55 protein-coding genes and 1 tRNA gene (1 of these 56 running past the window's edge) are annotated in these 57,671 nt (G+C 42.2%); 48 read left to right on the top strand and 8 right to left on the bottom strand.

The annotated features are described in order from the left end of the window. The 8 genes from G587_RS0109655 to G587_RS0109620 form a co-directional block, all read left to right on the top strand. Nucleotides 1–365: the 3' portion of a hypothetical protein gene (locus tag G587_RS0109655; protein WP_026492065.1), read on the top strand. 319 nt of this gene lie to the left of the window's left edge; 365 of the gene's 684 nt are visible here — the last part of the coding sequence; its start codon lies beyond the left edge, outside the window; its stop codon occupies nucleotides 363–365. A gap of 7 nt (nucleotides 366–372) precedes the next feature. Then, complete coding sequence (locus G587_RS0109650) at nucleotides 373–2,223, top strand: ABC-F family ATP-binding cassette domain-containing protein (RefSeq protein ID WP_026492064.1); 1,851 nt, start codon at nucleotides 373–375, stop codon at nucleotides 2,221–2,223. A gap of 82 nt (nucleotides 2,224–2,305) precedes the next feature. Further along, a complete protein-coding gene (locus G587_RS0109645) occupies nucleotides 2,306–2,884 on the top strand; it encodes an HD domain-containing protein (protein ID WP_026492063.1) in 579 nt (192 codons plus the stop codon). Between the two features lie 25 nt (nucleotides 2,885–2,909). Beyond that, complete coding sequence (locus tag G587_RS22235; protein ID WP_051200940.1) at nucleotides 2,910–3,449, top strand: SGNH/GDSL hydrolase family protein; 540 nt, start codon at nucleotides 2,910–2,912, stop codon at nucleotides 3,447–3,449. A 674-nt stretch (nucleotides 3,450–4,123) separates the two neighbouring features. Continuing rightward, nucleotides 4,124–4,927: an ATP-binding protein gene (locus tag G587_RS22230; RefSeq protein WP_242830064.1), complete on the top strand. Its 804-nt coding sequence runs from the start codon at nucleotides 4,124–4,126 to the stop codon at nucleotides 4,925–4,927. 63 nt (nucleotides 4,928–4,990) lie between these two features. Further along, the gene (locus tag G587_RS0109630) at nucleotides 4,991–5,488 is read left to right on the top strand and encodes a hypothetical protein (RefSeq protein ID WP_026492062.1); all 498 of its coding nucleotides are present in this window, start codon (nucleotides 4,991–4,993) and stop codon (nucleotides 5,486–5,488) included. A gap of 395 nt (nucleotides 5,489–5,883) precedes the next feature. Beyond that, complete coding sequence (locus G587_RS0109625) at nucleotides 5,884–7,419, top strand: methyl-accepting chemotaxis protein (RefSeq protein WP_026492061.1); 1,536 nt, start codon at nucleotides 5,884–5,886, stop codon at nucleotides 7,417–7,419. 393 nt (nucleotides 7,420–7,812) lie between these two features. Then, nucleotides 7,813–8,319 carry a nitroreductase family protein gene (locus G587_RS0109620; protein WP_026492060.1) on the top strand — a complete coding sequence of 169 codons (507 nt, stop codon included), beginning with the start codon at nucleotides 7,813–7,815 and terminating at the stop codon, nucleotides 8,317–8,319. A gap of 519 nt (nucleotides 8,320–8,838) precedes the next feature. On the opposite strand, the gene G587_RS25865 is transcribed toward G587_RS0109620, so the two are convergent. Genes G587_RS25865 through G587_RS25860 form a run of 3 tightly spaced genes read right to left on the bottom strand, consistent with a single transcriptional unit; the run spans nucleotide 8,839 to nucleotide 9,960 of the window. Continuing rightward, nucleotides 8,839–9,216 carry a hypothetical protein gene (locus G587_RS25865; RefSeq protein ID WP_026666369.1) on the bottom strand — a complete coding sequence of 126 codons (378 nt, stop codon included), beginning with the start codon at nucleotides 9,214–9,216 and terminating at the stop codon, nucleotides 8,839–8,841. Continuing rightward, nucleotides 9,209–9,685, bottom strand: a complete 477-nt coding sequence (locus G587_RS22225) for a DUF5688 family protein (protein ID WP_051200939.1) — start codon at nucleotides 9,683–9,685, stop codon at nucleotides 9,209–9,211. Before G587_RS22225 ends, G587_RS25865 begins: the two co-directional genes overlap by 8 nt. Nucleotides 9,686–9,699: 14 nt before the next feature. After that, complete coding sequence (locus G587_RS25860) at nucleotides 9,700–9,960, bottom strand: hypothetical protein (RefSeq protein WP_196812549.1); 261 nt, start codon at nucleotides 9,958–9,960, stop codon at nucleotides 9,700–9,702. Nucleotides 9,961–10,274: 314 nt separating this feature from the next. Between G587_RS25860 and G587_RS0109605 the strand changes: the two genes are divergently transcribed. From G587_RS0109605 to G587_RS25450, 35 genes are all read left to right on the top strand, one after another. Beyond that, nucleotides 10,275–10,826, top strand: coding sequence for a type I restriction endonuclease (locus tag G587_RS0109605; RefSeq protein ID WP_026492058.1), 552 nt, complete (start codon nucleotides 10,275–10,277; stop codon nucleotides 10,824–10,826). 117 nt (nucleotides 10,827–10,943) lie between these two features. Further along, nucleotides 10,944–11,147, top strand: a complete 204-nt coding sequence (locus tag G587_RS0109600; protein WP_022761692.1) for an excisionase — start codon at nucleotides 10,944–10,946, stop codon at nucleotides 11,145–11,147. A gap of 82 nt (nucleotides 11,148–11,229) precedes the next feature. After that, nucleotides 11,230–12,360 (top strand): tyrosine-type recombinase/integrase, encoded by a 1,131-nt coding sequence (locus tag G587_RS0109595; protein ID WP_026492057.1) that lies wholly within the window; start codon nucleotides 11,230–11,232, stop codon nucleotides 12,358–12,360. A 115-nt stretch (nucleotides 12,361–12,475) separates the two neighbouring features. Then, complete coding sequence (gene ychF, locus G587_RS0109590; protein WP_026492056.1) at nucleotides 12,476–13,573, top strand: redox-regulated ATPase YchF; 1,098 nt, start codon at nucleotides 12,476–12,478, stop codon at nucleotides 13,571–13,573. Nucleotides 13,574–13,812: 239 nt separating this feature from the next. Beyond that, nucleotides 13,813–14,751 (top strand): CPBP family intramembrane glutamic endopeptidase, encoded by a 939-nt coding sequence (locus G587_RS22220; protein ID WP_051200938.1) that lies wholly within the window; start codon nucleotides 13,813–13,815, stop codon nucleotides 14,749–14,751. Nucleotides 14,752–14,792: 41 nt separating this feature from the next. Then, nucleotides 14,793–15,860 (top strand): SPFH domain-containing protein, encoded by a 1,068-nt coding sequence (locus G587_RS0109580; RefSeq protein WP_026492055.1) that lies wholly within the window; start codon nucleotides 14,793–14,795, stop codon nucleotides 15,858–15,860. After that, a complete protein-coding gene (locus tag G587_RS0109575) occupies nucleotides 15,860–16,057 on the top strand; it encodes a PTS ascorbate transporter subunit IIC (RefSeq protein ID WP_026492054.1) in 198 nt (65 codons plus the stop codon). Before G587_RS0109580 ends, G587_RS0109575 begins: the two co-directional genes overlap by 1 nt. Nucleotides 16,058–16,223: 166 nt before the next feature. Next, a complete protein-coding gene (locus G587_RS0109570) occupies nucleotides 16,224–17,363 on the top strand; it encodes an SLC13 family permease (RefSeq protein WP_026492053.1) in 1,140 nt (379 codons plus the stop codon). A 234-nt stretch (nucleotides 17,364–17,597) separates the two neighbouring features. Next, complete coding sequence (locus G587_RS0109565) at nucleotides 17,598–18,404, top strand: hypothetical protein (protein ID WP_026492052.1); 807 nt, start codon at nucleotides 17,598–17,600, stop codon at nucleotides 18,402–18,404. Nucleotides 18,405–19,099: 695 nt separating this feature from the next. Beyond that, on the top strand, nucleotides 19,100–19,540 hold the full coding sequence (gene mraZ / locus G587_RS0109560; protein WP_026492051.1) for a division/cell wall cluster transcriptional repressor MraZ: 441 nt from the start codon (nucleotides 19,100–19,102) through the stop codon (nucleotides 19,538–19,540). Nucleotides 19,541–19,580: 40 nt separating this feature from the next. After that, complete coding sequence (gene rsmH, locus G587_RS0109555; protein ID WP_026492050.1) at nucleotides 19,581–20,525, top strand: 16S rRNA (cytosine(1402)-N(4))-methyltransferase RsmH; 945 nt, start codon at nucleotides 19,581–19,583, stop codon at nucleotides 20,523–20,525. Between the two features lie 40 nt (nucleotides 20,526–20,565). Then, nucleotides 20,566–21,006, top strand: a complete 441-nt coding sequence (locus G587_RS0109550; protein ID WP_026492049.1) for a cell division protein FtsL — start codon at nucleotides 20,566–20,568, stop codon at nucleotides 21,004–21,006. Nucleotides 21,007–21,010: 4 nt separating this feature from the next. Then, a complete protein-coding gene (locus tag G587_RS0109545; protein ID WP_026492048.1) occupies nucleotides 21,011–23,371 on the top strand; it encodes a peptidoglycan D,D-transpeptidase FtsI family protein in 2,361 nt (786 codons plus the stop codon). Between the two features lie 54 nt (nucleotides 23,372–23,425). Continuing rightward, complete coding sequence (gene murD, locus G587_RS0109540) at nucleotides 23,426–24,796, top strand: UDP-N-acetylmuramoyl-L-alanine--D-glutamate ligase (RefSeq protein WP_035786294.1); 1,371 nt, start codon at nucleotides 23,426–23,428, stop codon at nucleotides 24,794–24,796. 78 nt (nucleotides 24,797–24,874) lie between these two features. Continuing rightward, nucleotides 24,875–26,023, top strand: coding sequence for an FtsW/RodA/SpoVE family cell cycle protein (locus G587_RS0109535; RefSeq protein WP_026492046.1), 1,149 nt, complete (start codon nucleotides 24,875–24,877; stop codon nucleotides 26,021–26,023). Nucleotides 26,024–26,035: 12 nt separating this feature from the next. Beyond that, nucleotides 26,036–26,833, top strand: a complete 798-nt coding sequence (locus G587_RS0109530; protein ID WP_026492045.1) for a cell division protein FtsQ/DivIB — start codon at nucleotides 26,036–26,038, stop codon at nucleotides 26,831–26,833. Nucleotides 26,834–26,911: 78 nt separating this feature from the next. Further along, on the top strand, nucleotides 26,912–28,174 hold the full coding sequence (ftsZ, locus tag G587_RS0109525; protein ID WP_026492044.1) for a cell division protein FtsZ: 1,263 nt from the start codon (nucleotides 26,912–26,914) through the stop codon (nucleotides 28,172–28,174). A gap of 194 nt (nucleotides 28,175–28,368) precedes the next feature. Next, nucleotides 28,369–28,881: a transcriptional regulator NrdR gene (gene nrdR, locus G587_RS0109520; RefSeq protein ID WP_026492043.1), complete on the top strand. Its 513-nt coding sequence runs from the start codon at nucleotides 28,369–28,371 to the stop codon at nucleotides 28,879–28,881. A 77-nt stretch (nucleotides 28,882–28,958) separates the two neighbouring features. Further along, complete coding sequence (locus G587_RS0109515) at nucleotides 28,959–30,569, top strand: ABC transporter substrate-binding protein (RefSeq protein WP_026492042.1); 1,611 nt, start codon at nucleotides 28,959–28,961, stop codon at nucleotides 30,567–30,569. 71 nt (nucleotides 30,570–30,640) lie between these two features. Continuing rightward, nucleotides 30,641–31,573: an ABC transporter permease gene (locus G587_RS0109510; RefSeq protein ID WP_330364436.1), complete on the top strand. Its 933-nt coding sequence runs from the start codon at nucleotides 30,641–30,643 to the stop codon at nucleotides 31,571–31,573. After that, complete coding sequence (locus G587_RS0109505; protein WP_051200937.1) at nucleotides 31,573–32,409, top strand: ABC transporter permease; 837 nt, start codon at nucleotides 31,573–31,575, stop codon at nucleotides 32,407–32,409. Before G587_RS0109510 ends, G587_RS0109505 begins: the two co-directional genes overlap by 1 nt. A gap of 11 nt (nucleotides 32,410–32,420) precedes the next feature. Beyond that, nucleotides 32,421–33,221, top strand: coding sequence for an ABC transporter ATP-binding protein (locus tag G587_RS22215; RefSeq protein ID WP_051200936.1), 801 nt, complete (start codon nucleotides 32,421–32,423; stop codon nucleotides 33,219–33,221). A 22-nt stretch (nucleotides 33,222–33,243) separates the two neighbouring features. Next, entirely contained in the window at nucleotides 33,244–33,996 is a 753-nt protein-coding gene (locus tag G587_RS0109495) for an ABC transporter ATP-binding protein (protein ID WP_026492039.1), read from the top strand. Between the two features lie 147 nt (nucleotides 33,997–34,143). Beyond that, nucleotides 34,144–34,425, top strand: a complete 282-nt coding sequence (locus G587_RS0109490) for a hypothetical protein (RefSeq protein ID WP_026492038.1) — start codon at nucleotides 34,144–34,146, stop codon at nucleotides 34,423–34,425. Between the two features lie 88 nt (nucleotides 34,426–34,513). Continuing rightward, nucleotides 34,514–35,023, top strand: a complete 510-nt coding sequence (locus tag G587_RS0109480) for a YqeG family HAD IIIA-type phosphatase (RefSeq protein WP_026492037.1) — start codon at nucleotides 34,514–34,516, stop codon at nucleotides 35,021–35,023. A gap of 32 nt (nucleotides 35,024–35,055) precedes the next feature. Next, nucleotides 35,056–36,444 carry a shikimate dehydrogenase gene (gene aroE, locus G587_RS0109475; RefSeq protein ID WP_026492036.1) on the top strand — a complete coding sequence of 463 codons (1,389 nt, stop codon included), beginning with the start codon at nucleotides 35,056–35,058 and terminating at the stop codon, nucleotides 36,442–36,444. Between the two features lie 8 nt (nucleotides 36,445–36,452). After that, entirely contained in the window at nucleotides 36,453–36,890 is a 438-nt protein-coding gene (locus tag G587_RS0109470; protein WP_026492035.1) for a type II 3-dehydroquinate dehydratase, read from the top strand. Nucleotides 36,891–37,012: 122 nt separating this feature from the next. Next, nucleotides 37,013–37,570: an elongation factor P gene (gene efp, locus G587_RS0109465; RefSeq protein WP_026492034.1), complete on the top strand. Its 558-nt coding sequence runs from the start codon at nucleotides 37,013–37,015 to the stop codon at nucleotides 37,568–37,570. A 111-nt stretch (nucleotides 37,571–37,681) separates the two neighbouring features. After that, nucleotides 37,682–38,596 (top strand): DUF5688 family protein, encoded by a 915-nt coding sequence (locus G587_RS0109460; protein WP_026492033.1) that lies wholly within the window; start codon nucleotides 37,682–37,684, stop codon nucleotides 38,594–38,596. Between the two features lie 31 nt (nucleotides 38,597–38,627). Continuing rightward, nucleotides 38,628–38,699, top strand: a tRNA-Arg gene (locus tag G587_RS0109455). A 28-nt stretch (nucleotides 38,700–38,727) separates the two neighbouring features. Further along, nucleotides 38,728–40,152 carry an SH3 domain-containing protein gene (locus G587_RS25090; RefSeq protein WP_026492032.1) on the top strand — a complete coding sequence of 475 codons (1,425 nt, stop codon included), beginning with the start codon at nucleotides 38,728–38,730 and terminating at the stop codon, nucleotides 40,150–40,152. 94 nt (nucleotides 40,153–40,246) lie between these two features. After that, entirely contained in the window at nucleotides 40,247–41,230 is a 984-nt protein-coding gene (locus tag G587_RS0109445) for a Gfo/Idh/MocA family protein (RefSeq protein WP_026492031.1), read from the top strand. Nucleotides 41,231–41,433: 203 nt separating this feature from the next. Next, on the top strand, nucleotides 41,434–42,768 hold the full coding sequence (gene gdhA, locus G587_RS0109440; protein WP_026492030.1) for an NADP-specific glutamate dehydrogenase: 1,335 nt from the start codon (nucleotides 41,434–41,436) through the stop codon (nucleotides 42,766–42,768). Nucleotides 42,769–42,961: 193 nt separating this feature from the next. Next, a complete protein-coding gene (locus tag G587_RS22210; RefSeq protein ID WP_035786292.1) occupies nucleotides 42,962–44,497 on the top strand; it encodes a Na+/H+ antiporter NhaC family protein in 1,536 nt (511 codons plus the stop codon). Nucleotides 44,498–44,701: 204 nt separating this feature from the next. Next, entirely contained in the window at nucleotides 44,702–44,866 is a 165-nt protein-coding gene (locus G587_RS25450; RefSeq protein ID WP_155829476.1) for a hypothetical protein, read from the top strand. Between the two features lie 196 nt (nucleotides 44,867–45,062). On the opposite strand, the gene ptsP is transcribed toward G587_RS25450, so the two are convergent. From ptsP to G587_RS0109405, 5 genes are all read right to left on the bottom strand, one after another. Then, nucleotides 45,063–46,769, bottom strand: a complete 1,707-nt coding sequence (gene ptsP / locus G587_RS0109425; protein WP_026492029.1) for a phosphoenolpyruvate--protein phosphotransferase — start codon at nucleotides 46,767–46,769, stop codon at nucleotides 45,063–45,065. Between the two features lie 109 nt (nucleotides 46,770–46,878). Continuing rightward, a complete protein-coding gene (locus G587_RS0109420; RefSeq protein ID WP_026492028.1) occupies nucleotides 46,879–47,142 on the bottom strand; it encodes an HPr family phosphocarrier protein in 264 nt (87 codons plus the stop codon). A gap of 105 nt (nucleotides 47,143–47,247) precedes the next feature. Continuing rightward, on the bottom strand, nucleotides 47,248–49,185 hold the full coding sequence (locus tag G587_RS0109415) for a PTS fructose transporter subunit IIABC (protein WP_026492027.1): 1,938 nt from the start codon (nucleotides 49,183–49,185) through the stop codon (nucleotides 47,248–47,250). Nucleotides 49,186–49,262: 77 nt separating this feature from the next. Continuing rightward, nucleotides 49,263–50,171, bottom strand: a complete 909-nt coding sequence (gene pfkB / locus G587_RS0109410) for a 1-phosphofructokinase (RefSeq protein WP_026492026.1) — start codon at nucleotides 50,169–50,171, stop codon at nucleotides 49,263–49,265. 39 nt (nucleotides 50,172–50,210) lie between these two features. Further along, nucleotides 50,211–50,960: a DeoR/GlpR family DNA-binding transcription regulator gene (locus G587_RS0109405; protein WP_026492025.1), complete on the bottom strand. Its 750-nt coding sequence runs from the start codon at nucleotides 50,958–50,960 to the stop codon at nucleotides 50,211–50,213. A 220-nt stretch (nucleotides 50,961–51,180) separates the two neighbouring features. Between G587_RS0109405 and G587_RS0109400 the strand changes: the two genes are divergently transcribed. The 5 genes from G587_RS0109400 to G587_RS0109380 all read left to right on the top strand — a co-directional run bounded on the left by G587_RS0109400 (nucleotide 51,181) and on the right by G587_RS0109380 (nucleotide 57,549). Beyond that, nucleotides 51,181–51,831 (top strand): HAD family hydrolase, encoded by a 651-nt coding sequence (locus G587_RS0109400; protein WP_242830063.1) that lies wholly within the window; start codon nucleotides 51,181–51,183, stop codon nucleotides 51,829–51,831. Nucleotides 51,832–51,964: 133 nt separating this feature from the next. Further along, nucleotides 51,965–52,567, top strand: coding sequence for a flagellar motor switch phosphatase FliY (gene fliY / locus G587_RS0109395; protein ID WP_026492023.1), 603 nt, complete (start codon nucleotides 51,965–51,967; stop codon nucleotides 52,565–52,567). Between the two features lie 10 nt (nucleotides 52,568–52,577). Beyond that, complete coding sequence (locus tag G587_RS0109390) at nucleotides 52,578–53,711, top strand: DUF4317 domain-containing protein (RefSeq protein WP_026492022.1); 1,134 nt, start codon at nucleotides 52,578–52,580, stop codon at nucleotides 53,709–53,711. 127 nt (nucleotides 53,712–53,838) lie between these two features. Further along, nucleotides 53,839–55,587 (top strand): ABC transporter ATP-binding protein, encoded by a 1,749-nt coding sequence (locus G587_RS0109385; RefSeq protein ID WP_026492021.1) that lies wholly within the window; start codon nucleotides 53,839–53,841, stop codon nucleotides 55,585–55,587. A 21-nt stretch (nucleotides 55,588–55,608) separates the two neighbouring features. Further along, on the top strand, nucleotides 55,609–57,549 hold the full coding sequence (locus tag G587_RS0109380) for an ABC transporter ATP-binding protein (RefSeq protein WP_026492020.1): 1,941 nt from the start codon (nucleotides 55,609–55,611) through the stop codon (nucleotides 57,547–57,549). Nucleotides 57,550–57,671 lie beyond the last annotated feature (122 nt).

Genomic DNA, 57,671 nt, shown 5'->3' with positions numbered 1-57,671 from the left:
GCAATAGGTTTATGCAGAAAGAGGGCGTTGAGAGAAAGCTTGCTCACGTTATAGTATTCTTTACTAACGAGAATCTTGACTTTATTCTTGATGGCCTTTGCGCAAATGATGCATATAAGGAAAAGAAGGAAGAGGTTAAGAAGGTATACGTGGCTATGCCTAAGCTTCCCAAGCTTCCTGCGCTTTCAGATGATGATATTAAAAACACTATTCCTGAGGGATGTGTAGTATCTCATCAGAAATACGGACAGGGCATAGTTAAGTCTGTTATCGAGGGAAGAATCAAGGTTCTTTTCGAGGGCTCAGTAGAAAAGATCTTTGCAGCTCAGGTTTGTATAGATAAGAATCTGTTAACCGTTTTATAATAAGAGCATGAATATCTTAAATGTAGAAAACGTTTCTAAATCATATATGTCTAAGCCTGTTCTCAGCGGTGTTTCTGTAGGTATAAACGACACGGATAAGATTGGTGTTGTTGGCACCAATGGAACAGGTAAATCAACATTACTTTCAATCATTGCAGGAGTTACCACACCTGACAGCGGACAGGTAATAATCAGTAACGGCCTTCGCATTTCATATCTTCCACAGAATCCTGTATTTGATATGGATAAAACTCTTTTGGAAAATATTGCCGGTAGAATCTACGCAGGCGGTGACCATTGGGATAAGATGGGTGAAATCAAGGCCAACCTTGCAAAGTTTGGAATCGATGATCCCGAGTGCAATCCTGAGATATTATCAGGCGGACAGAAAAAGAGAGCTGCTCTTGTAGCGGCAATAATGACACCTTCTGATCTGCTTATACTGGACGAGCCTACAAACCACCTTGATTCCGATATGATCGAATGGCTTGAGGATTTCCTTCAGCATTTCAGGGGAGCACTTCTCATGATCACCCACGACAGATATTTCCTTGATGAGGTGACAAATCAGATACTTGAAATAGATAAGGGCAGCGTTTACCGCTATGAGTCCAACTATTCGGGATTTCTGGAGCTAAAGCAGCAGCGCCTGGATTACGAGCAGGCTGCGGAGAGGAAGGCGGCTTCCCTTTACAGGAAGGATCTTGCGTGGATGCTAAGAGGTGCAAGAGCCCGCTCCACCAAGCAAAAGGCCCACATTCAGAGATTTGAAGCGCTGCGCGACAGACAGCGTCCTGAGGAAGAGAGGCAGGTAGAGCTTTCTTCACTTCCCACAAGGATGGGCAATAAGACCATTATTCTTGATGGAATTTCCAAGGCATATGAGGGAAAGACCCTGTTTAAGGATTTTTCATATACCTTTAACAAGCTGGACAGAATAGGTATTATCGGACCTAATGGCTGTGGTAAATCAACTCTCATGAAATGTATCGTGGGGCAGGTTGAGCCGGATACAGGCCTTGTTGAGATCGGACAGACCATCAGGATAGGCTATTTTGGTCAGGAAAATGAAGCCCTTGATGAAAGCAAGAGAGTAATTGATTACATAAGGGATACAGCGGAGTTTATCAGAACGACAGACGGACTTACCTCTGCATCTGTTATGTGTGACAGATTTCTCTTTAATCCTGAGATGCAGTATGCGCCTATCTCCAAGCTCTCAGGCGGCGAGAAGAGAAGGCTGTACCTTTTGAGGGTTCTTATGGAGCAGCCAAATGTCATTATCCTGGATGAGCCTACAAATGACCTGGATATTCAGACTCTTAGAATATTGGAGGATTATCTTGACGGTTTCGCAGGAATTATCGTAACTGTAAGCCATGACAGGTATTTTCTTGACAGAGTAGTGACAAGAATATTCGCCTTTGAAGAGGACGGTAGTCTGTATCAGAGTGAGGGTGGCTACTCGGATTATCTTATTCACAAAAAGGAAGCAGGAGCTTTAGCAGCGGACGTATCTGGTTCCAAGAGTGCTTCCAATGGTGGTGGAAAGTCGTCCAATACCGATGATAAGTCTTCAGAGGATAAGTCATCAAAGGGAAGGTATCGTGCTCCCAGAGAGAAGACAAAGCTCTCCTTTAAGGAGCAGAGAGAATATGACAACATCGAAGCAGAAATCGAAGCTCTTGAGGAAAAGAGCGCTGAGCTTGAAACACAGATAGCAGAATCAGCTACTGACTATCCGAAGCTTATGGCTCTTAGTAAGGAAAAGGAAGAGGTCGACGCCGAGATAGAGAGAAAGATGGACAGGTATGTCGAGCTTCAGGAGCTGGTAGACAGCTTTCAGACTGATAAATAATACAATTATATAATTATGTGTTATACGTTGATTTATTTATAGAGAACATTGTTGTTGGGAATTATAAAAGAGGAGAAGAAGTATGAATGCAAGAGAGTACCTGGATATTTTACATGTTGCTGAGAAGTTAAAAGATACAACGCGCCATTGCACAACCACAAATCGCAGAACTGAGAGCGTGGCTGAGCATAGCTGGCGAATTTCACTCATGGCATTTCTTTTGAGACATGAGTTTCCGGACCTTAATATAGACAAGGTAGTGGATATGTGTCTCATCCATGACCTGGGTGAATGCTTTACCGGGGATATTCCTACTTTTATTAAGACAGATGACGACAGAGAAGTTGAAGATTCTCTTTTGAATAAATGGGTTAAGTCGCTTCCGGAAGAGTTATCAAAGGATATGGCTGACCTTTATAAAGAAATGGAGGCTCAGGAGACAAAGGAGGCAAAGCTATATAAGGCTTTGGATAAGCTTGAGGCCCTTATCCAGCATAATGAATCGCCCATAGATACATGGTCGGACAATGAGTACGAGCTCAATAAAACATACGCATTTGATACGGTTGCTTTTTCTGACTGGCTTGTGGCACTTAGAAAAGAGATACTGGATGATACGTTAAGGAAGATTGATTCAGAAAAAGAGGATATTGCTGGATAACGTAATGCAAGGAGAGAGGAACGGTATGAGAACACTTTTTATTGGAAACAGTCACACTTACTTCAATGATATGCCAAAGATTTTTAAAGACATCTGTGCTGAGAATGGAATTGATATGCAGGTAACTATGCTTACAAAGGGCGGAATGGGCCTGGATTACCATGCTGAGAATGAGCAGACCAGATTCAACATCCTTTTCGGAGACTATGATTTCGTAATATTGCAGCATGTGGCACATCCTATGGGTGAGTTCGAGGATATGGAGAAAGCGGCTGATACTATCATGGAATGGATCAGGCAGACAAAGGCTGTGCCCTGCTACTATATGACCTGGACTGAAGAGAATAATGAAGAGTTTCAGCCTGAAATGTCAGCAAGGTATAGAAAATTAGCAAAGAAACACGATTGCCTCGTGGCTCCTGTGGGTGAAAAATGGTGGGAGGAATATCATAAGAATCCTGCTGTGGATCTTTATTTTGAGGATAGAAGACACGCATCACCTGCAGGGTCAAAGCTTGCGGCGGAAACTATATTTGAGACGCTAAGAGGTGTGTTATATACTTAATTATGTAAAACAAAAATTATTCGTGCTAATGATCAATTACAGGTGATTGACATGAAGAGGAAAACTGCAAAAGAAATCCTGACAGCTTATTTTTAGGAGCTTACGGCGAAAAAGGATATTGATAAGATTACCATACAGGAAATAGCAGACAACTGTGAGTATTCACCAATTAGAATAATTGCTTTTTTAATTGTTATTAGCTATTATTTTAGCTACTTGGTACACCCTTATATTTCCAACAAACTTGGTATAACACAGCTGATGGCCGGAGGTGTATGAAAGTTGTCACTACACGTTTTTACAAATCCGTCCTGATATGGTAATATATATTCGCTGTGTCAGGACTATTTTTATGTCATAATAGATAAATGGTGCCCGGCGTGGTACTCGGTACAATAAGCTGAGATAACAAATGGCTTAAATAAAGCATTTTTAAAAGGAGATACATAAAAAATGAAACTAGGAATCGGCGTCAGTGCCTGATTTCACGTATCTCTCCATAAGTTCTTAAGCCTTATTATTTCGGAATTCCCACATATCATAGATTTCACACAAATTCCCATATCTTCATAAAAAAATATAAAATATTGGCGTAGAGGTGGCGTAAGTACTGGCGTAGTTCGGCAGACCTGGCCATGATGATAAGTAAGTGATAATAATAGTTACTTCCCAAAATGAGCCTTGCCCAGCTTCTATCAGATAATTCTCATATACCGCTCAGAGTTTCAATATTTGAGGGAAAAACGAAGAGTGCGCCTTTGTTTTCTGTTCGAGAATTTGGCAATAATTGTATTCTTTATTCGTTGGATAGTTTGCTCCAGTATGGAGATGTTTTGAATATTATACAAGCGGATGAAACAGACAGAGTCGTTGAACGCAAAGAAGTACCTTTGTTTGATAACAAAGCATTTCGCGAGGCTATTATTAATGCAGTACTTCATAATTATTGGGCGTCCGGAAATGAACCGATGATTTCAGTTTATTCTGATAGAATCGAAATATTATCCAGAGGAACGTTGGCACCGGCACAGACAATGGAAGGGTTTTATCTTGGTGAGTCTGTTCCGGTTAATGAGAAATTATCTGAGATATTCTTGCAACTGCATATAAGTGAAAAGTCTGGAAGAGGAGTTCCTACCATTATTGACACATATGGCAAGGATGCCATTACCTTTAGAGAAAATTCAATTGTGGTTACGATTCCGTTTAACAGGCTTAATGAAGTTGGTAAAAAGGTTGGTAAAAAGGTTGGTAAAAAAGTTGGTAATTCCGATGTGGATAGACCCATATTAAATCCCAGAAGGCAGACAATACTACTGGAAATTGAGCAGAATCCATATGTAACAAAACACGAGCTTTCAGAAATAATAGGTATAAGCACTACAGCCATTGATAATAATATTGCGTATTTGAGAAATAATGGTTTTATTGAGAGGGTTGGTAAAACTAAAGGTGGATATTGGAAGGTTATTGAGTAATTAAACCAGAATTAGAAATTAAAAAATATTAAATGGTAAGGAAAGTGGAAAAAGAGTGCTATTATGACAGAACAATTCAAATGGGTAGATTATTACGAGGAGTTTGCATCAAAGCTTCTTGAGTATAGGAACAACAGAAAAGAACTTATAGGTAAAATTGTAAAAGTTTATGATAGCATCGAAATGAAGCTTCCTAAACTAGAAGCAAACGGTATACCGGAAGACATAGATCCATTTACTATTTTTGGATTGTTTAATAAAGGCATTACTAATGATAATCGAATTTCCATTTTAGGAGGAATTGCAAAGGAATTTTCTATTAGTGCAGAAGTTCCACATGACTTTGATGGTATTCCCGTTCTTAATAATATGATGGCTACTTTTTATGCTTTTGAAGGTGATGAGCGTAAAAATGATAGTGACATTCAGAACTTGTGGACTGTTTTTGAGAGTGCTATTAAGCTTGCAAAGCAAGATGACTCTTCGAATAGAGCAAGTAGGAAGTGCAGGGGAATGATCCCTACATTAAAAGAACCAGGATTAGACAGTTTCAATAACTGATTAACCCTGGTTTTGTTTATTATCACAAGAGACCCTCAAACCAGCCCCTCAAACCAGCCCCTCAAACTAGACCCTCAAAATGATTGACCCTCAAAAACTTTGAATACCCAAAATATCTTTACATAGACCAGCAAAGGTCGGAGACGTCCGATACTTACTGGTCTATTTTTATGTCCAAAATCAGGTGCACATGGAAAAGGGCATAACGAAACTATCAACCATATTTTTATTTTTAGAAAGGAGAGTAATACAAGGTGAAATAAATAATTCATTTCAACGCAGAGATTTTTAATAATAATTTCAGAGATATTTTCTTATGAGAATTTGCGGAATTTAGTAAAATAGTTGTGACAATCTAGTTAACATAAACCATTTATCTCAGGAGGTAATTATCAATGAATAAAAAATCTGCTTTTGAAGTATACCTGTCTGCGGTTTTTAAATGGGGTATTACTGCACTGGTATCGGCCTGTATGTTTGCTACAGCAATGTTCATAGTAGAAAAGACAATTGGCTTTTATCAGGTTATCCCTTGGATCGCAGTAATAATTTTCGGTATCATGGATGTGTGTTTCTTTATTACAGGAATGCTGATTCTTAAGTCTTCATTTGATGAAGATGGATATTTAAAAGATGGAAAACTTCAAATAGGAAAGATTTTCTGCTCAGTTGTTCTTATCCTTCAGTGGAACTACATTATTTACATGGTTCCGACCAGAACATTCTGGGGATTTTTATGTTTCTTCCTGATACTTATCGGATTCTTTATGGATATTAAGCTACTGTCCGTTACCGGCAGTATTTGTATTGTTTCTATGTTTATTGCATGGTTTGTCAGAGGCACAGCTCTTTTGCCAGTAAAAGACGAACTCTTTATTACAGATGTAATCATGTGTGTTGTAGGCCTTGTGCTTTCGTTAGCCGGCCTTGTAATGTTCTTATTCTTTGTTTCACACTTTTTGATTACTGCCAAAAAGGATGAGCTTGAAGAGAACAACAGGCGTGTTACAGGTGTTATGGATGCTGTTCGTTCAATATCTTCCAAGATGGTAACTGCAGGAACAACTCTTTTGGATATCTCATCAAGTGAGAGCGCTTCAGCAGAAGAGCTATCAGCAACAAGTGATGAGCTTGTTAAAAACAGTAATATTCTTGGTAATAAAGCAGATGAGAGTATGGCAAACTTGTCAGAGCTTAATGATTGCGCAAGCATTGTAGAAGAAAATGTTGAGACTGTTGAGAAGACATCTGACAACCTTCTTAAGAAGTCAAAAGAAAATGAGAAATCATTAAATGATCTTCAGGGAATAAATTCTGAAGTTTCTGATTCTATGGCAGTTACAACAGATATTGCAGACAGACTTCTAAAGGCAGTAGAAGAAATTGGAACAACGCTTGAACTTATTCAGGGAATTTCGTCATCAACAAGCCTTCTTGCTCTTAATGCTTCAATTGAGGCCGCAAGAGCGGGTGATGCTGGAAAGGGATTTGCTGTTGTAGCAACTGAAGTTGGTAAGCTTGCAGAAAACACGCAGAGCTCACTTAAGGACGTTGGTGCAATAATTGAAAGAGTTCAGAAGAACGTAGAAGAGATTACAGGACAGGTTGAGATAAATGCCAATAAGCTTGCTGAACAGAATGAACAGTTTAAGACAGTATTTGGCGACATAAGTGAAATGACTACAATGCTGAATGATTCGGTTAATGCAATTGAAGAGATGAATGAGGCACATAAACGCCAGTCAGAAATCATCAAAAAAACTGTTGAGATTAACCAGAATATCGCAGAGAGTATCAGAAGTGAGAACGAGCAGTTTGTGGCTATCAGTACCATGGCTGGAAATAATGCTACAAATACTGAGCATGTTGCACAGCAGGCTAGTGCAATCAATGACATGGTTGATGAGATTAATCGTCTTCTAAATAATTAAAAAGATGTGAGTGTCAAAAGACTGTGCCTTCTAAAAAAGAGGGCACAGTCTTTTTTTTATTTAATACGAGGAAATTGCGCCTTGTCGGCGCAACCTTGAATTAAAGGCCCGGACAAGACCGGACCATGCAAAGCGGAGGTATGCAGAGTATTATTATCAGTCTACCTCATCAAAGAATTCATCATCTTCGTGCATAAAGTAAGAAATTTTTCACTGACATTTTTAAAATTCATCCCGTATAATTGAGGATGAGTTATTTAACTTATACTTAGTAAATTCGCCGGAGGAACGAGATTCATGAAATTTGCTATGTTACTGTGGAGTTTTGGATTTTTTGAATAACTGACATATCTTTTAAATAACAGAATCAATGTAGCAAAGGAGATTATAGATATGGAATTTAATAAAGTTATTCAGAAGAGAGAGTCTGTTCGTAAGTACAGCGATACAAAGCCAACAGAAGATCAAGTGAAATATATTCTAGAAGCGGGGCGCTTAGCACCAACAGCTTTTAATAAACAACCACAACGAGTGTATATACTAAAAAGTGGAGAAGCTCTTCAGAGGATGGACAGTGTTCATCCATGCCGTAATGGAGCACCGATGGTAATTCTAGTATGTTCCGATAAAAATGCTGCAAGTAATTTTCAGGGTGGAAATAGCTATTTGACAGATGGTGTTATTGCAGCAACACATATGATGCTGGCAGCAACAGATATAGGATTGGATACATGTTGGGCTGGAGTGAATGATGTTCTTAAAACACAGAAGGTTTTTGACCTGCCAGAAAACATCTATCCTATTTGTTTCCTGGATTTGGGATTTCGCGCTAGCGATTTCAAAGGTGTATCTAGCGATAAAAAAAGGAATCCAATTGATTCAGTGGTAACTATTTTATAAAAAATTGCGGCGTAGCCTTAGGGCGATTGTAAAGCAGGAGTCATAACCTGCCGCCGTATTTACTCCTGAAGAGGAGTATAGCGGAAAATTCCACGCTAATTAATGCAGCGCTGTGCCGGAAAAGTCACTGCATGTTTTTACAAATCCGTCCTGACATGGTAATATATATTCGCTGTGTCAGGGCTATTTTTATGTCATAATAGATAAATGGTGCCCGGCGTGGTACTCGGTACAATAAGCTGAGATAACAAATGGCTTAAATAAAGCATTTTTAAAAGGAGATACATAAAAAATGAAACTTGGAATCGTAATTAATTACCGGTTTCATATAAATGCTTATATTTCCTTAAATGCTGATAAATAGTGGCTTTGAAGAGTGCTTGGTCGATTTCGGAGTGGATGAAAATGCTTATAAATCCTTATATTTGATTTTGGATTGTAACAGTAAATGTAACACCAAGAGGAAGTCTAAATACAGAGAAAATGGAAAAGAAGATGGATAGAAAAAAGTAAAACCTGTCAGGTATTCCTGTCAGGTTTATTTGTTTTTGGAGGAAGAGTAAGGGCTTCTTCCAAAGTGTAGCCGTGAGTTATCCGATATTCGAAAAGCTTGCGGCTAATATTGTAATGTTCGCACAGTTTAGTTTTGCTTTTGTAGATATGCCCTAAGTGATCTTCACATCGCATTCCACCAGTATGTTTTACAGGACGTGTAAGAGCTTCCTTAAGTGACAAATGATATACTCGGATTCTTCTCTTTAAGGTCTCTGGGGAAATGTTGTAATGTTCACACATATCTTTGATTGAAGGATATGTATTTCCAAGATGATCTTGGCATGGCTTGTTTCGCTTCTTTTTTAATTCTTGGATATCCTCTATTGAGTTTACTTTATTCATTCAGAATATTATCGGTGATAACAATGCTTGCGGTTCCATTCTCGGTTTTTTCGACCTCGATGTAATAGATTACAGCGAGATCTTCTATGGCGGTAAAAGGCTTTCCTTGAAGATACTCTTCGTTGCGGGATTTGTTTACCAGCTTTGCGTGGATTTTGTCTTTGACTTTATCTAGACAAGTAAAATCATTCACATCAGGGAAAGGATTCTCACAACTTTCTGAGCGTATAGATGCTACTGCTTGCATGATTTCTTCAAAATTCTTGCCATTCTCATATTGTTCAAAGAACTGATTGAGATAGATATTGGGGCAGATGTTTGATTCAGGTTTCTTTATGGTGAGACCATCGAGGTGGATGGAATTGTTTTTAATGACGGTATGAATGGAAACCTCTGCATTTGAATATGATTCCGGTAAGTATTCCAGGATATGGCTTTTAATTTCGCTTTTAAATTCTTCGTAATTCATAGTCTCTAATCTCCTTATACTGCGATTGAGCGCAGGTACTCCTGCTTGCTTTTATTTATGGCAGATAAAATTGTGCGGTTGAACATTGGAGTTGGTTTGTATGTATTGTCTTCCTGTAGCACGCTAACTGTGCGAACTTCTTCGGGATCGCCTAAAATAACGTCCAGACGTCCGTCAATGTATTCTCCTTTTCTTGTAATGCTCTGGAATACATTTTCTTCAGGAAGAATGAGAGAAGCCCAGGCCTCTTTCCAACGGAAGCTCAATTCTATCATTTTAAAAAATACGGATTATTTGGAATGGCTATTCTATACATGTAAGCGTTTAAAACCAACAATTGAATTATTTGGAGCCACAGGGACAACTATGACTAATCTGAGTAAAGGTAAATTTTCTAGGTTGAAGATAGTGACTCCATGCGAAGATGTAATAATAGAGTTTCATGAAACGGTAAAACCAATGTTAGAAAGAATACTGCTACTACAAAAGGAGAATGAAAACCTTATAAGACAAAGGGATAGTTTAGCCAAAAGGTTGATATATAAGAATATAAATTTTGACAATTAATGTGGAAGGTAGGTGCGTCAATATGCGTAATTTCATATCAGAAGATGATATTGAACAGGCCATCCTCTCTGAGTTGAAAGAGGAACCATACAAATATGACATAATCATCTGCGACGCTGATCCCAGCAAGAGAGATGATTTGAATGATGGAACCGGGCGGGCTTCAAAGAAGGAGTGCGTCCTTCCGGCTGTGCTTGAAAAGTCTCTGAAAAAGATTAATCCGAACATTGCTCCGGAGCATATTGACCGCATCGTTAAAACACTTCGACAGGACTATACAGGTACAGATATCGTTGCAACGAATTACAAGCTATATCAGCAGATCCGGAACAATATTAAAATCAACGTTCGCAGAAATGGTAAGGAAGATTTTGATTTCGTTAAGCTGGTAGACTTTGAGCATCCAGAGAATAACACTTTTACAGCAGTGTCTCAGATGTGGATCCAAGGTAAGGTTTATTATCGCAGACCGGACATTTTGATATTCATCAATGGTTTGCCGATGGTATTTATAGAACTGAAAAATAGTATTGTTAGAATTGATGCTGATTTCAAATTCGGATGTTCACTATAATGCTCGCGCAGATGAAGGGGTACTTGCAGACGTAATATACGGAAACGAAGAATAATTATCAAGATGAAAAAAATCAATTGTCTACTAAATAAAAAATAATTTAGGAGATATTGATTTATGAATTATAAAGATATAAGAATTAGTGAAAAAATATTATTGACTATAGATGAAGCAGCTTTGATAAGCAATATAGGTCAAAATAAATTATCAGAACTGTTAAAGAAACCATCTTGCCCTTTCGTGTTCTATGTTGGACGAAAAAAACTAGTTAAAAGAGAAGCATTTGAAAAGTATATAAACGAAAACATAGAAGTAGATTGAATAAATGTAACACAAAGGAGCTTATTTATGGTATTATATAAGGTACTGTATTTAGGCTTCTTTTTCACGAAAGGAGCTTATTATGGGAAAAGACTTAAAAGGTAAAGAGCTGGGTGTAGGTATTACTCAGCAGAAAGATGGTCTTTATAATGCAGGCTTTGTAGATAAGTTAGGGAAAAGGAGAGTAAAGCGATTTAAGAAACTACAGGAATGTAGGAAATGGCTTGATGAAGCGAAGTACATAGATGAGCACAGTAGCATAACAGAAGCAAATTCAATGATGGTAGATGCTTTCTTTGATTACTGGATTTCTATAAAAGAAAAAACGGTAAGACCCAATACAGTGAGAAATTATAGAGAGCGATATCATCATAATATCAGCAAAGTTATAGGAAAAATGCTTCTTGTTGAGGTTAAACCTATTCATTGCCAGAAGATATTTAGCGATATGGCTGAAGAAGGATATAAGACATCGACAATGTATCAGACTAGAATAGCATTATACAATATGCTGGAGTTTGCTAAGGAAAATGATATTATAATCCATAATCCTTGCAAAAAGTCAGTGCGTAGTGATATAGGAAAACCTTCGGAAGAAAAAAGAGCCTTGGAGAAGGCTGATCAGAAACGCTTCCTAGAGTATGCACGAGATCAGAGCTACGAAAATCAGTATAGATTCATTTTACAGACAGGCCTGAGAACAGGAGAACTTGTCGGACTAAAATGGTCAGATATTGATTTTGAAAAGAAGGTGCTAACAATTAGCCGGTCTATGGAGTATAGGCATTCTACAAAGGAATGGCGAATCGGGGAGCCTAAAAGTGCATCTGGATACAGAACAATTCCGCTAACAAGTGAAGCTATAAAGATTTTAAAAGACCAGAAGTTAAAGAATAGTACAATTAAAGTGATTCCGATGGAGTGGAGAGAATTTGTATTCCTTTGCCGGAAGGGAACACCGATAAAGAATAGCACTTATGATACTGCATTGTATAAAATATGCAAAAATGCTAACATTAACTCATTTGGAATGCATATCCTAAGGCATACTTTCGCGACCAGATGCATTGAAGCGGGAATGAAGCCAAAAACTCTTCAGAAGCTTCTTGGACATTCTAATATTGGAATAACTATGAATTTGTACGTCACAACTACAGAGGATGAAAAGCAAAAAGAAATCGAGCTTGTAGAGGAAGCATTGAAAGTTATATAAGTTCATAAAAATGCTTATATATTATTTTTCTGTGTAACACTAATTGTAACACCTTGAAAAGGTGATGGCTCGAAATGCTTGTAAAATCAACACTTTTAAAGGAGATAAGATAAATATGAAACTAGGAATCGTGGGGCTTCCGAACGTCGGAAAGAGTACCCTTTTCAATTCACTTACAAACGCAGGAGCACTTGCTGCAAACTATCCTTTCGCAACAATCGACCCTAATGTGGGAATCGTTGCTGTACCGGATAAGAGACTGCAGCTCCTTGGTGACCTCTATCATTCCAAGAAGGTTACACCTGCAACAATCGAGTTCGTTGATATCGCTGGACTTGTTAAGGGTGCATCCAAGGGTGAAGGCCTTGGAAACCAGTTCCTTGCAAACATCCGTGAGACAGATGCAATCGTACACGTTGTAAGATGCTTCGAGGATCCTAATGTTGTACACGTAGACGGAAGCGTTGATCCTGCAAGAGATATTGATACAATCAACCTTGAGCTTGTATTTGCTGATCTCGAAGTGCTTGAGAGAAGAATTGCAAAGACCACCAAGGCTGCAAGAATGGACAAGACAGCAGCTAAGGAGCTTGAGCTTCTTAATAAGATTAAGGAAGTTCTTGAGTCAGGTAAGATGGCAAGAGAGCTTGAGCTCGATGATGAGGACGAGAAGGCTCTTATGAACACCTATGACCTTCTTACATGGAAGCCTGTTATCTACGCAGCTAACGTCAAGGATGATGACCTTGCAGATGATGGTGCATCTAACCAGTATGTGGCAGCAGTTCGTGAGCTTGCAGCAAAGTCCGGCAGCGAAGTATTTGTTATCAGTGCTCAGATTGAAGCTGAGATTTCAGAGCTTGAGGCTGACGAGAAGGCAGAGTTCCTTGAGAGCATGGGACTTTCAGAGTCAGGTCTTGATAAGCTTATCGCAGCAAGCTACAGAACTCTCGGTCTTATGAGTTTCCTTACATCAGGTGAGGATGAGACTAGAGCATGGACTATAAAAATCGGAACCAAGGCACCTCAGGCAGCAGGTAAGATCCACACAGACTTTGAGAGAGGATTCATCAAGGCTGAGGTTATCAATTATGAGGATCTTCTTCGCGAGGGCTCAATTGCAGCAGCAAAGGAGAAGGGCCTTGTCCGCATGGAAGGTAAAGAATATGTTGTACAGGATGGAGATGTAATCCTGTTCAGATTCAACGTGTGATACTGCAAAGCATCGCAGCAAAATAAAGAAGGTACCAATGCAAGCTGGCTTGCTGATTGGTGCCTTCTTTTATTTTGGTATGAAGCGCGCAGCGCTTCAATGAGGAATTGCGAAGCAATTTCGAGTCTGCGGTCTTTGTTATATTTGATGCTTAGAAGAACTGTTGACATTTAGAATATTAATGATATCATAATGATATCAAATAGATAAAAGTTACATCCCAAAGAAAGAGGTATATTATGAACACTACAAAAAACACAGACACAAAATTAATGAAATACCTTCGCTGGGTATTTATAATCGCCTGGGTAATGCAGGTTGCAGTATGGATGCTATATCAGAACGGAGGGGCGGCGGCAGGTCAGCTCCTGATGGCAGTTATGATGTATGTGCCGCTTGTTGCAACACTGATATCCGGAGTAAAGCTTAAGGGAATGGGCTGGAAGCCTAAATTCAAGGGGAATATCGGAACACTGCTGTTTTCATGGTTTGGTCCGTTTCTTCTTACACTGATAGGCGCAGCTATATACTTCCTTATTTTCCCTAAGCATCTTGATTTGACAGGACAGTATATAATGGCTGCTTCAGGAGAGGCAGGAGAAGCCGCTATGAAGGCACTTGAAGCACAGGGGCTTACCTATCAGACATACATGCTTATTACATCTGCATCTTCTGCACTGTATGCACCGCTTTTAAATATGTTCGTAGCGGTCGGTGAGGAAGCAGGCTGGAGAGGATATATGTCTCCCGTCCTTAAGGAGAAATTCGGCAGAACAAAGGGCATCATAATCGGCGGCATTATCTGGGGCATGTGGCACTGGCCTCTCATAGGCTTCATCGGATATGAATACGGCCCCAGCTATTTCGGATTCCCTGTTACAGGAATGCTGGTATTTTGCATATTCACAATTACACTTGGAATTTTGTGTGACGCGGTTTATGAAAAGAGCGGATGCATTTGGTTTCCTGCAATTTTACATGGATCAATAAATGCAGCAGCGACTATTCCGATGGCACTTTGTGTGCCGGATACCGGAAACTTCAGACTTTTGGGACCCGCTCCCAACGCCATCCTGGCAGGGCTTCCGATGATGATTGTTGCGGCACTTATCTTTAGATCAAGATATGCGGGCAGTAATGCAGAGGTAGCAGATTTTCAGAAAACAGAACTTCAATAAGACATAAATATATAAACAGACTGATTTAGGAGGTAAATGTTATGAATGAAATAGTACAGGAAAAAATTATAAAGGGACATAAAAACGGAATGGCAATGATGCTTATGTTTGGCTGCATCTATGTGCTTTCAATAGTACTCCTGGTGTTCACTGCCATGGGACTTGATGGCGCTTCAGTATATATCACAGCTGCTACATCTGAAGGCATTAATTTATTCTTGTTTATTCTTAGCTGTGCGTATGTTGCTCTTGGCTGGTTCCCCTTACTTGGGCTTAAGGTTTTGAAGCCTGGTGAAGCTCTGGTGCTTACACTTTTTGGCAAGTACATCGGAACTCTTAAGGAGGATGGTTTCTACTATGTAAATCCTTTCTGCACAGCCTTCAATCCTGCAGCTGACACTAAGCTTGGCCAGAGCGGAGATATCGCTGATAATAAGAAGCTTGCAGGCATAACCATTAATGGTGGAGAGATGCAGATGGCTGGCGCGGGCACATCAAAGAAAATCTCACTTAAGGTTATGACACTTAGCAATTCCAGACAGAAGGTTAATGATTTACTTGGTAATCCTGTAGAAGTAGCTGTTGCGGTTATGTGGAAGGTTACAGATACAGCAAAGGCTGTGTTCTCAGTTGATAACTACAAGGAGTACTTATCACTTCAGAGTGACACCGCAGTAAGAAATGTTGTTAAGCTTTATCCCTATGATATTACTGAAAATGTTGATACAACAGGTGACGGACAGGCTGATGACGGAAGTCTTCGCGGATCAACAGAGCTTGTAGCTCAGCGCATAAAGGCTGAAATCCAGAGTAAGGTTGCTGATGCAGGTATTGAAATAGTTGATGCTAGAATCACATATCTTGCATACGCTCCCGAGATTGCAGCAGCTATGCTTCAGAGACAGCAGGCAGCAGCGGTAGTAGATGCCAGAAAGCTTATCGTTGACGGTGCAGTTGGAATGGTTGAGCTTGCGCTTGAGAGACTTAATGAAAAAGAGCTTGTTGAGCTTGATGAGGAGAGGAAGGCAGCTATGGTATCCAATCTTCTCGTTGTCCTTTGCGGCAATCACGATGCTCAGCCCATAGTTAATTCGGGCAGTCTATACTAATGGCTGAGAAAAAACAGGTTCCGCTTCGACTTAGTGCAAAGCTATACGATGCCATCGCTGCCTGGGCAGAGGATGACTTTCGCTCGGTGAACGGACAGATAGAATACCTCCTCACGGAATGCGTGAAGCAGAGGAAAAAGGACGGCAAGTATGTATCAGAGCATCTTGACGAGCCTCCGGAATTTGATATCAAGTAACTGTTTTTATACTTCATAATTACAGGTACGTATACTATGATGGCGGGGACAGAAATTATTTTGTCCCCGCTTTTATGTGTAATTAAAAAATATGTAGAAACAATAATCACTTTGTTGTAGACTATCTTCTCGGAGCAATTTTGTTTATACGGGAAGATTTTTTATTATGAAAAAAATATCTGTCAAAAATTATCTTAGAAAAATAGTATCTGATCCGGTTTTGGTAATAGCCTGGATACTTGCGATCATATCTGCATTTGTGGTAAGGCCTGATGCGGGATACCTTGAATATGTGGACTTCAGATCCCTGGGAATCCTGTGGGGACTGATGATTGTTATTCAGGGCTTTCGTGAGAACTCAATATTCGAGAAGATAGGAGAGAAGCTCCTTGGAAAAGTTACTACCGGTCGTCAGCTTGCAATAGTGCTGATACTCATGTGCTTTTTGGGAAGTATGTTCATCACAAATGACGTGGCTCTTATCACATTCGTTCCCTTCGCGCTTATGACGCTTCACAGCTGCAGGAGAGAAGATATGATGATTTCTGTGATCGTCCTTCAGACTGTCGCTGCGAACCTTGGAAGCATGCTCACACCCATCGGAAATCCTCAGAACCTTTATCTGTACGGACTTACGGGAATGAGTATCGGCTCCTTCATTATGTGTATGCTGCCTTACAGCATCTTTTCATTGGTGCTTTTGATGATTGCTTCATTTTTTATCAGAAATGGAAAGGGAAGCCTCGGCGAGAGAAAGGACAACTACCAGGTTGTAAAGAGCTTTGGAAGTAAGAAGCAGGTTGCGGTTTATTCGGTACTTTTTGTGCTTGCACTTTTAACTGTACTGAGAGTCCTGCCCTGGTACGTTATGGCGCTCATCATCCTTGCGGTGGTTGCTGTGATGGATGGAAAAATCCTTCTTAGAGCTGATTATATTCTGCTTCTCACTTTTATCGGGTTCTTCATCTTCACTGGAAATATGGGAAGAATCCCCGCGGTTAGAGATTTTCTGCAGAGCGTATCAGACGGAAGAGAATTCCTGATAGCCCTTATAGCAAGTCAGTTTATAAGTAATGTCCCTGCGACCCTGATGCTGTCTGGCTTCGTGTCTGACTACAAGGAGCTTCTTATCGGAGTAAATGTCGGTGGCCTCGGAACACTGATCGCATCTATGGCCAGCCTCATTTCCTTCAAGGCCTACGGCAATGATTACAAGGAAAAACGAGGAAAGTACATTATCGCGTTTACAATTGTTAATGTAGTATTCCTGGTTGCGTTGATATTGTTTAAATTAATAATTGGATAAGAATGACGTTATTTTAAGCCTTGGTTAGCAGTTTGCTAAATCAGGGCTTGACTTTTATGCCGATTTATGTAAAATATCCTTTGTCGCTTTTCTGAGGCGATAAGTATGCGTTCAGTATACTTTTTTCACATATTATGCAAATTGATTATTTTTTGTACGAACTGAGTGAAAATGATGTGATTATGGGGCCAACCCTTATGATTGCATCTGGACCTGATTTTGGAGGATATATAAATGACAGTGTCTGATTATACTTTTTTGAAGCGATTGGCTAAAAGGCAGGAAACGCTGACTAAAGAGATTGCAAAAAGAGAAAAGAGATTGAAGAAGGCCCCTGATGGGAACCTTAAGATTATAAAAAACAGGGAAAACTATCAGTATTACCAGAGGCAAAAAGGCGAGCCAATGGGAAAATACATTAAGAAGGAGAATGAAAAACTGATTACAGCCCTTGCTCAGAAACGATATGATGAGAAATATATAGCTGTGGCAAAAGAAGAAGTTAAAAATATCAAGGCTTTTCTGGATAAATATCAAAAAAAGACATCTTTAATATCGGCAGAGTTTCCGTGGGAGATAAAGAATAAAATCGACATAGCTGAAATGACTTATGATGAATATGCTTTGTGTTGGCAGAATATTGTGTATCAGCCTAAAAAGATAGACGATGGTGTGCCTTTTCATGTGACCAAAAGAGGAGAGCGTGTACGATCAAAGTCGGAAGAGCTTATTGCAAATTTACTGTATTCCAATGGAATAGCTTATAGATATGAATGTCCGGTTAGAATTTTTAATGGTGAAGTGAGATATCCAGATTTTACTATATTAAATCCTCGAAACGGAAAAGTAGTGTTTTGGGAGCACCTTGGAATGGTTGATAATACAGAATATGTTGAAAATAATTTGAAGAAGTTCAGAGATTATGAGAAAACAGGAATATTTCTTGGTGAAGAATTGCTTGTTACTGTTGAAACCCAGCAAATGCCTTTGAATAGCAAGGGGATAGAAGCTTTTATAAGTAAGCATTTTGGAAAAGATTAAACAATTCAGGCTCTTAATCTGCGGAATATGGTTGTCCTGAGAAAAATCAAAAGCAACTAGAATTGTCTGTATGATGGGATAAGTTGTCTTAGAAAAAATGAAAGGCAACTAGAATGCTCTATTTGATGAGAATAGTTGTCCGAGAGAAAAAGAAAAGCAACTAGATTGCCTTACTATATGGAAATAGTTGTCCGACGGAAAAATTAAGACAACTAAGTAGCTATGAATAACAGAAATAGTTGTCCGAAAGGAAAAATAGTACAACTAAATAACCCTGAATAAGAGAAATAGTTGTCCGAAAGGAAAACCAAGACAACTAAATGCCCCTGAATAACAGAAATAGTTGTCTGGACGAAAAAATCGAACAACTAAAATGCCCCAACCCCCAAGCTTAGTTGTCTGAAGAAAAATCAAAATAAAACCCAAGCGCATCCCAGGCCTAAAACCACCACAATAAATTAATAAAAATTTTCTAATTCTAACAAGAATGATAACAAAATCAAGATATAGCCAATCAAAACGACCAACTACAATATCTTGTATGGGCGAGCCTCCCACCAGACGGTGGGAGGCTTTTTTACGCTCAAAATCAGCCAGAACGCGGTTTCTGAAAGGTTGTTAAATAGAAAAAAATGGTATATTATACATGTAGGTGGTAAAAAGTGTCACAAAGTGGTGAAAAGTGGTAGATATTAATGGGAAAGGCGTACAAGGGCGAATACAGCCATTCAATCGATGCAAAAGGACGACTGATCATCCCAGCCAAGTTTCGCGATCTGCTGGGAGAGCAGTTTGTTGTAACGAAGGGCTTTGATGGATGTCTTTTTGCGTTTGATCAGGAAGGTTGGGACGCCTTTGAGGAGAAGCTTAAAGCTTTGCCCATGGATATACCCGGTGCCAGACAGCTTGGAAGATTCTTTATGGCAGGAGCTGACGATGTGGAGCTTGATAAACAGGGAAGAATACTTCTTAAGGCCAATTGGCTGACCCACGCTTCAATAGAGAAGGATGCGATTGTTGCCGGTGTCGGTAACCGCGTTGAAATCTGGAGCAAGGAGAAATGGGAAGAAGCTACAAGCTTTGATGATATCGACAGTATTGCTGAGAAGATGAGCGCCTACGGACTTAGCATTTAAAACCACTTAACACAAGTAACAAAAGCAAATGGTGAACAATATGGAATTCAAACACTACTCAGTACTTCTTGATGAGGTGATTGAAAATCTGAATATCGATCCTGATGGAATATACGTCGACGGAACTCTGGGCGGCGCAGGTCATTCAAGCCATATTGCAGCCAAACTATCCGATAAAGGAAGACTTATCGGAATTGATCAGGACGAGGATGCCATAAAAGCAGCATCTGAGCGACTTGAGCCTTATAAAGATAAGGTGACGATCATTCGTGACAACTATGAAAACGCAGTCAGCAGAATAAGAGAGCTTGGAATTGAAAAGGTAAATGGAATTTTACTTGATCTTGGAGTCTCTTCTTTTCAGCTTGATAACGAGGAGAGAGGCTTCACCTACAGATTCGATACTCCTCTGGACATGAGAATGGACAGAAGACAGGAGCTGACCGCCGGAACAATTGTTAATGAATTTTCCGAGATGGAAATATTTCATATTATAAGAAACTATGGCGAGGATAAATTCGCCAAGAACATTGCAAAGCATATAGTGGCAAGACGCAGCGAAAAGCCTATAGAGACCACTTTTGAATTGAACGACATTATAAAGGCTGCGATACCTGCAAGAATGAGAGAAAAGGGAGGACATCCTTCCAAGAGAACCTTCCAGGCACTGAGAATAGCCTGCAACAGAGAGCTTGACGTGCTTGAAAATTCACTTGACGGAATGATAGATTTTCTTGCTCCAGGTGGAAGAATCTGCGTGATTACCTTCCACTCACTTGAGGACCGAATAGTTAAGAACAATTTCAGGAAAAATGAAAAGCCCTGCACTTGTCCGCCGGAGATACCAATATGTGTGTGCGGCAAGAAATCAAAGGGAAAAGTTATTACAAGAAAACCAATATTGCCTTCTGAAAAAGAACTTTCGGAAAATTCCAGAAGTGCCAGCGCTAAACTGAGAGTTTTTGAAAGAAGAGAGGAAAATTAAACAAAAGGCAGTTTTCAAGAGAAATATAGAGGGACTGGTTATGGAAAAGAGATATGTTTACGGAAATACCGCAAGAAAATTAAATGAGCCCGTAAGACGCGGGGAAATGCCGCTTTACGTACAAAAGCGTGCACAGGCAAAAAGAAGAGCACACCGCATGAGCTTTGGATATTTGTTATTTTTGTCACTTGCAGTTTTGGCTACAGGTATTATACTGACATGGTATATAACTCTTCAGGCTGATATCACAGCAAGTGTTAAGCAGGTTTCCACTCTGGAGGCGCAGCTCAACACACTGAAGCAGGATAATGACGAAGCTTATAACAAGGCTGTCAGCAGTCTTGATTTGGAGGAGATAAAGCGCATTGCCATCGGTGAGTATGGCATGACTTACGCGACGGAGGGGCAGATCATAACATATTCTGATGGTGGCGGAAATGATTATGTAAGACAATTAGCTCCTATACCGGACGGAAACTAAAGTTATGAGAAGAAAGAGTAAGGCACAAAAATTTACTATAGGAATGAAAAAAAAGCTGGCAGTGCTGTTCATAATAGTACTGACAGCTTTTGTTGGTTTGAGTATCAGACTTATCCTTATCAACAGGGATAACGGAAAGGACTACGAAAAGCAGGTTTTATCACAGCAAAAGTACGACTCAACAACAATACCCTACAGGCGTGGAGAGATTCTTGATGCAAACGGAACAGTACTTGCATACAGTGAAAAGGTCTACAACGTAATTCTGGATGCAAAGCTTGTTTTCTCAGGAAAAGACAACAAATATCTCGAGCCTACCGTTGCAGCTCTTGTAAGATGCTTTGGCTTTGATGAGGGAGAAATCAGAAATTACCTTTCAGACCATCCTGATTCACAGTACTACGTACTTGCAAAGCAGCTTACCTACGATCAGATCAGTGAGTTCCAGGGACTTATCACTCTTGGAAGTGAGACCTACGACGAGAATATCCAGGGTGTATGGTTTGAAGAAAACTATGTCAGAAAATATCCCAACGGTTCAATGGCCTGCGATGTAGTTGGCTTTACCACAAGTGATAACAACGGTATTTTCGGACTTGAGGAATACTACAACGATACTCTGAGCGGCAGCAATGGCCGTACCTACGGATATATTGATGAGGATTCAAACCTAGAGAGAACCACAATTCCCGCAACTGATGGTAACAGCATCGTTACCACGATTGACGGCAATCTCCAGAGCATAGTTGAGAAGTACCTTCAGGAGTTTAACGACACCTACAAGGACGCTTTTCGTCAGGGTAATGGAGCAAACAATGTGGGCTGCGTCATCATGGACGTGAACAACGGCGATGTACTTGCAATGGCGAGCTATCCCAAGTTTGACCTTAATGATACCAAGAACACCGACAATCTCATCGGAATGGCAAGAGTTGATGAGAGAGGTCTGAAAATAGCAGGCGAGAGCGTACTTGATTCTGGAGTTTACATCACTCAGGAGATGATCGATGAGATGAGTGAAGAGGAAAAAATGTGGAATTTCAACGCTCTTTGGAGAAATTTCTGCATATCCGACACCTACGAGCCCGGATCAGTAGCAAAGCCTTTTACTGTAGCAACAGGTATTGAGGCCGGCTGCATAACTGGTAATGAGGTGTATGAATGTACAGGTCTCATGGAGATAGGTGGACACAAGATCTACTGCCACAACAGATATGGTGATGGTGCTGTTTCTGTTGAGAGAGGTATTGAGATATCCTGTAACGTTGCGATGATGAAAATCGGTCAGGTTATCGGTGCCGATACCTTTGCAAAGTTCCAGAGGACCTTTGGATTTGGCCTTAAGACCAACGTTGACCTTGCGGGTGAAGCAAGAACAGAAGGACTTACCTATGCCGCTCAGGACATGGGATCCGCAGAGCTTGCAACCGGTACCTTCGGTCAGGGCTTTAACGTTGACATGATCGAGATGATCACTGCGTTCAGCTCCCTGGTAAATGGCGGAAAGTACTATGAGCCCCATGTTGTTCGTAAGATACTTAATTCCTCAGGCGCTACAATCAAGAGTATTGAGCCCAGAGTTTTAAGACAGACTATTTCAGAATCAACTTCACAGAAAATCATCCAGTATTGTAACAAGGTTGTATCAGGTGAAGAGGGTACAGGTAAAACTGCAAGACCTGCAGGCTACATGATAGGTGGTAAGACTGGAACAGCCGAGACTATTCCGCGTAAGAACCGTCAGTACGTAGTATCCTTCATGGGATACGCTCCCGCTGACAACCCGCAGATTGCAATCTATGTCGTTGTTGACAGACCTAATGCAATGGATCAGGCTGATGCGAAGTTTGCGACCAGAATAGTAAGAAAGGTCCTCACAGAGGCACTTCCTTACCTCAATATCCCGATGACAGAGCCTGTAACTGAAGAGGAGCAGGCAGAGCTTGATGAGCTCAGAGAAAAAGAGATCATGATGTCAGCTGCTCAGAAGTCTGAGGCTACTGTGGATGCGGACGGCAATCCTATAGACACCGGTGAGGGCACACCTCTTCTTGATGAGGACGGTAACCCTGTCCTTGATGAAGATGGTAATCCCATAATGCAGGAGAACACCGAGGGTGTAACAGATGGTAATGCCGATGAAGAAGGCGAAGAGGGAGACGGAATCTGGGAGAAAATCCCGGAGGATGAGCTTCCCGGTAATCTTGATGAGAATGGCGAGCCTATATGGAAGTCATTTGAAATAGACGAGAAAACGGGTTATTATATTGACCCGGAAACAGGCGATCTCATAAATCCTGAGGATGGCCATTCAATAGGCGGAGAGGGACTTCCTGATTATGATCCGCCAACTGTTGAAGATTAAGGTAAAGACAAGGGCTCTTTACGAAAAGAGCTGTAGAAGGACAAAAGGAATATTATGTTAGCAAAAGATATAATCGGTAAAAAAGTACTTGTAATAGGAACCGGTATTTCCGGAATAGGCAGCGCAAGACTCCTTGGAAAAGTTGGAGCAGAGCCTGTTATCTTTGATGAAAACACAAAGGTTTCTGAAAGTGCAGTTAAGGAAAAGCTCGGTGATTATGAAGGTGCAGAGCCTAAGATCATAATTGGAGAGCTCCCTGATGATGTGATAAAGGAACTGGTGCTTGTAGTGCCAAGCCCCGCTGTTCCCCTGGATTCACCTCTTATCATGCGCCTTAAGGATGCTGGACTTTCTATCTGGAGTGAGATAGAGCTTGCGTTCAACTTTGCAAAGGGACAGCTTGTGGCTATTACAGGAACTAACGGTAAGACCACCACAACTACACTTATGGGAGAGATCATGGCAGCTCATTTTTCATCAACCTATGTTGTTGGAAACATCGGCTATTCCTATGCTGAGAGAGCTCTTGAGATGACAGATGACACGGTATCAATTGGCGAGATCAGCAGCTTCCAGCTTGAGGCGGTTGAGAACTTCCATGCGAAGGTATCTGCTATACTGAACATTACACCGGATCATCTGAACAGACATCACACCATGGAATGCTACGCAGCCATGAAGGAGAACATTACAAATAATCAGACTAAGGACGATACCTGTGTTCTTAATTATGATAACGAATACACCAGAGACTTTGCGGGAAGATGCCCTGCAAAGGTTGTTTTCTTTTCATCAAAGGAGAAGCTTGAAAATGGCTTCTATCTTGAGGGTGAGGACATAATGCTCGCAGAAAACGGAAGCACTGCAAAGATCATGAATGTTCATGAGATGAACCTGGTGGGAACCTGTAACTATGAAAACGTCATGGCAGCAATTGCCATGGGCATGGCTATGAATATACCCCTTGATACTATCCTTGGTGTTGTGCGCTCATTCAAGGCTGTTGAGCACAGAATCGAGTATGTTGCAACCAAGAACGGGGTTGATTATTACAATGACTCAAAGGGCACCAACCCTGATGCTGCTATCCAGGGCATCAAGGCTATGTGCAAGCCCACATATCTCATCGGTGGTGGATATGACAAGGGCAGTGAATATGATGAGTGGATAGAGGCCTTTGACGGCAAGGTTAAGAAGCTTGTACTCATCGGAGTTACCAAGGAAAAGATTGCAGAATGTGCTGATAAGCATGGCTTCCATGACTATGTATTTATGGAGACCTACGCGGACGCGCTCAAGTTCTGTAGTGATAATGCAGTATCAGGCGAGGCGGTTCTTTTATCACCTGCCTGTGCAAGCTGGGACATGTTCCCCAGCTATGAAGTAAGAGGGAAAGAGTTTAAGGACTATGTAAACAGTCTGTAAGGGGGATTTATTATGGAGGCTGCAGGAATGGCAAGAATGGCCGGTACGGCGAGGGCAGGAGGGTATGCTGCCCGTGGTATGAGCCGCGAGGTGCCAAAGAAAAAGGCAAAGAAAGAGGTCTATGTTGACTACAGCATGATGTTTGTGGTGCTCTTTTTACTGGTTTTTGGCCTTGTAATGCTATATTCTACAAGTTCATATGATGGAAGACTCAAATGGGGAGATTCGGCTTATTATTTAAAACATCAGATGCTGCCAACAGCTCTTGGAGTAGGGCTTATGGTAGTCGTTTCAAGGATTCCATATCACTTATATAAAAAGATGGCGACACTGGCGTATGTGCTGTCCATAGTTCTGGTGCTTCTCGTTAAGACACCTATGGGTATGACAATCAACAAGGCGTCCAGATGGATAAAAATCGGTGGCGTTTCAATTCAGCCTGCAGAGGCAGCTAAGCTTGCGATGATCATCGTGCTTGCGACATTTATCAGTAAGCTTAGTAAAAACATCACCAATCCCAAGGCCTTCTGGGTTGTACTGGCAGTACCGCTTCCGGTTTGTGTCCTGGTTTGGAAGATAACAAGTAACCTTAGTTCTGCAGTTATTATTTTCGGAATCGCATTTCTTATGCTTTTTGTTGCAACACCCGGATACAGGAGGTTTATAGCCCTGGTTGCATTTGCAGCGGCAGGAGCGGCAGGAGTTGTTGCATTGGTTGTAAAGGCCGGCTATCATAGCGAGCTGAACTTCCGTTTTGCCCGTATCCTTGCTTGGCTTGATCCTGAAGCATACGTAAACGACAAGGGATATCAGACCCTGCAGTCACTTTATGCCATCGGTTCCGGCGGATTATTCGGCAAGGGACTTGGTGAAAGTATGCAGAAGCTTGGATTTATTCCCGAGGCTCAGAACGATATGATCTTTTCAATTATCTGCGAAGAGCTTGGTATCGTCGGAGCTATCGCTGTAATGCTTATGTTCATCGTTCTCATCTACAGAATGATGATTATTGCCCAGAACGCACCTGATATGTACGGCGCACTTCTTGTTATCGGAGTTATGGCCCACATCTCAATTCAGGTTATTCTTAATATCGCAGTTGTAACCAATACAATTCCCAACACGGGAATCACACTCCCCTTCATAAGCTATGGCGGAACCGCCGTGCTTTTCCTCCTTACGGAGATTGGAATTGTATTCAACGTCGCAAGGCATATTGAAGTCTGAAGGTTAGGGTAAATGGCTAAGAAGCGCAGAAGATTAAAAAAAAGAAAGGTACAGACTCCTCGAATGTCCTTCGGGGAGCTGTTTTTTCTTCATAAAAGCCTTTTTATAATAGGCGCTGTGCTGATTGTGATCCTTATCGGATTATTCTCGGCTTTTTTGCATGTCTCCAAGACCTACACGATAACAAATGTCTATGTCGAGGGTAATATCCACTACACGGACGAAGAGATCATGAACATGATAATGACGGATAACCTCAGCAAGAATTCGATTTATCTGTCCATGAAGTATAAAAACAAGGACATAACAGGCATTCCCTTTATTGAGAAGATGGACGTAGAGGTCCTTGCACCTGATACGGTCAGGATAAATGTCTATGAAAAGGCAGTAGCGGGCTACGTTAAGTACCTGGACAGATATATCTACTTTGACAGAAACGGATATGTGGTCGAGACCTCGAAGGACCCTTCCGATGATGTTCCGCTTGTACTTGGACTGAGCTTTGACTATATAGTCCTTCATGAGAAGCTTCCCGTTGAAAATGAAGAGGTTTTTGCTGAAATTCTTGATATTACACAATTACTTAATAAATATGACCTGAATGCAGATAAAATCTTCTTTGACAGCGATTATCACCTTTATGTTTATTTCGAAAATGTAGAAGTTAGTCTCGGAACTAATGACAACATAGATGAAAAAGTGATACAATTACAATACATTTTGCCGGAACTCCAGGGAAAGAGCGGCATCCTTGAAATGTCAGAATATGATGAGAATACTCAGAATATAACTTTTGAAGAAAAAAATTAATTTTCAAGGTTGTAAATTGTATAAAATAATTATAAAATGGCTTGTAGGAGTTTTAGGTTATGAAGGAGGAGCACTATCTTGCTTGAACTTAAGTCAAATGAGGCTGAATCCGGTGCCAAGATTATCGTTGTTGGGGTTGGTGGCGCAGGAAATAACGCTGTAAATAGAATGGTAGAAGAAAATATTTCCGGTGTTGAATTCATCGGAATTAATACGGATAAGCAGGCTTTGCAGCTTTGCAAGGCACCCAAGCTTTTGCAGATTGGCGAGAAGCTGACCAAGGGTCTTGGAGCAGGCGCTAAGCCTGAGATCGGTCAGAAGGCCGCAGAGGAGAGCAAGGAAGAGATTACCGAAGCACTCAAGGGCGCTGACATGGTCTTTGTTACCTGCGGAATGGGTGGCGGTACCGGTACAGGTGCAGCTCCTGTTGTTGCGAGCATAGCTAAGGATATGGGTATTCTTACGGTAGGCGTTGTTACAAAGCCTTTCGCTTTCGAAGCTCGTGTTCGTATGCAGAATGCACTCTCAGGTATCAACACAATTAAGAACAATGTAGATACTCTTATCGTTATTCCTAACGATAAGCTTTTACAGATTGTTGACAGACGTACAACAATGCCCGATGCACTTAAGAAGGCTGACGAAGTTCTTCAGCAGGCAGTACAGGGTATCACAGACCTTATCAATGTACCGGCAGTAATCAACCTCGACTTTGCTGACGTACAGACAGTAATGAAGGATAAGGGAATCGCTCATATCGGTATCGGATCCGGTAAGGGTGATGACAAAGCTGCAGACGCAGTTAAGATGGCAGTTGAGTCTCCTCTTCTTGAGACAAAGATTGATGGAGCTTCCAATGTTATCATCAATGTTTCTGGTGATATCACACTTATGGACGCTTCAACCGCATCTGACTATATTAGAAATCTTGCAGGCGATGATGTTAATATCATCTTCGGTGCTATGTATGACGAGTCAATGTCTGATACATGTAACATCACAGTTATTGCTACAGGTATCGATGACAAGGCAAACGTTATGCCGGCAAGACCTGCTGCAAAGCCCGTAGCAGCACCTCAGCAGCCTACAGCTGCTCCCGTTACACCCGGTGCAGCACCTCAGCAGGCACAGGTTCAGCCGCAGGTACAGCCTCAGGTTCAGCAGATCGCTCCTGAGCCGACTATCGATACACTTCGTCCGGTTCAGTCAGCACAGACACAGAGACCTGTTGGCGTACAGCAGCCTACAAGACCTGCATCAGGACTTAACCGTACTCCTGAAGTAAGAAGCTCTGTAGAAGCTAAGAGTCTTAAAATTCCGGATTTCTTACAGAAGAAATAAAAATTAACGATTTTACGAGCAGTTGCTTAGCAACTGCTCTTTTTGTTTACGCGTTTTTGTGAATTTTATGCGCGATTTTGCAATTTTTATATAGAAAATTGCGATTATAGATGTTACAATAACTTGTGTGGGTTTAGAATTTATACCCTAAATATTGATTTTAGATGTGCAAGATGCACAGAAAGGTTAATGCTATGAAGTGTCCTTTTTGCGGTAAAGACAACACTCGTGTAATTGACTCAAGACCTGCGGATGAAAACACATCCATCAGACGCAGACGTGTTTGCGATTCCTGCGGTAAGAGATTCACAACCTATGAGAAGGTTGAGACTATTCCGCTTATTGTTATCAAGAAGGATAACAATCGTGAACCCTATAATCGTGCGAAGATTGAAGCAGGTGTGCTCAGAGCATGCCATAAGAGACCTGTAAGCGCAGAACAGATTACCGCTATCGTTGACGCTGTGGAGACAGAGGTTTTCAATCTTGAGCAGAAGGAGATTCCCAGCAGAATTATCGGTGAGCTTTGCATGGAGAAGATGAAGAATCTTGATCCGGTAGCTTATGTTAGATTCGCTTCTGTTTATCGCGAGTTCAAGGATGTTAATACCTTCATGGATGAGCTTAAGATCGTCCTTGAGAAGGAAGAAGAGGGAGTCATTACTGACGCCACAGATAAAAACACACCTTTGCTGAAAAAAGAGTAATGCTTTGTTGACATATCTGACTTCTTTCCGTATAGTTTTATAGGACAAAAACTAAATAAAGAAAGAAGGATTGTAACATGATAAAGAAAAGTATTGGAAGGAGAAGCCTTTCATCTCTTTTAGTTGTGTTAACGACACTGACTCTTACATTGAGTGGATGCTCAAGTAAAAAGGCAGAGGAGTCTACCCCGGATGTAACTAATGCGACCGAGACAGCTAGTTCTACTACGGACAGTAAAACGGAGAGCGCTGATAACACCGCAGGAGCAGATGATCTTTCTAAGATTACCGTAGGTATCCCTCAGGATATTGACAGTATGGATCCGCACATTGCAAAATCGGCGGGAACCAGAGAGGTACTGTTTAATGTATACGAGGGACTTGTAAAGCCTGATCAGGATGGTAATCTTCAGCCTGCTATAGCCAGTGAGTATACAATTTCTGAAGATGGAATGACTTATACCTTCACACTCAGAGATGGAGTAAAGTTCCATGATGGAAGCACGGTTACGGCAGAGGATGTTAAATATTCTATAGAGCGTAATGCCGGTACCGATGGAACAGATCCGTTGATATCGGCTTTTTCTAATATTGATAAAGTCGAGATCCAGGATGACTCCACAATTGTAATGACACTTAAGGAAGCAAACACAGAGTTCTTGGCATACATGACAGTAGCTATTATCCCTGCTTCCAACGAGGATCCCGAGGGTAACCCCATCGGAACAGGCCCTTACAAGTTTGTATCACGTTCACCTCAGGAAAACATAATACTTACAAAGTTTGATGAGTATTGGGGCGAGCCCGCATACATCGCAGACGTAACACTTAAGATTGAAGCTAACCCTGATTCAGTTGTTATGGATCTTGAGGGTGGATCAATTGATATGTATGCTCGCGTAACATCAGCTCAGATGTCTCAGATTTCAGACAAGTTTGATGTTTATGAAGGAACAATGAACCTTGTTCAGGCTCTTTACCTGAATAACGCAGAGGCGCCTTTTGATAACGAACAGGTACGTCAGGCCCTTTGCTACGCAATCGATCCTCAGACCATCATGGACTTTGTATCAGATGGTAAGGGAACTGAGATTGGAAGTAGTATGTTCCCTTCATTTGGAAAATACTTTGATGCATCACTTAACGATACCTACAACCAGGATATCGAGAAGGCTAAGGAGCTCCTTGCAGAGGCAGGATATCCTAACGGATTTGATTTCACAATAACTGTTCCTTCAAACTACACACAGCATGTTGATACAGCACAGGTGCTTGTAGAGCAGTTCAAGGAGATCGGCGTAAACGCAACAATCCAGGAGGTTGAGTGGAATTCATGGCTTGATGATGTTTACACAAACCGCAACTTCCAGTCAACTGTTGTTGGTGTAGACGCTTCTACACTTACAGCTTATGCACTTCTTAGCAGATTCAGATCTGATGCTCATAACAACTTCATGAACTTCAATGATGCTGATTATGATGCAGCATTAGATGCAGCTGTTGCAGCTACAGATGATGATGAGAAGACCAAGAACTACAAGGAATGCGAGAAGATTCTTGCAGAGAAGGCAGCTAATGTTTACATTCAGGACCTTCCGGAGTTTGTAGTACTTAACAAGAAATTTACAGGATATACATTCTATCCGCTTTACGCGCAGGATTTAGCAAAGATTAAGCCTGCACAGTAACACTGGGCGAGTTTTTCGAGACTGGTGTACTACATTATTAAAAAAAGAGGAACACGCATATGAGATATATATTGAAAAAAGTTTTGAGCATGGTGCTTACTTTATTCGTTGTATCTTTGTGCGTGTTCCTTGCTTTTAGTCTAATCCCCGGTGATCCTGTCACCAGAATGTTCGGTACAGAGGCAACACCCGAACTTATAGCACAGTACAGAGAGAAGCTGGGCTTCAACGATCCGCTTCTTGTCAGATATTTTCGTTGGTTTTTCGCATTTTTGCAGGGAGACATGGGAACCTCCTATGATTACAAGATGCCTGTAGCAGGCATGCTTGCTGAAAAGATCCCGATCACACTTACCCTCGCGGTAATGTCCTTTGTTATCATGGTCATCATTTCAATTCCGCTTGGAATCTACACTGCCAAGTATGAGAACGGAATAATTGATCATGTCATTTCGGTTATTAACCAGATCATGATGGCTGTACCGCCATTTTTCTCAGGAATATTATTGACCTTCTTTTTCGGCGTTATCCTTAAGATTTTTACGCCGGGAGGTTTTGTATCATATACCAAGGATCTTGAAGGATTCTTGAAATACCTTATTTTGCCCGCATTTGCCATAGCTCTTCCAAAGGCAGCCATGGCTACAAAGCTCCTCAGAGGCTCCGTTATCGAGGAAGCAGGTAAGGACTACACAAGAACTGCGTACAGCAGAGGTAATACCACCAATGCTGTTCTTTATCTTCATGTTTTGAAAAACGCCATGATCCCCGTAATTACCTTTATGGGAATGGCACTTGCAGATATGGTTGCCGGAAGTATAGTAATTGAGCAGGTTTTCGGAATACCCGGAGTGAGCCGCATACTTCTTTCTTCTATAAATAACCGTGATTATCCTGTGGTTGAGGCTATTATCATGGGCATAGCAATCATGGTACTTGTTATCAATCTTTTGGTTGATATTATTTACAGAATCATTGACCCCAGAATCGAGGTGGAGGAATGATGAAAAAATTCTTTTCGCTGTTTAAAAAGAATAAGGCCACCGGAGAGAGGAATACCTTCCTGCTTCTGGGCGTTATTATCACAGGATTTATACTGCTTATGGTAATCGTAGGGCTTTTTTATACCCCCTACAATCCGACTAAGATGGATGCGTCTGCAAAGCTTCAGGGCATTTCTTTTAAGCACATTATGGGAACTGACAACATGGGACGCGATGTGTTCAGCAGAGTTATGTACGGAAGCAGGATCACTGTTGCCATCGCTACGTTTACAATTCTCATAGGCGCGGGCATAGGAACTATTATCGGCGCTCTTACCGGATATTTTGGCGGAATAGGTGATGAGATCACCATGAGAATCATAGATGCGATGCTGGCTTTTCCGAGTCTTCTGCTGTCACTGGTTTTTGTCAGCCTTTTCGGAACCGGAACCTACCAGGTCGCAATAGCTCTTGGAATATCCTTTATACCAAGCTTTGCCAGAATTGTAAGAGGAGAGTTCCTCAGATGTAAGAATATGGATTATGTTGAAGTTGCAAGACTTCAGGGAGCGTCGAACATAAGGATAATTTTCGTCCATATACTTCCTAATACTGTTGGAGTTCTGCTTTCTTCAGTTATGATCGGTTTTAATAATGCGGTTCTTGCAGAGGCAGGACTTAGCTTTTTGGGAATAGGTGCGCAGCCGCCTCACGCAAGCCTTGGAAAAATGCTTTCAGACGCACAGGGATATCTGTTTAACAGACCAAGCTATGTTATGAGCATAGGTCTTGTTATCGTCCTGATGGTTTTAGGCTTTTCGTTCCTCGGAGAGGGAATCAAGCGTATTAAGAATTAAGAGGTACTTTGATGGGAAATGTAATTCTCGATGTTGCAGATCTTCATATAGAATTTCACGATCACGACAAGCCGGAGACGGTAGTTGAGGACTTCGATCTGATGCTGGAGGAAGGCGAGATAGTAGGTATAGTCGGAGAGTCAGGCTCAGGAAAAAGCATGAGCGCTCTTGCTATCGCAGGCCTTTTAAAAAGACATGCACTTACGAAAAAAGGAAGGATAATGTTTAACGGCACAGACCTTCTGACATGCTCAAGAAAAGAGCTCAGGTCTTATCAGGGCGATGAGATATCAATGATTTTCCAGGAGCCCATGACCTCGCTTAATCCGGTAAAGAAGATCGGCTGGCAGGTGGAGGAGTCTCTCAGAATCCATCACAAGGATATCGACAAAAAGGAGAGAAAGCGCCGTGCCATCGAGATGCTTACGGCTGTTGGAATGCATGACCCCGAGAAGCTGTACGAGAAATATCCTCACGAGCTTTCAGGTGGAATGAGACAGCGTGTGATGATAGCTGCTGCGATGATAGGTGAGCCCAGGATTCTTATAGCTGACGAGCCCACTACTGCTCTGGATGTGACTATTCAGGCACAGATTGTTGAGCTCCTTCGGAAGATGAACAGGGAAAAGGGAACAGCGATTATTTTCATATCCCATGATCTGTCGCTTATAAGACAGATCTGTAAGAGAGTGATCGTAATGCAGAGTGGTAATATAGTTGAGACCGGGTATGTTGAGGATATTTTCAGACATCCCAAGATGAGCTACACAAGGAAGCTGATTGCAGCGATTCCGCAAATAGATCTAAGCTAAACGCGCAAGATAAGGTTATTATATGGAACAGGAAAAGGTAATTCAGATCAGGGATCTGAAGGTTTACTATAAACAATATAGGAAAAATATCTTCGGCAAAAAGCGAAGACACCAGGTGCTTAAGGGCGTATCCATCGATGTTTTCGAGGGCGAGATACTTGGACTGGCTGGGGAGTCCGGCTGTGGTAAATCCACGCTGGCTAAGGCTATCGTCGGTATGAACAAGGACATTGAGGGTGAGATAAACCTCAAATACTCGGATACCCAGATGGTTTTCCAGGATCCCTATTCATCCCTTAATCCCAGTAAGAAAATCGGATGGCTCCTGGAGGAGCCTCTGAGAGTTGATAAGGAGAGAAAGTGGACTCCCAAGGAGAGGAAGGAAAAGGTCCTCGAGATAATGAAGGCTATCGGACTTCCCAAGGAGATGCTTGAAAGATATCCTTCACAGCTCTCCGGTGGTCAGAGACAGAGAGTAAGCATAGGCGTTGCGCTTATGAGATCTCCCAAGGTTATTATTGCTGACGAGCCGGTTTCAGCTCTTGATGTAACAATTCAGGCGCAGATATTGCAGCTTCTTCAGCAGCTTAACCGCGACCTGGGGATAACCATTCTTTTCATATCGCATGACCTTCGCGTGATCTATCAGATATGCAATCACGTTGCCATCATGAAACACGGAGAAATAAAGGAATACGGTATTCCCTATGAGGTCTACAGGAATCCGCAGAATGACTACACAAAGGAACTTCTTACCGCTGCCGGAATCAAGTGATTTTTGTAATCCTGAATAAAAATTTCAAAAAAGCCTAAAGTTATTGAACTTTTATGCCGAAATAGCTAAATGAAAAGACTAACTCAATTGATTTGCCCACTGCTTTCAGGTACAATTGTTAGCGTATGGAAAAAGAAGGAGGGGCATATGAGAATAAATAGCTATGGCAATTCTTATATGAATGGCATGTATCAGAAGAAGGAGTCTTCTGATAACAAAAACAAGGACAGTTCACTTTCAGGACTTGGGGAGCTTGGTGGAATACAGTCCAGCATAATGCAGAAGGCTGTTATGGATATGGAGAAGGATTCAGTCCTTCACGAGTATCAGTACTTTGTTGGAAACAAGGTTTTAACCGGAGCTGCAGAGCTTAAGGACGCTAAGGTTATCAGCAATGATGAGGACGGAGTTGTACTCCAGTTAGATTGATGAATATGTTTTTCGGACAGGAAATATTCCTGTCCGATTTTTTTGTTTATATGGCAGAAGCGCTATTTAATGTGGTATAGTCATTTCTATGAGACATTTACTTTATCCGAGCGAGACCTCGGAATCAACTTATACAATTCCATTTGAAAATTATTATGATGAAGGCTACAGGGGGATTATCTTTGATATAGATAATACGCTGGTTCCTCACGGTGCGCCTGCTGATAACAGAGCGGTGGAGCTCTTTGACAGGCTTCATGAGATGGGCTTTAAGACACTTCTTTTGTCCAATAATAAGGAGCCCAGAGTAGCGCCCTTTGCCCAGGCTGTGGAGGCTGAGTACATTCACATGGCCAATAAGCCCCTTCTTAAGGGCTATCTTAAGGCTATGGAAAAGATGGGAACTGAGCCTGCTAACACACTGTTTGTGGGAGATCAGATTTTTACTGATGTCTGGGGAGCGAACAGGGCAGGTATGCACACAATCCTTGTAGGCCAGATTGATATAAAAGAAGAGATACAGATCGTTTTAAAGAGGCGCCTTGAAGCGGTAGTTTTGTTTTTCTATAAAAGGCACGTCAGAAAACACGGGAAATGATATTATAATCCAGTAATTTATCGGAGGCCTGTATGAAAAGAGAAGTAGTGGGAACAACAAGAGTGTGTGGACTTATTGGTAATCCTGTTCATCACACTCTGTCACCGGCAATACATAATACATTAAACGACATCACTGATACTGACATGGTCTATGTCCCCTTTGAGGTCAAGGGAGAGGACGTTGAGGCCGCCGTTAAGGGCGCGCTGGCTCTTGATATTCTGGGGATGAATGTAACTGTTCCTCACAAGAGCGCGGTTATGCCTTATCTGAAGGAAATAGATCCTGTTGCTGAGAGATTAGGAGCAGTTAATACCCTTGTAAGAACCCACGATGGCACAGGGTTCAGGGGATATAATACGGACTACTCCGGAATCAGCAGATCACTTCGTGAGGCAGGAGTTGATGTCCTCGGGAAATCCGTTGTGATCCTCGGTGCAGGCGGCGTGGCAAGACCTGCGGCATTTCTTTCCGCAAGTGAAGGCGCAAAGGAGATTTTTATCCTGAATCGCACACTGGAGAGGGCAGAGGCTCTCTCCAGGGACGTAAACGCCTATGTGGGAAAAGACGTTGCGGTTCCGATGGAGCTTTCAAAATACAACGAGCTTCCGGATGACAGAAAGTATATCTGCTTCCAGATGACCATGGTGGGAATGCATCCCAACCCGGATAGCGCGGTTATAGAGGATACCGGGTTCTATAAAAAGGTTGAGATAGGTTTTGATGCGGTATACAGACCGCTTAACACCAAATTTTTACAGCTCTGTAAGGAGGCAGGTGCCAAGTGCATCTCCGGACTTAAGATGCTTTTATATCAGGGAATCGACGCCTACGAGATGTGGAATGGCATCAAGGTCAAGGAATCCATGTGTGGAAGGCTCTATGGCAAGCTCCTTGGAGAGCTCATGGATGGAAAGAGCATAGTTCTTACCGGTTTTATGGGCAGCGGAAAAAGCTCGGTTGCGGTAAGGCTCTGTGAGATCCTCGGCTACGAAATGCTTGATTCTGATGCAGAGATTGAGCAGATGCAGTCAGCCACCATCAATACTATTTTCAGGGAGCAGGGAGAGGGCGCTTTCCGCGATATGGAAACAGAGTTCGTTAAGGAGCTCAGTGAGGACAAAAGAAAGCGTATTGTCCTTTCGGTTGGCGGAGGACTTCCCATAAAGCCTGAAAATCGTGACTATCTTAAGAGAATAGGAACGGTGGTATTTTTGAAGGCCCGTCCCGAGACCGTATATGAGAGAGTGAAGGGCGACAAATCAAGACCACTTCTTAAATCCGATGATGTTCTTGCCAAGATAAAGGAGCTTCAGGAGGAGCGCAGGGATGTCTACAAGGCAGCCTGTGACATCGAGATAGATACTGATGACAAGAGCATTGATCAGGTTGCAAATGAAATAATAGAACTTATGCTGTGAGGATACTTATGAAAATTCTGGTTATTAACGGACCCAATCTTAACTTCCTTGGAATCAGGGAAAAGAGCATTTATGGAAATGAGAATTATGACTATCTGATAAAAATGATAGAGGATAAGGCAAAGGAGACAGGGAGCGATATCACCACATGGCAGTCAAACCATGAAGGCGCAATAATAGATAAGCTTCAGGAGGCTTACTTTGACGGAACCGAGGCGATCATTATTAACCCAGGAGCCTACACCCATTACAGCTATGCTATTCATGATGCATTAAAAAGTCTCGAGAATATAGTGAAGGTTGAGGTACACATCTCTAACATTAAGAAGAGAGAGGACTTCAGAGCCAATTCCGTTACTGCGGCTGCCTGTGAACTACAGATTTACGGACACGGACTTAAGGGATACCTTGAAGCAATAGATTACTGCCTGGGAATAGAAGTCTGAATCTGAGAAAAGCAGGCATTTTTTACAGCTGCTTTGATTTACTTCAAAAAACTGTTGAAAAAAATATAACATTAGTATAATATAATGTAGTTGTTTGATTTGTATATATTAGGAGGATTTTTATGATTTCTGCAAGTGATTTCAGAAACGGTATGACCATCGAGATCGATGGCAATGTATGTCAGATAATAGAATTCCAGCATGTTAAACCCGGTAAGGGCGCAGCATTTGTAAGAACAAAGCTTAAGGACATTATCAATGGTGGTGTTAAGGAGACAACTTTCCGTCCCACAGAGAAGTTCCCTGCAGCTCGTATCGATCGTAAGGATATGCAGTATCTTTATGCTGATGGCGATCTTTACAACTTCATGGACAACGAGTCTTATGAGCAGATTTCCCTTACAAAGGATCAGGTTGGCGATTCTATGAAGTATGTTAAGGAGAACGAGACAGTTCAGATCAACTCTTACAATGGTAATGTCTTCGCTGTAGAGCCTCCGCTTTTCGTAGAGCTCGCTATCACAGAGACAGAGCCCGGCTTCAAGGGTGATACAGCTACAGGTGCTACAAAGCCTGCTACTGTTGAGACTGGTGCTGTTGTTCAGGTTCCGCTTTTCGTTAACGAAGGCGACACAATCAAGATTGACACAAGATCAGGAGAATACCTCTCCAGAGTTTAATTACCGTTTTTCTGAAAATTGTATTTATAGACTTGTAAGGCAATGAAAGTAATTTATAGCTTTCATTGCCTTTTTTGCGTTTTGAACACAATTTTAAAGGAGAAAATGAAATTGGAAAAAGTAACATTTTATAATGAAGTAACACAGAAGGTTAAGGAATACTATGGAGACAGCGCAACCGTGAAATATTCGGATGTTGTAAAGAACAATGGACTGATAAGACACGGCTTATGCGTTAAAAAGAATGGGAGCAACTGCGCTCCAACAATTTACCTCGATGATTTCTATGAGGAATATGCAAAGGGAAGGGATTTTGAGGCAGTCCTTTCAGATGTAATAAATCTGTTTGAAAAGCATGAAATAAAGGGACAGGTGGACCTTGGCTTTATTACGGACTTTGATGCCATATATGACAGAATATGCTTCAGACTTATAGACAGCGTAAGAAATGAAGAACGATTAAAGAACATGCCCTACAGACTTGTGGAGGATCTGGCGGTAACATACTTTATCTCACTTGGCGTTCTTGGAATAGAAGGGAACATTACCGTGGACAATATGTTGATGAAGATATGGGATGTTACGGAGGAGGACCTCTATGAAGCGGCCATGGACAACACTCCTGAATTATTACCTGCAAAGATAGTATCAATGGGGGATTTTATAGGAGAAAGAACAGGAGATACGAGGTTTGCAAGCTACTTTACAGGGAACAGATTTCTTGTTGCCAGCAATACAAATTTCGTGGGCGGAGCAGCAGTCGTAATATATCCCGGGCTTTTGAAGGAAGTAGGAGATATGATGGAAAGTGACTTCTATATTATTCCGTCATCAAGGCATGAAGTCATAATGATTGCAGCCTCTGAAATAATTAATGGAGCGTTCAATCTAAAAGATATGGTAAAATGTGTTAATGAAACCAGCGTGCTTCCGGAGGACGTTTTGTCTGACAATTTGTACTACTTTGACAGAACGTGTGATAATATAAAAAAGGTTGAATATGTCAAAGATACTATGGTATTATAGTCGGGTACGTAATAAATCTGTAACAATTTGTGCACCCGTAGTCTAATGGATAGAACGGAGGCCTCCGACGCCTTTAATGCAGGTTCGATTCCTGTCGGGTGCATCTTTTGTCACAGGAAGGAAATAGAATTATGAATTTTAAGGGAATGAATTTTAACCAGAAAAAGAAGCCGGAGAATCCGTTTGCGGCACAGGATAAAAGAAATTTTTGGGAGTTTATCTCAGATAATAAAAAGCTTGTAATGCCTATTGTACTTGTTGTTGCGGTTGGACTGACTATAGTAATTGCACTTAGTGCAAATAACAGAACTATTCCGACAGAGACGGAGGATTCACAGGCTACCGTAGATGATAACGGAAGCTATGTAGTACCGGAAGTTGATCTTGAGAAGAATGCGTATGAGAATGTGAATGAGCTTATGAGCAAGTATTTCACAGCGTATGCTTCAGGAGATATGGACACTATCAAGTCCATCTACACAGGTCTTGAGTCCACAGAGGAGCTCAGACTTAAGGAAGTATCTCAGTATATCAGCGATATTCCTACCGTTGATGTTTACACCAAGCCCGGCCCTGTAGAGGGAAGCTATGTCGCTTATGTTTACACAGAGGTTCTTTTCAATGGTTATGATACACCTCTTCCCGGAATGCAGACCATGTATGTATGCACTGACGAGAATGGTAATCTCTACATAAACGGTGATGTTGTTGATGACAAGATCACAGAGTATATCAGCAATATTTCACTTCAGGCAGATGTTGTTGATCTTAATAACTCAGTAGCAGCTAACTATAACGATATTATTGCAGGTAATGAGGGACTTGCTCAGTTCCTTTCAGATATGAGCGCAAGCATTCAGGTATCAGTAGGTGAGGCTCTTGCAGCTATCGAGTCAGGTGAAACCACTGTAGCAGAGGCTCCCGCAGAGGAGACTGCACCTGCAGAGGGTGAGAATGCTGAGAATCCCGAGGGTGAGAATCAGGAGACTGCTGAAGGCGAGAACGCTGAAGCTCCTGCTGAGGAGACTACAGAGGAGCCCGCTCAGCCCGTTGCTACCAAGATCAAGGCTAAGGACGTAGTTAATATCAGAAGCTCCGATTCAGAGACTGCGGATAAGGTTGGTAAGACTGAAATCGGTCAGGAGTTCACAAGAATTGAGGCTCTTGAGAATGGCTGGAGTAAGATCGAATATGACGGCGGCACAGCATTCGTAAAGTCAGAGTTCTTCGAAGAGGTTACAGAGGATCAGGCTGATGCCGGTGAAGAGACCACAGAGGAAACTACTGAAGAGACCACTGAGGAGCAGACAGAAGAGAAGACAGAAGAGCAGACAGCAAGCAACTCTTCAAAGGTAAGTGTTTACGATACAGGTAAGATGCAGGTATCAGAAGCAATTAAGCTTCGTAAGGGTCAGAGTACCGATACGGAAGCTATTACTACAATTTATGCAAATGATATTGTAGATGTTAAGGAACAGTATGCAAGCGGTTGGGCTAAGGTAGAATATAATGGCAAGACCGGTTATATAAAATCTGAATTCCTTAAAAAAGAGTGATATAATTAAATTAAGCGCGATGCACGATCAGTGCTCGCGCTTTTTATTTCGTAGTTACAAATGCTAATTTTGTGAAACAGCAAGAGGTAGTGAAATGTTTAATAAGAAAAAAGTTGGAATTATGGGAACCGGTGATATTGCAAGAATGATGGCTAAGACCCTCGGCGGTATGAGAGGAGTTGTCTGTCATGCTGTTGCCTCCAGAACAAAGGAGAAGGCTGAGAGCTTTGCCAGGGAGTTTAAGATAAAGACCTTTTATGGCTCTTATGAGGAGCTGTGCCAGGATCCGAAGATTGACCTGATATATGTGGCTACTCCCCATTCAGCTCATTTTGAGAATGTGAAGCTTGCGCTGGAAAACGGCAAGAACGTACTATGTGAGAAGGCATTCACTCTTAACGAAGCTCAGGCAAAGGAACTGTTTCAGCTTGCTGAGGAAAAGAACCTGCTTCTTACAGAGGCAATGTGGACAAGATTCCTTCCGCTTGCAGATAAGCTTAAAGAGGTTATATCCAGCAATGTAATAGGGGATATTTCCTTGGTAATGGCTGACCTTAGCTTTAATATCGCATGGAAGCAGAGAATACAGGATCCTTCCCTTGGAGGCGGGGCTCTTCTTGATCTTGGCGTATATGGTCTTACCTTTGCGTCAATGGTCCTGGGAGAGGACATAACCGACATTCAGAGTCAGGCTGTACTCAATGAACATGGAATGGATACACAGGATGTAATAACTCTCAAATACAGAAGCGGACAGCAGGCAATCGTTACATGTTCAGCAATATCCTGTGGCCCCTGCAAGGGTATTATTTACGGTGCCAACGGACATATAGAGGTTCAGGACATCAATAACTTCTCAAGCATTACGGTTTATAATAATGCCGGTGAGAAGGTTGGCTTCTATAAGAGGGAAAAGCAGATAACAGGCTATGAATACGAGGTGCAGGCAGCTTTTGATGCCCTTGAAGAGGGATGGAAGGAGTGTCCTGATATGCCCCATGCCCTTACTCTTAAAATCATGAATACCATGGATTTCATCCGCAAGCAGACGGAAGTAAAATTCCCCGGTGAAGAGTAAAGATAAAAACTTTTTCAGTTTAATGTAATAAAGTGCTTGACGTTTATCAGTGTCTGTGGAATAATACTTGTCAGACAGTGGTGTCTACGCAAGGGAGCGTAAAGACCTTTAAAGCTTTACGCTCTTTTTTTGTATAATTTTGCGAGAGCTGACCTAAGGGTCTGGTACGCCTAAATATTTTTTTATCTATAGGAGGAGCAAAAATGTCATACGTTGATGAAGTCTACAATTATGTTGTCGAGAAGAACCCCGCACAGCCGGAATTCCATCAGGCTGTAAAGGAAGTACTTGATTCCCTCAGAGTAGTTATTGATGCTAACGAGGAAGAGTACAGAAAGGATGCACTCCTTGAGAGACTTTGCACTCCCGAGAGACAGATTCTTTTCAGAGTTCCGTGGGTTGACGACAAGGGACAGGTTCACGTTAACAATGGTTTCCGTATTCAGTTCAATTCAGCAATCGGACCTTACAAGGGAGGACTTCGTTTCCATCCTTCAGTAAATCTTGGTATTATCAAGTTCCTTGGTTTTGAGCAGATCTTCAAGAACTCACTTACAGGCCTTCCGATCGGTGGTGGTAAGGGTGGTTCAGACTTTGATCCTAAGGGCAAGTCTGACAGAGAGATCATGGCATTCTGCCAGAGCTTCATGACAGAACTTTTCAGACACATCGGTGCTGATACAGACGTTCCTGCCGGCGATATCGGTGTAGGCGGACGTGAGATCGGATACATGTACGGACAGTACAAGAGAATCCGTGATACATACGAGGGAGTTCTTACAGGTAAGGGTCTTACATACGGCGGATCACTTGCTCGTACACAGGCTACAGGTTATGGTCTTCTTTATCTTACAGAGGAGCTCTTAAAGTGCAATGGTTCAGATATTAAGGGCAAGACAGTAGTTGTTTCAGGTGCTGGTAACGTTGCTATCTACGCTATCGAGAAGGCACAGCAGCTCGGTGCTAAGCCTGTTACATGTTCTGATTCTACAGGTTGGATCTATGATCCCGAAGGAATCGATGTGGAGCTTCTTAAGGAGGTTAAGGAAGTTAAGAGAGCACGTCTTACTGAGTATGCTGCTGCAAGAAAGTCTGCAGAGTATCACGAGGGCAGAGGCGTATGGAGCATCAAGTGTGATGTAGCTCTTCCTTGCGCTACTCAGAACGAGCTTCACCTTGAGGATGCTAAGCAGCTGGTTGCTAACGGTGTTCAGGCTGTATGTGAAGGTGCTAACATGCCTACTACAATCGAGGCTACAGAGTACTTACAGCAGAACAATGTAATGTTCGTAGGTGGTAAGGCTGCTAACGCAGGTGGTGTTGGTACATCAGCACTTGAGATGAGCCAGAACTCTGAGAGACTTAGCTGGACATTCGAGGAAGTTGACGCTAAGCTCAAGCAGATCATGGTTAACATCTATCACAACATCGATGATGCTGCAAAGAAGTACGGCATGGAGGGTAACTACGTTGCCGGTGCTAACATTGCAGGCTTCCTTAAGGTTGCAGAAGCTATGAAGGCTCAGGGTATTGTATAATACTGACAAATAGGTCATATAATAATGATAGCCTCGCAGTTCTATACTGTGGGGCTTCATTTTTTAAGAAAAAAGTTTTGTAATCATTATGGATAATGGTATGAACAAAATTAGCGTTATTTTGAATAAAAAATGTATCATTATTCAATAATCACTATTATAATATTATTATAAAATGATAGGAGGGGAGCTTATGTTTGCAAATAGTTTTTGGGCACTTCTGCCGGCTATTATCGCGATAGCCCTGGCACTGATCACCAAAGAAGTTTATTCATCCCTGTTCATAGGAATTGTGGTTGGTGGTCTTCTTTATTCTAACTTTAACCCTGTATTAACTATGCAACATGTTTTTGTTGACGGTATGATTGGACAGCTTTCTGACAGTTGGAATGTTGGTATTCTTATATTCCTTGTTGTACTGGGAAATATGGTCATGCTGATGAACCGAGCCGGAGGTTCGGTGGCTTTTGGAAAATGGGCAACAACCCATGTAAAGACGAAGGTCGGAGCACAACTTGCTACCATAGCACTTGGATGTCTTATTTTTATTGATGACTATTTCAACTGCCTGACAGTTGGTTCAGTTATGGGACCGGTTACCGATAAGCACAAGATTTCAAGAGAGAAGCTGGCATATCTTATAGATGCAACTGCAGCACCTGTATGTATTATTGCACCTATTTCTTCATGGGCTGCAGCTGTTACAGGATTCGTTGACGGAGCAAACGGCATTTCTCTTTTCGTAAGAGCAATACCTTATAACTATTATGCGATTCTTACTATTGTCATGATGATAACTCTTACAGTTACCGGCATTGATTATGGTCCGATGAGACTTGCTGAGTTAAATGCCCAGGCTCACGGAAATAAGATCAATAAGCATGTAAAGCAGCATGCGAGTATGACAGGTGCTGAAGATCAGCCCATGCCTCCGGTATCACAGAAGGGCAGGGTTATTCATCTGGTTCTTCCTATTGTTACACTCATTGTTTTCTGTGTAATAGGAATGATTTATACAGGCGGCTTCTTCGAGGGCGAAAACTTTGTTAATGCATTTGCTAATTCTGATGCATCTGTAGGCCTTGTATTTGGCTCTGTATCAGCCCTTATAGTTACAATGATATTTATGATGGCTACAAAAGTTCTTAGCTTTAATGAGTGCATGAATGCGATTCCTGAGGGCTTTAAGAGTATGGTTCCCGGTATCCTCATTCTGACCTTTGCATGGACACTTAAGGCTATGACAGACTCTCTTGGAGCAGCTGATTACGTTGGCGGTCTGGTTGAAACAATCGCTGATAAGCAGAGCTTTATGAGCATCCTTCCTGCTATCGTATTTGTAATCGGAGCATTCCTTGCATTTGCAACAGGAACCTCCTGGGGAACCTTCGGAATTCTTATTCCCATAGTTGCCAAGGTATTTGGTTCAGATATGAACAATGAGCTTATGATCATTGCAATCTCTGCATGCATGGCAGGAGCTGTTTGCGGAGATCACTGCTCACCTATATCAGATACCACCATCATGGCAAGTACCGGAGGACAATGTCACCATATCAATCATGTATCGACGCAGCTTCCTTATGCTATCACAGCAGCGGCTGTATCATGTATTTCCTACATTATCGCAGGCTATATCCGCAACGGTATCGTAGTACTGCCGATAGCTATTGTTCTTATGATTGGTACTATTCTCGGCAGTAGGGTGATTTTTAAAAAGCAGCAATGAAAAAAAGTTTCTTTATAAACGGAAAATGATGTAATAAAATTTTAAGAATTTCTTAAGTTTTTGTTCCTTGATTGAAAGGTGGCTATGCTTTAATATTATCCTTGCATCTGAAAATATCGATGTCTTAATTCTGGGAGGAGAGAGACAGACGTAGAATTCAGAATCTGATGGTGGGGACCTTCAGGTTAAGCAAGGAGAAAGAGTATGGAATGGAAAAAAGCATTTGATCGCATCATGGACCAGTTGTACAATCACCCTGAAGAAATGAGATGCAAGCTTCTGGGGAAATATAATTCACCTGCTACAACTGTTAGCGGGGGCGAGAGCAGAACAGCAATAGAGATGCTTCAGAGCCTTCAGAAGGCTTGATATTGAAGCAGAAGTAAAATATATAAGGCATATTAAAAGGGATAACCGCAAGGCGGCTATCCCTTATTTTTTTGCACAAGACCGGCAAGCGAATGGATGCTTGCATACAAATTCATTTGCCGGTTGTAAGAACATGGAGCACGAAGTGCGGAATGTTCGTGTGCGAAATCGAGTAGGAGTCAGCCTACTCGATCTTTTATTCTTTAGCGGCTGCTTTAAGAGCTGCTACGATTTCAGCCTCTGTATCCATAGCCATTACTTTTTCTGTAAGGGCATCGGCTTCAGCCTTGGACCATTTAGAAATGATGCAGCGGGCTGTCAGTACAAGTACCGGATTCACGCTGTATTCATCAAGTCCAAAGGACATGAGCAGAGGTATCATAAGAGGATCTGCAGCGGCTTCACCGCACATTCCTACAGGTATTCCTGCCTTATTACCACACTCAATGATATGCTTTATTGAGCGGAGCACTGAAGGCTGGAAGGAGGAATAGAGGTAAGCAACCTTGGGATTTCCTCTGTCTACACTCATGGTGTACTGAGTAAGATCGTTGGTTCCGATTGAGAAGAAATCAGCTTCCTTAGCAAGAAGGTCAGCAATAAGAGAAGCGGAGGCTGTCTCTACCATGCATCCCACAGCGATGTTTTCATCGTGGTCTATGCCTTCATTTTTGAGATCTTCCTTGATGCCTGCAACAAGCTTCTTGACGCTTCTTACTTCGTCAACTGTTGTTACGAGAGGAATCATTATCTTTACTTTACCAAAGGCGCTGGCTCTTATAATGGCGCGGAGCTGTGTCTTATAGACCTCCTCATTGCCAAGGCAGTAGCGGACAGCTCTGTAACCAAGGAAAGGATTCTCCTCCTTCTCAAGGCCGAGATACGGGATATCCTTGTCACCGCCAATATCCAGTGTACGGATTATGACACATTTGCCATCCATGGTCTGTACAGCCTCTTTATAGGCCTCAAACTGCTCATCCTCCGTAGGAAGGTGAGTATTGTCCATGAAAAGGAACTCTGATCTGAAAAGACCGATTCCCTCACCGTCACATTCGATAGCCTTTTTAGCGTCCTTGGGAGTACCGATGTTGCAGAAGAGCTCAAGCTTTGTTCCGTCAGCGTTAACTGTTTCCTTACCGATGAAGGTCTTAAGCTCGGACTGCTTTCTGATGAACTCCTCGCGCTTTAACATATATTTTGAAAGAATCTCGCCATCGGGATTTATGAAAACATCACCCTCTGTACCGTCGATGATAGCTGTATCCTTGTCCTTAACCTGGTCCACGATTCCGGGAACTGAGAGAACAGCAGGAATCTCAAGCGCTCTTGCAAGAATAGCAGAGTGAGAGGTTTTTCCACCTATCTCTGTGATGATACCGGTTACGTTCTCCTTTATGATCTGTGATGTCATGGAAGGAGTAAGATCCTTGCAGACAAGAACAGTTCCGGGAGCCACCTTGCTGATATCGATATCTTCGATTCCGAGGAGCTTCTTAAGAACGCTCACCTTTACGTCTGAAATATCGGAAGCGCGCTGCTTCATCATCTCATCATCCATCTGTGAAAACATGTTAATGAACATATCGCAGACAGCGGTAAGAGCTGTTTCTGCACACTGTCCGGAATCGATCATCTTGTCCATTTCTCCGGACATGGCAGGGTCTGAGATCATTACAGCGTGGCCCTGAAGAATTTCAGCTTCCTTGGGGCCAATGCGCTTTCTGACATCCTCAGCCATAATGTTTGTCTCTTCAACAAAATCTGAAATAGCTTTATGAAAACGATCTTTTTCTGCAGCAGGATCGTCAATCTTTTTAGGTTCAAATGACAGATCATGCTCCATTATTCTACAGATGCTACCTATGCCTATGCCTCTTGATGCGGCTATTCCTTTATACATGTGTGTTAAGACCTCCATTTTTTTAATAAGGAAGTTCTGATCTCGGGCAGAGCCCTCGCCAGAACAAAGTAGTACACTAAGCTCGAAAACACCTCGCTAAGTGATTACTTTAGTCACCCATACCGGACTCAATAAACTCAGAAAGCTCAGCGAGAGCCTTTTCCTCGTCGGGACCATCACACTCCAGCACGATCTCGGAACCGCACTTGATGCATGCGCTCATAAGGAACATAACACTCTTGCAGTCATAGCTGTTTCCGTTGAAAAGAATCTTTATGTTGCTGTCAAAAGGTGTTGCCTTCTGTGAAAGAAGAGAAGCGGGACGCATGTGCATACCCTGTTCGTTTTTTACTGTGATGTTCTTTGATACCATTATTATTATTTCCTTTCTTGTGTGAAAAATATTTTATCTGAAAATGGGTAATGCACAGCTGCATAATACAGCTGTGCCCCCAAAAACAACTAATCAAATAAGGTTTTATTTCTCAACATTCTTCTTTAAGATGCCAAGAAGAACTGCTGATACCACTGATCCAACGAGGAGTGCTACAAGATACATAGCCACGTTTCCAACAACAGGGAATACGAAGATTCCGCCGTGAGGAGCCATAAGTGTGCACTTGAATGCCATTGAAAGAGCACCTGCAACTGCTGAACCGATCATGAGTGAAGGAATTACATGAAGCGGATCTGCTGCTGCGAACGGGATAGCACCCTCTGTGATGAAGCAAAGACCCATGATGAAGTTAACGGGACCTGACTTTCTCTCACCTTCTGTGAACTTGTTCTTGAAGATAAGTGTTGCAATTGCGATTGCGATCGGAGGCGTCATACCACCAACCATAACTGCTGCCATGATCATCCAACCTGTCTGATCGTTCTGGCTTGCTGTTGCAAGAGCAGCAGTACCGAATACGTAAGCAGCCTTGTTGAGCGGGCCACCCATATCTGTTGCCATCATACCACCAAGGATTGCTCCAAGGATTACGATTGAGCCACTGCTCATTCCGTTAAGTACGCCTGTGATCCATGCGTTAAGAGCACCAACAACAGGATTGATAGCGCACATTACAAGACCGATTACCAGGATACCGCAGAGAGGGTAGATGAGTACGGGCTTGATTCCTTCAAGTGCAGCCGGAAGACCGTCTGTAAGCTTTCTGATTGCAAGTACGATGTAACCTGCTGCGAAACCGGCAACAAGAGCACCGAGGAAAGCTGAAGGAATGTCACCGCCGGGAGCTGCAAATGTAGCACCTGATGCAGCGAGAGCACCACCTACGAAACCAACTGCAAGACCGGGACGATCTGCAATACTCTGAGCTATAAATCCTGCAAGGATAGGAAGCATGAATCCGAATGCTGTTCCACCGATTGACTTAAACCATGCAGCTACAGGCTTGTTGGAACCGAAGTTGCTGGGATCGATTGAATAGTCATCGAGAAGGAATGCGATAGCGATAAGGATACCACCACCGATAACGAAAGGAAGCATATGTGATACACCGTTCATGAGGTGCTTGTATGCTTTTCTTCCTGCGCTCTCATTGTCGAAAGATGCATCAGCGGAAGCCTTGCTGCCAGTGTGCTTATAAACCGGAACATCGCCCTTGGTAGCACGCTCGATGAGATCGCTTGAATGATGGATTGCATCAGCAGTTGAAGCCTTGATTACCTTCTTGCCGTCGAAACGACCCATCTCTACATTCTTATCTGCTGCGATGATGATAACATCAGCTTCAGCAATCTCAGCAGCAGTAAGAACGTTCTTAGCACCGCCTGAACCATCAGTCTCAACCTTCATTGAGATGCCGTTGTCCTTAGCGCACTGCTCGAGAGCCTCAGCAGCCATGTAAGTATGAGCGATACCTGTAGGACATGCTGTTACGCCGAGGAATTTGAGATTGGACTTTACAGTAGCAGCTGCAGGACCTTCTAAAGAGGAATTCTTCTTATCTCTTTCAGCTTCCTGCTTATCGATGATATCCAGGAATTCTTCCGGAGTCTTAGCTGCGATAAGTGACTGTGTAAAGCTCTGATCCATGAGCATTGTCATAAGCTTGGACAATACTTCAAGGTGTGTGTCAGCGGCGCCGTCAGGAGCTGCGATCATGAACAGGAGCTTACTGGGAAGATTATCAAGAGACCTGTAATCAACACCGGAAGGAACTGTGATTGCTACGAGACCAGCCTTTTTAACAGCTGATGTTTTAGCGTGCGGAACGGCAATACCCATACCAACCGCAGTTGATCCCTTTGCTTCTCTTGCTTCGATTGCTGCCTTGAAAGCAGCCTTGTCATTCAGGTTACCAACCTTGTCGTGAAGAGCTACCATTAGATCGATTGCAGCACCCTGGTCTGCAGCGGTCTGATTTAAGCTAACCCCTTCTTTGCTTAAAAGATCTTTGATTTTCATTATTCTCCCTTTCTATGCATAAGCATTGCTATTGAGTGTACCCCAATACGTTTTTGTTTATATATAAACGAGACTTGTTATGCTAATGTCTCGTAAATACTGTTGATAAGCTCGCCTGTTGCGAGATCGTCTGAAAAAGCTGTTGCACTGCCTGCTGCAGTTCCCATATTCAAGGCTACCTTGTAATCCTTTGTCTTCATATATCCTGCAACAAAGCCTGCTACCATTGAATCACCGGCTCCGACTGAGTTCTTAACCTTACCCTTCGGAACACCTACGCGGAAGCGCTGACCGTCCTCTGTGATAAGCATCGCACCGTCGCCTGCCATGGAGATGAGTACGTTTCTTGCTCCCATATCCTGAAGCTTCTTGGCATGCTCCTCGATCTCATCATCGGTCTTAAGAACTGTGCCGAACATCTCTCCAAGCTCGTGATTGTTAGGTTTAATAAGGAAAGGATGATACTTAAGAACATTCATGAGAAGGTCCTTGGTTGCGTCAACTACGAAGATGACGCCCTTATCCTTTAATCTGTCCAGGATGATCTCATATACATCGCTGGGAAGAGTGCTGGGAATGCTTCCTGCAAGGATCAGCATATCGCCCTCTTTTAAATTATCGAGCTTCTTTAAAAGCTCGTTGTAAGCTTCATCGCTTATTGCAGGACCCTGAGCGTTGATTTCTGTTTCCTGCTCGGATTTTATCTTTACGTTTATTCTTGAGATTCCCTTATCAAGCATTATGAAATCAGCAAGAATTCCCTTCCTTTTTACATCCTCTACGATTGCTTCTCCTGTGAAGCCTGCCGCAAAGCCAAGGGCAGTGTTCTCGATTCCGAGGTTCTTCAATATAGTAGAAACATTGATGCCTTTACCTCCAAAGAAGCAATCCTCAGAAACCGAGCGGTTTGTCATGCCGGGATCCAGAGGCTTGTCCATGCGGACAATGTAGTCAATGGCCGGGTTAAACGTTACTGTGTAAATCATGTTTTTCTCCCTTCAAAAATAATGAAGCTATGTTCTTGCTTACGGAACTGCTTTGATGATCGTCTGATCTTTGTACTTTTTTGGGGGCTCTTCATCGGTTATAATGCAGCAGCTTCGCAGGTCTGAAAAAGTGACTGAGCTTACTACACCGAATTTACTGTGGTCTGCAAGGACGTAGGAGAGGTAAGTGTGCTTAATGGCCTCCGCCTTGACCAGAGCCTCGTCCACATCAGGGGTAGTGAAGCCTGCCTGAACCGATACACCGTTGGTTCCCATGAATGCTTTTGTGAAGTGGAACTTACTGAGCGCTTCGACACAATCAGGACCGATGACTGCTTCTGTAACCGGCTTGATTCTTCCTCCGATGATCATGGTGGAGAGGCCTCTCTCGAGAAGTCTCTTTGCATGAACGATACCGTTAGTGATGTATTTTGCTTTTTTATTAGTGATATGGTCGATCAGATGAAGAGTGGTTGTACCGGAATCAATATATACAAAGTCGTTATCCTGTATGAGAGAAGCGGCATATTCTGAGATGATGTCCTTCTCTTCAGTGTTCTTCTGTATTTTTTCAGCTACGGAAGGCTCTACAGTGTTGACGTCCTTGGAACTAAGTGAAGTTGCTCCTCCGAAAACCTTGAGGATTCTGCGTTCAGCATGAAGTGCGTTAAGATCACGTCTTATCGTTGCTGCTGATGTATCCAGTGCTTCAACCAGTTCCTGAACCGTTGCTGCCTTATGTTCTTCTATATAAGAAACGATCGCAGATCTTCTTTCTTCTGTAAGCATGATTATTCTCCCCAAAATGATTATGATGGTGCATTTTACGCACAAAAACATAATTGTGTTCACCATCTGAGTAAAGAATATCATCACAAATAATCAAAGTCAATCACAGATAATCACATTAATGAAATATTAATAAACAAAAATAATCACAAAAAATTGTAAAAAATCACTTACAACATGTTTATGAAAATCTTATAATGTTTTAGTTAGGAGAATGATTATGGAGATAAAAGCAGTTTTATTCGATCTGGACGGAACACTTATAGACACTGAGAAGTACTACCAGATCATATGGCCCAAGGCCGTTGAACACTTTGGATACAAGATGACAAGGGAGCAGACCCTGCAGCTCAGGAGCCTCGGAAGACCCTTTGCACCTGAGAGATTTAAAGAGTGGTACGGCGATGATTTTAATTATCAGGAAGTAAGAGAATACAGAAAGAAGCTTTTTGAGGAGCATATTAAAAAAGAAGGCATAAGCTTAAAGCCCGGTGCAAGGGAGATCCTCTCATGGCTTAAGGAGAGCGGAATCATCATATCCACTGCAACTGCCACGGATGAGGAGCGCACAGAGAGATATCTTAAAAATGTAGGCCTCTTTGAGTATTTTGACAAAATATGCTGTGCAACCATGGTAAAGGAAGGAAAGCCAAAGCCTGATATTTACCTGTATGCAGCAGAGCAGGTCGGAGTACCTAAGGAAAACTGCATAGCGGTTGAGGATGCTCCAAACGGAGTCCGTGCAGCAGCGGGCGCAGGGATTAAAACCATATACATTCCTGATCAGAATGACGATGAAGAGGAAGTAAAAGGACTCTATTATAAGAGGTTTGATTCACTTTTAGAACTCAAAAATATTATAGAAAATTAAGAAATCACAGACCGAAACTTCCTTTACACCCACACTCTAATGGCATAAAATAGATGTATATCCGTGATATCTAGCGATGGTTACTTTGTCTTAAGTAATTAAAAACTGATTATACAAGGAGCGAGGGGTTCTTATGGATCAGGCACTTACAAACCAACAGATAGACACATTAGGAGAAATTGCCAACATCAGTATGGGTAATTCAGCTACCACACTTAGTATGATGGTAAACAAGAAGGTTGATATTACCACTCCTAACGTAAGCGTTATCAAGAGAAGTGAATCACTTGATGATTATGAAAAAACCTGCATTTTCGTGCAGATTCATTATGTCAAGGGACTTACAGGTAATAACGTCCTAATCCTTAAGGAAAATGATGTCAAGGTCATGACAGATCTCATGATGGGCGGCGATGGAACGAATACTGATTGCGAGATTTCAGATCTCCATCTTTCAGCAGCTTCAGAAGCCATGAACCAGATGATGGGAGCAGCAGCTACATCTCTTTCGATGATGCTCAGCGTGCCTACTGATATCAGCACACCTATAGTCAACAGAATCGATGTTGACAGTGTGAAGATTTTTGAAAAAAGTTTTGAAACAGAATACGATAATTTCGTTAAGATTGCTTTTAAGATGACTATTGAAAATCTTATAGATTCAGTTATGGTGCAACTCTACCCGGTTCAGTTTGCTCGCGAGATGTGTGATAAATTTATAGCAAAGGATGAGTAGATAAGCACACATGAACAAAGCAGAAGTATTAGAAATAAGGAAACAATTCACACCCGACAGATGTACTATTGATCACATCTGCGGGTGTTATGTTGATGGGGAGTTGAACAAACGACTTGTATTTAAGAAGGCGTTTGGAAGTATACCCGAAGAGGAAATGTTTAAATATCTGGACATTTTCAAGCACACACTTTCAGGTGTTTTCGGGAAAAGTCTTATAAATCTTGAATTTCCACTTGATCAGGAACAGGAAGGCGGAACGCAGGAATTTTTACTGCGTCTTAGAGACTCTCATCTTGAGGATGATAGTCTTATTGATGAGTTTTACGACAAGATCATCGGGAACCTTTTCATGGAGGACAGCTATTTTATTATTCTCGTCCATGCTATTTATGATGTTCCCGGAATAACCAATGACGGTATTGAGATGGAGGATGCATCTGAGAATATTTATGATTACATGCTCTGCAGCATCTGCCCTGTAAAGCCCTCCAAGGCAGGTCTTTGCTACAACGATAAGACCAATGAGATCGAGGACAGATACCGTGACTGGGTTGTTGACGGTCCTGCGAAGGGATTCCTTTTCCCTGCATTTATAGAGCGTAACGCAGATATTCACAACATGCTCTATTTCTCCAAAAAGCCCAATGACATTCAGCCGGAATTCATCCAGGCACTTTTTGGAGGAAGACCGCCGATGTCAGCGCCTGAGCAGAAGACACTTTTCCAGGCTCTGGTTGAGGAGACCATAGGTGAAGAGGCAGATTACGATGTAATGAGGAATATCCATGAAAATCTGACCACCATGCTTGAGGATCATGAGGAGGATGAGGTTCATTTTGAACTCTCAAGAGATGATGTTAAGCATCTTCTTAAGGACAGTGGTGTTCCGGATGACAGAATGGATTACTTCGATCACAACTATCAGGAGATAGTGGGAGAGCAGGAGCAGCCTCTTCTTGTTACCAACATTGCTAACACAAGGAAGTTTGACATCTCTGCGCCCAACGTTGTGATCAAGGTTGATCCAGACAGAGCAGACCTTGTTGAATCAAGGATCATCGACGGAAGACAGTGCCTTGTTATCGCAGTTGATGACCACATTGAAGTAAATGGAATAAATGTACGTACTTTTCTTCAGTAATTAACAGATTGGACACAATTTGTATGTATGATAGATTAACAGAACCGCTCTACGGTTCTGTTTTTCGGTGCAAAAGCTTTCCGAATCTGTAAAAGCTACGCACAATATAAAAGAGGAAGGTGAAAAGATGGTAAAGAAAATACTTGGGGAATTACATGAATTTACCCTGCCAAGCTTTCTGACGCCCCTGTGCATGATCGGTGAAGTCATTGCCGAGATGATCATACCGGTGCTCATGGGACGTATCGTGGACCTTGGCATTAATGGTGCGGACATGGGCTACATCATCCGCACAGGAATACTGATGATCGTGGTTGCACTGCTCGGACTTCTTGCCGGTCTTGGCGGAGCCTACTTTGGTTCAAGAGCTTCCACAGGTCTTGCAAGGAACCTTAGAAAAAGGATGTTTGATAATATTCAGACCTTTTCCTTTGCAAACATCGATAAGTTCTCATCATCAGGACTTGTAACAAGACTTACAACTGACGTTACCAATATACAGAACTCATATCAGATGATCCTCAGAATGGCTATGAGAGCTCCGGCTTCCATGGTAATAGCCATGATCATGTCGTTTATTATTTCACCCAGACTTGCGTCTATCTATCTTATAGCAGTTCTGTGCCTGGGAGTTTTCATTGTTATCATAATGAACAAGGCTACCAAGTACTTCAAGGCGGTGTTTGAGAAATACGACAGACTTAACGAGAGCGTTCAGGAAAATGTATCTGCAATCCGTGTTGTAAAGGCATACGTCCGCGAGGAGTATGAGAACGACAAGTTCAAGACAGCAGCACTTAACATCTATGAGATGTTTGTAAAGGCAGAGAAGATCGTTACCCTGAACGGACCTGTAATGACAGCGACAGTTTACGCCTGCATCCTCCTTATCAGCTGGGTAGGTGCTCACATGATCGTTTCAAATGAGCTCACAACAGGTGCCATGATGTCACTGCTTACATACTGCATGAACATCCTCATGAGTCTTATGATGCTCTCCATGATATTCGTTATGGTGACAATGTCATCTGCAAGTGCGAAGCGTATCGTTGAGGTTATCGACGAGAAGACAAGCCTTGCCAATCCTGAAAAGCCCATCATGGAGGTTAAGGACGGAAGTATTAAGTTTGACCACGTTGATTTTGAATACAACAAGGAGTCAGAGGAGCCTGTACTTAAGGACATCAACCTTGAAATAAAGTCAGGTGAGACCATAGGTATTATCGGTGGAACAGGTTCTGCCAAGTCCTCACTTGTTAATCTTATAAGCCGACTTTATGACGTATCCAAGGGATCAGTCAGTGTCGGAGGAGTGGATGTCAGAAAGTACGACATGGAAGCCCTTCGTAATCAGGTTTCCGTAGTACTTCAGAAAAATGTCCTCTTTAGCGGAACTATTTATGAGAACCTTCGCTGGGGTGACAGAAATGCCACCGACGAGGAGGTAAAAAGAGCCTGCAGCCTTGCATGTGCAGACGAGTTTATTGAAAAGATGCCTGATGGCTATGATACCTATATCGAGCAGGGCGGAACCAATGTTTCAGGTGGACAGAGACAGAGACTTTGTATCGCAAGAGCCCTTCTTAAAAAGCCTAAGATTCTTATCCTTGATGATTCCACAAGTGCGGTTGATACAGCTACGGATGCCAAGATCAGAAAGGCATTTGCAGAGGAAATACCTAACACCACAAAGCTTATCATCGCTCAGAGAATATCAAGTGTTCAGGACTGTGACAGAATCATAGTAATGGAAGATGGTAAGGTGGACGGCTTTGGAACTCATGAGGAGCTCCTTGCAAATAACACGATTTACCGTGAGGTTTACGAATCACAGGTTGGTTCAAGCGGCGATGCAGATTTCGATTCACCAAAGTAAAAAAAACGGAGGTTTACATAAATGGCAGAAGAAAAAGTTAGAGAAGTTCGAGGCCCCGGTAATCGCCATATGCGTGGCGGCCCGAGACCTAAGATTAAAAATCCGGGCAAGCTTTTTAAAAGACTTATGTCTTATGTATTTAAGGACTATGGAATTCAGATGGTGCTTGTTGTAATCTGCATCATTTTATCCGTTATAGCCAGTGTTCAGGGTACTATGTTTACCAAGACACTTATTGACAGCTACATCACGCCCCTGATAGGACAGGCTAATCCGGACTATGGCCCGCTTGCCGGAGCAATTAGAAAGGTAATTATTTTTTACGGAATCGGTGTAGTAGCAGCCTTCGTTCAGGCGAGACTGATGATCTATGTAGGACAGGGAACTCTTAAGAACCTTAGAATAGAGCTTTTTAATCACATGGAATCCCTGCCTATCAAATACTTTGACACACATGCTCACGGTGATATCATGTCAATCTACACAAACGACATCGATACACTCAGGCAGATGATAGGCATGAGTATTCCGCAGCTTTTAAATAGTGCGATCACAATTGTCAGTGTGCTTTTTTCAATGTTTATACTGAGTGTTCCGCTGACCTGTGTTACTCTTGCAATGGTAGCCTTCATGCTCTTTGTAACAGCTAAGGCTACAGGAGCTTCAGGTAAAAACTTCGTTGCTCAGCAGAAGAACATCGGTGCACTTAACGGCTTCATTGAAGAGATGATGACAGGCCAGAAGGTAGTCAAGGTATTCTGTCATGAGGACGAGGCAATCAAGAGATTTGATGAGCTCAACGAGGAGCTTTACCAGAGCGCATTCAGAGCAAATGCTTATTCCGGAATTCTCGGACCTATAAATGCACAGCTTGGTAACCTGAGCTACGTTGTATGCGCTATCGTCGGTGGAGCAATAGCTCTTAATCCGTATTTTGGCTTTACCGTTGGAGGACTTGCAAGCTTCCTCACATTTAATAAGAGCTTCTCAATGCCCATCAACCAGGTATCAATGCAGTTTAACAGTATCATCATGGCCCTTGCAGGTGCAGAGCGTATTTTCAAGCTCCTTGATGAGACGCCTGAGATGGATGACGGCTACGTAATGCTTGTTAATGCCAAGGAAGAGAATGGCCAGATTGTGGAATCCAAGGAGTTCACAGGCCGCTGGGCATGGAAGCACTACCACAAGGCTGAGGGCACAACAACCTACCAGCCCATGGAAGGAGATGTTACCTTCAATGATGTGGACTTTGGATACACAGATGAAAAGATGGTACTTCACAACATCCTTCTCCATGCCAAGCCCGGTCAGAAGGTTGCTCTGGTTGGTTCAACCGGTGCAGGTAAGACCACAATCACCAACCTGATAAATCGTTTCTATGACATTCAGGATGGAAAAATCAGATATGACAACATCAACGTTAACAAGATAAAGAAAGCAGACCTTAGAAAATCTCTTGGCGTGGTATTGCAGGATACCCACCTGTTTACCGGAACAGTTGCAGAGAATATACGCTACGGTAAGCTTGATGCAACAGATGAAGAGGTTAAGGCAGCAGCGAAGCTCGCCAATGCCCATGGCTTTATCAAGCGCCTCCCTGAAGGCTACAACACAATGCTCACAGGTGACGGAGCAAATCTTTCACAGGGTCAGCGCCAGCTCCTTGCTATCGCAAGAGCAGCCATCGCTAATCCGCCGGTACTTATTCTTGATGAGGCTACAAGCTCCATCGATACCCGTACCGAGAAAATCGTCCAGGATGGTATGGACAAGCTGATGCATGGAAGAACAACCTTCGTCATCGCTCACAGACTTTCAACTGTTAAGAATTCAGATGTGATCGTAGTTCTTGAGCAGGGTAGAATCGTAGAGATGGGTACACACGAAGAGCTTCTTGAAATGAAGCAGAGATACTATCAGCTTTACACAGGTAATAAACCGGAAATGGTTAGTGCATAATAAAAAATGGGGCTGTCGCACTAAGAATTTGATATGCTCCCTTCTAGGTAGACAAGAGAAATAATAAAAACCTTGTTCTGCTTGGAAGGGGGGCATATTTTGTCTTTTAAACATAAGTACAC

The sequence above is a fragment of the Butyrivibrio sp. XPD2002 genome, assembly GCF_000423945.1.
Taxonomy (GTDB): Bacteria; Bacillota; Clostridia; order Lachnospirales; family Lachnospiraceae; genus Butyrivibrio.
Note: the sequence above shows the minus strand (reverse complement) of the source record. Positions and strands in the feature narration are given on the sequence as shown.

Excerpts from the sequence above, each read along its gene's own strand:
- G587_RS22225 (WP_051200939.1), bottom strand. The coding sequence starts at position 9,685 with ATGAATTACGAAGAATTTAAAAGCGAAATTAAAAGCCATATCCTGGAA.
- G587_RS0109565 (WP_026492052.1), top strand. The coding sequence starts at position 17,598 with ATGACAGTGTCTGATTATACTTTTTTGAAGCGATTGGCTAAAAGGCAG.
- G587_RS25450 (WP_155829476.1), top strand. The coding sequence starts at position 44,702 with ATGGAATGGAAAAAAGCATTTGATCGCATCATGGACCAGTTGTACAAT.
- G587_RS0109405 (WP_026492025.1), bottom strand. The coding sequence starts at position 50,960 with ATGCTTACAGAAGAAAGAAGATCTGCGATCGTTTCTTATATAGAAGAA.
- aroE (WP_026492036.1), top strand. The coding sequence starts at position 35,056 with ATGAAAAGAGAAGTAGTGGGAACAACAAGAGTGTGTGGACTTATTGGT.
- G587_RS0109550 (WP_026492049.1), top strand. The coding sequence starts at position 20,566 with ATGGAAAAGAGATATGTTTACGGAAATACCGCAAGAAAATTAAATGAG.
- murD (WP_035786294.1), top strand. The coding sequence starts at position 23,426 with ATGTTAGCAAAAGATATAATCGGTAAAAAAGTACTTGTAATAGGAACC.
- G587_RS0109480 (WP_026492037.1), top strand. The coding sequence starts at position 34,514 with ATGAGACATTTACTTTATCCGAGCGAGACCTCGGAATCAACTTATACA.
- G587_RS0109400 (WP_242830063.1), top strand. The coding sequence starts at position 51,181 with ATGGAGATAAAAGCAGTTTTATTCGATCTGGACGGAACACTTATAGAC.
- G587_RS0109390 (WP_026492022.1), top strand. The coding sequence starts at position 52,578 with ATGAACAAAGCAGAAGTATTAGAAATAAGGAAACAATTCACACCCGAC.
- G587_RS0109580 (WP_026492055.1), top strand. The coding sequence starts at position 14,793 with ATGAATGAAATAGTACAGGAAAAAATTATAAAGGGACATAAAAACGGA.
- mraZ (WP_026492051.1), top strand. The coding sequence starts at position 19,100 with ATGGGAAAGGCGTACAAGGGCGAATACAGCCATTCAATCGATGCAAAA.
- G587_RS25860 (WP_196812549.1), bottom strand. The coding sequence starts at position 9,960 with ATGATAGAATTGAGCTTCCGTTGGAAAGAGGCCTGGGCTTCTCTCATT.
- G587_RS0109490 (WP_026492038.1), top strand. The coding sequence starts at position 34,144 with ATGAGAATAAATAGCTATGGCAATTCTTATATGAATGGCATGTATCAG.
- G587_RS0109470 (WP_026492035.1), top strand. The coding sequence starts at position 36,453 with ATGAAAATTCTGGTTATTAACGGACCCAATCTTAACTTCCTTGGAATC.
- G587_RS0109630 (WP_026492062.1), top strand. The coding sequence starts at position 4,991 with ATGACAGAACAATTCAAATGGGTAGATTATTACGAGGAGTTTGCATCA.
- G587_RS0109445 (WP_026492031.1), top strand. The coding sequence starts at position 40,247 with ATGTTTAATAAGAAAAAAGTTGGAATTATGGGAACCGGTGATATTGCA.
- G587_RS22215 (WP_051200936.1), top strand. The coding sequence starts at position 32,421 with ATGGGAAATGTAATTCTCGATGTTGCAGATCTTCATATAGAATTTCAC.
- fliY (WP_026492023.1), top strand. The coding sequence starts at position 51,965 with ATGGATCAGGCACTTACAAACCAACAGATAGACACATTAGGAGAAATT.
- pfkB (WP_026492026.1), bottom strand. The coding sequence starts at position 50,171 with ATGATTTACACAGTAACGTTTAACCCGGCCATTGACTACATTGTCCGC.
- G587_RS0109420 (WP_026492028.1), bottom strand. The coding sequence starts at position 47,142 with ATGGTATCAAAGAACATCACAGTAAAAAACGAACAGGGTATGCACATG.
- G587_RS0109650 (WP_026492064.1), top strand. The coding sequence starts at position 373 with ATGAATATCTTAAATGTAGAAAACGTTTCTAAATCATATATGTCTAAG.
- efp (WP_026492034.1), top strand. The coding sequence starts at position 37,013 with ATGATTTCTGCAAGTGATTTCAGAAACGGTATGACCATCGAGATCGAT.
- ychF (WP_026492056.1), top strand. The coding sequence starts at position 12,476 with ATGAAACTAGGAATCGTGGGGCTTCCGAACGTCGGAAAGAGTACCCTT.
- G587_RS0109625 (WP_026492061.1), top strand. The coding sequence starts at position 5,884 with ATGAATAAAAAATCTGCTTTTGAAGTATACCTGTCTGCGGTTTTTAAA.
- G587_RS22235 (WP_051200940.1), top strand. The coding sequence starts at position 2,910 with ATGAGAACACTTTTTATTGGAAACAGTCACACTTACTTCAATGATATG.
- G587_RS0109505 (WP_051200937.1), top strand. The coding sequence starts at position 31,573 with ATGAAAAAATTCTTTTCGCTGTTTAAAAAGAATAAGGCCACCGGAGAG.
- G587_RS0109535 (WP_026492046.1), top strand. The coding sequence starts at position 24,875 with ATGAGCCGCGAGGTGCCAAAGAAAAAGGCAAAGAAAGAGGTCTATGTT.
- G587_RS0109645 (WP_026492063.1), top strand. The coding sequence starts at position 2,306 with ATGAATGCAAGAGAGTACCTGGATATTTTACATGTTGCTGAGAAGTTA.
- G587_RS22220 (WP_051200938.1), top strand. The coding sequence starts at position 13,813 with ATGAACACTACAAAAAACACAGACACAAAATTAATGAAATACCTTCGC.
- G587_RS0109595 (WP_026492057.1), top strand. The coding sequence starts at position 11,230 with ATGGGAAAAGACTTAAAAGGTAAAGAGCTGGGTGTAGGTATTACTCAG.
- G587_RS0109605 (WP_026492058.1), top strand. The coding sequence starts at position 10,275 with ATGCGTAATTTCATATCAGAAGATGATATTGAACAGGCCATCCTCTCT.
- nrdR (WP_026492043.1), top strand. The coding sequence starts at position 28,369 with ATGAAGTGTCCTTTTTGCGGTAAAGACAACACTCGTGTAATTGACTCA.
- G587_RS0109515 (WP_026492042.1), top strand. The coding sequence starts at position 28,959 with ATGATAAAGAAAAGTATTGGAAGGAGAAGCCTTTCATCTCTTTTAGTT.
- gdhA (WP_026492030.1), top strand. The coding sequence starts at position 41,434 with ATGTCATACGTTGATGAAGTCTACAATTATGTTGTCGAGAAGAACCCC.
- G587_RS0109415 (WP_026492027.1), bottom strand. The coding sequence starts at position 49,185 with ATGAAAATCAAAGATCTTTTAAGCAAAGAAGGGGTTAGCTTAAATCAG.
- G587_RS0109575 (WP_026492054.1), top strand. The coding sequence starts at position 15,860 with ATGGCTGAGAAAAAACAGGTTCCGCTTCGACTTAGTGCAAAGCTATAC.
- G587_RS0109385 (WP_026492021.1), top strand. The coding sequence starts at position 53,839 with ATGGTAAAGAAAATACTTGGGGAATTACATGAATTTACCCTGCCAAGC.
- G587_RS0109570 (WP_026492053.1), top strand. The coding sequence starts at position 16,224 with ATGAAAAAAATATCTGTCAAAAATTATCTTAGAAAAATAGTATCTGAT.
- G587_RS0109530 (WP_026492045.1), top strand. The coding sequence starts at position 26,036 with ATGGCTAAGAAGCGCAGAAGATTAAAAAAAAGAAAGGTACAGACTCCT.
- ptsP (WP_026492029.1), bottom strand. The coding sequence starts at position 46,769 with ATGTATAAAGGAATAGCCGCATCAAGAGGCATAGGCATAGGTAGCATC.
- G587_RS0109495 (WP_026492039.1), top strand. The coding sequence starts at position 33,244 with ATGGAACAGGAAAAGGTAATTCAGATCAGGGATCTGAAGGTTTACTAT.
- G587_RS22210 (WP_035786292.1), top strand. The coding sequence starts at position 42,962 with ATGTTTGCAAATAGTTTTTGGGCACTTCTGCCGGCTATTATCGCGATA.
- rsmH (WP_026492050.1), top strand. The coding sequence starts at position 19,581 with ATGGAATTCAAACACTACTCAGTACTTCTTGATGAGGTGATTGAAAAT.
- G587_RS0109620 (WP_026492060.1), top strand. The coding sequence starts at position 7,813 with ATGGAATTTAATAAAGTTATTCAGAAGAGAGAGTCTGTTCGTAAGTAC.
- G587_RS0109380 (WP_026492020.1), top strand. The coding sequence starts at position 55,609 with ATGGCAGAAGAAAAAGTTAGAGAAGTTCGAGGCCCCGGTAATCGCCAT.
- G587_RS0109545 (WP_026492048.1), top strand. The coding sequence starts at position 21,011 with ATGAGAAGAAAGAGTAAGGCACAAAAATTTACTATAGGAATGAAAAAA.
- G587_RS22230 (WP_242830064.1), top strand. The coding sequence starts at position 4,124 with ATGAGCCTTGCCCAGCTTCTATCAGATAATTCTCATATACCGCTCAGA.
- G587_RS25865 (WP_026666369.1), bottom strand. The coding sequence starts at position 9,216 with ATGAATAAAGTAAACTCAATAGAGGATATCCAAGAATTAAAAAAGAAG.
- G587_RS25090 (WP_026492032.1), top strand. The coding sequence starts at position 38,728 with ATGAATTTTAAGGGAATGAATTTTAACCAGAAAAAGAAGCCGGAGAAT.
- G587_RS0109600 (WP_022761692.1), top strand. The coding sequence starts at position 10,944 with ATGAATTATAAAGATATAAGAATTAGTGAAAAAATATTATTGACTATA.